Annotated in this window: 53 protein-coding genes (2 of these 53 only partly in view); 37 read left to right on the forward strand and 16 right to left on the reverse strand. The window is 72.1% G+C overall.

What is annotated here, in order from left to right:
- Both ACWEMJ_RS01775 and ACWEMJ_RS01780 read right to left on the reverse strand, forming a co-directional pair.
- Positions 1–1,737, reverse strand: partial view of an ABC transporter ATP-binding protein gene (locus ACWEMJ_RS01775; protein WP_452135010.1) — the 5' portion only. The gene continues 162 nt to the left of window position 1, outside the view; the window shows 1,737 of its 1,899 coding nt (coding positions 1–1,737); it begins with the start codon at positions 1,735–1,737; its stop codon lies off the left edge, out of view.
- 164 nt (positions 1,738–1,901) lie between these two features.
- Positions 1,902–3,638 carry an ABC transporter ATP-binding protein gene (locus ACWEMJ_RS01780; protein WP_452134931.1) on the reverse strand — a complete coding sequence of 579 codons (1,737 nt, stop codon included), beginning with the start codon at positions 3,636–3,638 and terminating at the stop codon, positions 1,902–1,904.
- A gap of 277 nt (positions 3,639–3,915) precedes the next feature.
- Here ACWEMJ_RS01780 and ACWEMJ_RS01785 point away from each other — a divergent pair, with 277 nt between their 5' ends.
- The 4 genes from ACWEMJ_RS01785 to ACWEMJ_RS01800 all read left to right on the forward strand — a co-directional run bounded on the left by ACWEMJ_RS01785 (position 3,916) and on the right by ACWEMJ_RS01800 (position 8,606).
- Complete coding sequence (locus ACWEMJ_RS01785) at positions 3,916–5,817, forward strand: AMP-dependent synthetase/ligase (protein WP_452134932.1); 1,902 nt, start codon at positions 3,916–3,918, stop codon at positions 5,815–5,817.
- Positions 5,818–5,876: 59 nt separating this feature from the next.
- Positions 5,877–7,106: a radical SAM family heme chaperone HemW gene (hemW, locus tag ACWEMJ_RS01790; protein ID WP_452134933.1), complete on the forward strand. Its 1,230-nt coding sequence runs from the start codon at positions 5,877–5,879 to the stop codon at positions 7,104–7,106.
- Positions 7,107–7,299: 193 nt separating this feature from the next.
- Complete coding sequence (locus ACWEMJ_RS01795) at positions 7,300–7,947, forward strand: RNA polymerase sigma factor (protein ID WP_452134934.1); 648 nt, start codon at positions 7,300–7,302, stop codon at positions 7,945–7,947.
- Entirely contained in the window at positions 7,944–8,606 is a 663-nt protein-coding gene (locus ACWEMJ_RS01800; protein WP_452134935.1) for a hypothetical protein, read from the forward strand. Before ACWEMJ_RS01795 ends, ACWEMJ_RS01800 begins: the two co-directional genes overlap by 4 nt.
- Positions 8,607–8,613: 7 nt before the next feature.
- On the opposite strand, the gene ACWEMJ_RS01805 is transcribed toward ACWEMJ_RS01800, so the two are convergent.
- The 4 genes from ACWEMJ_RS01805 to htpX are packed head-to-tail and all read right to left on the reverse strand — an operon-like array spanning position 8,614 to position 11,815.
- Entirely contained in the window at positions 8,614–9,447 is an 834-nt protein-coding gene (locus ACWEMJ_RS01805; RefSeq protein ID WP_452134936.1) for a DUF3097 domain-containing protein, read from the reverse strand.
- 35 nt (positions 9,448–9,482) lie between these two features.
- Complete coding sequence (locus ACWEMJ_RS01810; RefSeq protein ID WP_452134937.1) at positions 9,483–10,253, reverse strand: DUF2785 domain-containing protein; 771 nt, start codon at positions 10,251–10,253, stop codon at positions 9,483–9,485.
- An 18-nt stretch (positions 10,254–10,271) separates the two neighbouring features.
- The gene (gene pspAB, locus ACWEMJ_RS01815) at positions 10,272–10,859 is read right to left on the reverse strand and encodes a PspA-associated protein PspAB (protein WP_452134938.1); all 588 of its coding nucleotides are present in this window, start codon (positions 10,857–10,859) and stop codon (positions 10,272–10,274) included.
- A 32-nt stretch (positions 10,860–10,891) separates the two neighbouring features.
- Positions 10,892–11,815 carry a zinc metalloprotease HtpX gene (gene htpX, locus ACWEMJ_RS01820; protein WP_452134939.1) on the reverse strand — a complete coding sequence of 308 codons (924 nt, stop codon included), beginning with the start codon at positions 11,813–11,815 and terminating at the stop codon, positions 10,892–10,894.
- 319 nt (positions 11,816–12,134) lie between these two features.
- Here htpX and hrcA point away from each other — a divergent pair, with 319 nt between their 5' ends.
- The 16 genes from hrcA (at position 12,135) to ACWEMJ_RS01900 (ending at position 27,539) form a co-directional block, all read left to right on the forward strand.
- The gene (hrcA, locus tag ACWEMJ_RS01825; RefSeq protein WP_452134940.1) at positions 12,135–13,208 is read left to right on the forward strand and encodes a heat-inducible transcriptional repressor HrcA; all 1,074 of its coding nucleotides are present in this window, start codon (positions 12,135–12,137) and stop codon (positions 13,206–13,208) included.
- A gap of 68 nt (positions 13,209–13,276) precedes the next feature.
- Positions 13,277–14,416 carry a molecular chaperone DnaJ gene (dnaJ, locus tag ACWEMJ_RS01830; protein WP_380367806.1) on the forward strand — a complete coding sequence of 380 codons (1,140 nt, stop codon included), beginning with the start codon at positions 13,277–13,279 and terminating at the stop codon, positions 14,414–14,416.
- Between the two features lie 93 nt (positions 14,417–14,509).
- Complete coding sequence (locus tag ACWEMJ_RS01835; RefSeq protein WP_452134941.1) at positions 14,510–15,253, forward strand: 16S rRNA (uracil(1498)-N(3))-methyltransferase; 744 nt, start codon at positions 14,510–14,512, stop codon at positions 15,251–15,253.
- Positions 15,254–15,411: 158 nt separating this feature from the next.
- The gene (locus tag ACWEMJ_RS01840) at positions 15,412–18,615 is read left to right on the forward strand and encodes a S41 family peptidase (protein ID WP_452134942.1); all 3,204 of its coding nucleotides are present in this window, start codon (positions 15,412–15,414) and stop codon (positions 18,613–18,615) included.
- Positions 18,616–18,708: 93 nt separating this feature from the next.
- Entirely contained in the window at positions 18,709–19,062 is a 354-nt protein-coding gene (locus tag ACWEMJ_RS01845; RefSeq protein ID WP_452134943.1) for an HIT domain-containing protein, read from the forward strand.
- A gap of 3 nt (positions 19,063–19,065) precedes the next feature.
- Positions 19,066–19,983, forward strand: a complete 918-nt coding sequence (locus ACWEMJ_RS01850) for a ribonuclease Z (RefSeq protein WP_452134944.1) — start codon at positions 19,066–19,068, stop codon at positions 19,981–19,983.
- A 174-nt stretch (positions 19,984–20,157) separates the two neighbouring features.
- Entirely contained in the window at positions 20,158–21,261 is a 1,104-nt protein-coding gene (locus tag ACWEMJ_RS01855) for a PhoH family protein (RefSeq protein ID WP_452134945.1), read from the forward strand.
- A gap of 14 nt (positions 21,262–21,275) precedes the next feature.
- Positions 21,276–21,770 carry an rRNA maturation RNase YbeY gene (gene ybeY / locus ACWEMJ_RS01860; protein ID WP_452134946.1) on the forward strand — a complete coding sequence of 165 codons (495 nt, stop codon included), beginning with the start codon at positions 21,276–21,278 and terminating at the stop codon, positions 21,768–21,770.
- A gap of 13 nt (positions 21,771–21,783) precedes the next feature.
- Positions 21,784–23,121 (forward strand): hemolysin family protein, encoded by a 1,338-nt coding sequence (locus ACWEMJ_RS01865; RefSeq protein ID WP_452134947.1) that lies wholly within the window; start codon positions 21,784–21,786, stop codon positions 23,119–23,121.
- A 115-nt stretch (positions 23,122–23,236) separates the two neighbouring features.
- On the forward strand, positions 23,237–23,476 hold the full coding sequence (locus ACWEMJ_RS01870; protein WP_157815491.1) for a hypothetical protein: 240 nt from the start codon (positions 23,237–23,239) through the stop codon (positions 23,474–23,476).
- Positions 23,476–24,015, forward strand: a complete 540-nt coding sequence (locus ACWEMJ_RS01875) for a DUF4383 domain-containing protein (protein WP_452134948.1) — start codon at positions 23,476–23,478, stop codon at positions 24,013–24,015. The genes ACWEMJ_RS01870 and ACWEMJ_RS01875 overlap by 1 nt, the downstream gene beginning before the upstream one ends.
- An 83-nt stretch (positions 24,016–24,098) precedes the next feature.
- Entirely contained in the window at positions 24,099–25,085 is a 987-nt protein-coding gene (locus ACWEMJ_RS01880; protein ID WP_452134949.1) for an aldo/keto reductase, read from the forward strand.
- A gap of 106 nt (positions 25,086–25,191) precedes the next feature.
- A complete protein-coding gene (locus ACWEMJ_RS01885) occupies positions 25,192–25,545 on the forward strand; it encodes a cytidine deaminase (RefSeq protein WP_452134950.1) in 354 nt (117 codons plus the stop codon).
- Positions 25,546–25,651: 106 nt separating this feature from the next.
- Positions 25,652–25,813, forward strand: a complete 162-nt coding sequence (locus tag ACWEMJ_RS01890) for a hypothetical protein (RefSeq protein ID WP_452134951.1) — start codon at positions 25,652–25,654, stop codon at positions 25,811–25,813.
- Between the two features lie 38 nt (positions 25,814–25,851).
- Positions 25,852–26,793 (forward strand): GTPase Era, encoded by a 942-nt coding sequence (gene era / locus ACWEMJ_RS01895; protein ID WP_084223538.1) that lies wholly within the window; start codon positions 25,852–25,854, stop codon positions 26,791–26,793.
- A 32-nt stretch (positions 26,794–26,825) separates the two neighbouring features.
- A complete protein-coding gene (locus ACWEMJ_RS01900; protein WP_452134952.1) occupies positions 26,826–27,539 on the forward strand; it encodes an alpha/beta fold hydrolase in 714 nt (237 codons plus the stop codon).
- 30 nt (positions 27,540–27,569) lie between these two features.
- Here ACWEMJ_RS01900 and ACWEMJ_RS01905 read toward each other — a convergent pair whose 3' ends face one another.
- Positions 27,570–27,836, reverse strand: a complete 267-nt coding sequence (locus ACWEMJ_RS01905; RefSeq protein WP_452134953.1) for a protealysin inhibitor emfourin — start codon at positions 27,834–27,836, stop codon at positions 27,570–27,572.
- Between the two features lie 341 nt (positions 27,837–28,177).
- Between ACWEMJ_RS01905 and leuA the strand changes: the two genes are divergently transcribed.
- From leuA to ACWEMJ_RS01925, 4 genes are all read left to right on the forward strand, one after another.
- Entirely contained in the window at positions 28,178–29,962 is a 1,785-nt protein-coding gene (gene leuA / locus ACWEMJ_RS01910; RefSeq protein ID WP_452134954.1) for a 2-isopropylmalate synthase, read from the forward strand.
- 236 nt (positions 29,963–30,198) lie between these two features.
- Positions 30,199–30,864, forward strand: coding sequence for a TerB family tellurite resistance protein (locus ACWEMJ_RS01915; RefSeq protein WP_452134955.1), 666 nt, complete (start codon positions 30,199–30,201; stop codon positions 30,862–30,864).
- A 202-nt stretch (positions 30,865–31,066) separates the two neighbouring features.
- Positions 31,067–31,813, forward strand: a complete 747-nt coding sequence (gene recO, locus ACWEMJ_RS01920) for a DNA repair protein RecO (protein ID WP_380483258.1) — start codon at positions 31,067–31,069, stop codon at positions 31,811–31,813.
- Positions 31,814–31,815: 2 nt separating this feature from the next.
- Positions 31,816–32,649, forward strand: a complete 834-nt coding sequence (locus tag ACWEMJ_RS01925) for an isoprenyl transferase (protein ID WP_452134956.1) — start codon at positions 31,816–31,818, stop codon at positions 32,647–32,649.
- A 90-nt stretch (positions 32,650–32,739) separates the two neighbouring features.
- Here the strand turns inward: ACWEMJ_RS01925 and ACWEMJ_RS01930 are convergent, their stop codons facing one another.
- The 4 genes from ACWEMJ_RS01930 to ACWEMJ_RS01945 all read right to left on the reverse strand — a co-directional run bounded on the left by ACWEMJ_RS01930 (position 32,740) and on the right by ACWEMJ_RS01945 (position 36,130).
- Complete coding sequence (locus ACWEMJ_RS01930) at positions 32,740–33,168, reverse strand: Fur family transcriptional regulator (RefSeq protein ID WP_452134957.1); 429 nt, start codon at positions 33,166–33,168, stop codon at positions 32,740–32,742.
- Between the two features lie 35 nt (positions 33,169–33,203).
- Positions 33,204–34,199: a metal ABC transporter permease gene (locus ACWEMJ_RS01935; protein WP_452134958.1), complete on the reverse strand. Its 996-nt coding sequence runs from the start codon at positions 34,197–34,199 to the stop codon at positions 33,204–33,206.
- On the reverse strand, positions 34,196–35,023 hold the full coding sequence (locus ACWEMJ_RS01940) for a metal ABC transporter ATP-binding protein (RefSeq protein ID WP_452134959.1): 828 nt from the start codon (positions 35,021–35,023) through the stop codon (positions 34,196–34,198). Before ACWEMJ_RS01940 ends, ACWEMJ_RS01935 begins: the two co-directional genes overlap by 4 nt.
- A gap of 141 nt (positions 35,024–35,164) precedes the next feature.
- A complete protein-coding gene (locus ACWEMJ_RS01945) occupies positions 35,165–36,130 on the reverse strand; it encodes a metal ABC transporter substrate-binding protein (protein ID WP_452134960.1) in 966 nt (321 codons plus the stop codon).
- Between the two features lie 273 nt (positions 36,131–36,403).
- Here ACWEMJ_RS01945 and ACWEMJ_RS01950 point away from each other — a divergent pair, with 273 nt between their 5' ends.
- On the forward strand, positions 36,404–37,786 hold the full coding sequence (locus ACWEMJ_RS01950) for a glycine--tRNA ligase (RefSeq protein WP_452134961.1): 1,383 nt from the start codon (positions 36,404–36,406) through the stop codon (positions 37,784–37,786).
- 135 nt (positions 37,787–37,921) lie between these two features.
- Here the strand turns inward: ACWEMJ_RS01950 and ACWEMJ_RS01955 are convergent, their stop codons facing one another.
- The 3 genes from ACWEMJ_RS01955 to ACWEMJ_RS01965 all read right to left on the reverse strand — a co-directional run bounded on the left by ACWEMJ_RS01955 (position 37,922) and on the right by ACWEMJ_RS01965 (position 42,038).
- Entirely contained in the window at positions 37,922–39,655 is a 1,734-nt protein-coding gene (locus ACWEMJ_RS01955) for a hypothetical protein (protein ID WP_452134962.1), read from the reverse strand.
- 249 nt (positions 39,656–39,904) lie between these two features.
- On the reverse strand, positions 39,905–40,480 hold the full coding sequence (locus ACWEMJ_RS01960) for an NADAR family protein (RefSeq protein WP_452134963.1): 576 nt from the start codon (positions 40,478–40,480) through the stop codon (positions 39,905–39,907).
- Positions 40,481–40,604: 124 nt separating this feature from the next.
- Positions 40,605–42,038 (reverse strand): MFS transporter, encoded by a 1,434-nt coding sequence (locus tag ACWEMJ_RS01965; RefSeq protein WP_452134964.1) that lies wholly within the window; start codon positions 42,036–42,038, stop codon positions 40,605–40,607.
- 100 nt (positions 42,039–42,138) lie between these two features.
- On the opposite strand from ACWEMJ_RS01965, the gene ACWEMJ_RS01970 reads away from it, so the two are divergent.
- The gene (locus tag ACWEMJ_RS01970; RefSeq protein WP_452134965.1) at positions 42,139–42,990 is read left to right on the forward strand and encodes a helix-turn-helix transcriptional regulator; all 852 of its coding nucleotides are present in this window, start codon (positions 42,139–42,141) and stop codon (positions 42,988–42,990) included.
- 454 nt (positions 42,991–43,444) lie between these two features.
- On the opposite strand, the gene ACWEMJ_RS01975 is transcribed toward ACWEMJ_RS01970, so the two are convergent.
- Positions 43,445–43,936: a hypothetical protein gene (locus ACWEMJ_RS01975; RefSeq protein WP_452134966.1), complete on the reverse strand. Its 492-nt coding sequence runs from the start codon at positions 43,934–43,936 to the stop codon at positions 43,445–43,447.
- A gap of 135 nt (positions 43,937–44,071) precedes the next feature.
- Here ACWEMJ_RS01975 and ACWEMJ_RS01980 point away from each other — a divergent pair, with 135 nt between their 5' ends.
- The 8 genes from ACWEMJ_RS01980 (at position 44,072) to ACWEMJ_RS02015 (ending at position 53,209) form a co-directional block, all read left to right on the forward strand.
- Positions 44,072–45,343 carry a histidine kinase gene (locus ACWEMJ_RS01980; protein WP_452134967.1) on the forward strand — a complete coding sequence of 424 codons (1,272 nt, stop codon included), beginning with the start codon at positions 44,072–44,074 and terminating at the stop codon, positions 45,341–45,343.
- A complete protein-coding gene (locus ACWEMJ_RS01985; protein WP_452134968.1) occupies positions 45,331–45,978 on the forward strand; it encodes a response regulator in 648 nt (215 codons plus the stop codon). Before ACWEMJ_RS01980 ends, ACWEMJ_RS01985 begins: the two co-directional genes overlap by 13 nt.
- On the forward strand, positions 45,975–46,868 hold the full coding sequence (locus tag ACWEMJ_RS01990) for a DUF4097 family beta strand repeat-containing protein (RefSeq protein ID WP_452134969.1): 894 nt from the start codon (positions 45,975–45,977) through the stop codon (positions 46,866–46,868). The genes ACWEMJ_RS01985 and ACWEMJ_RS01990 overlap by 4 nt, the downstream gene beginning before the upstream one ends.
- Before the next feature lie 128 nt (positions 46,869–46,996).
- Positions 46,997–48,184 (forward strand): tRNA dihydrouridine synthase DusB, encoded by a 1,188-nt coding sequence (gene dusB, locus ACWEMJ_RS01995; RefSeq protein ID WP_452134970.1) that lies wholly within the window; start codon positions 46,997–46,999, stop codon positions 48,182–48,184.
- Between the two features lie 371 nt (positions 48,185–48,555).
- A complete protein-coding gene (gene ppdK / locus ACWEMJ_RS02000; RefSeq protein WP_452135011.1) occupies positions 48,556–51,459 on the forward strand; it encodes a pyruvate, phosphate dikinase in 2,904 nt (967 codons plus the stop codon).
- 279 nt (positions 51,460–51,738) lie between these two features.
- Positions 51,739–52,254, forward strand: a complete 516-nt coding sequence (locus ACWEMJ_RS02005; RefSeq protein WP_452134971.1) for a ribonuclease — start codon at positions 51,739–51,741, stop codon at positions 52,252–52,254.
- A 68-nt stretch (positions 52,255–52,322) separates the two neighbouring features.
- Positions 52,323–52,883: a hypothetical protein gene (locus ACWEMJ_RS02010; RefSeq protein WP_452134972.1), complete on the forward strand. Its 561-nt coding sequence runs from the start codon at positions 52,323–52,325 to the stop codon at positions 52,881–52,883.
- Positions 52,880–53,209, forward strand: coding sequence for a transcriptional regulator (locus ACWEMJ_RS02015; protein WP_452134973.1), 330 nt, complete (start codon positions 52,880–52,882; stop codon positions 53,207–53,209). The genes ACWEMJ_RS02010 and ACWEMJ_RS02015 overlap by 4 nt, the downstream gene beginning before the upstream one ends.
- A 166-nt stretch (positions 53,210–53,375) precedes the next feature.
- On the opposite strand, the gene ACWEMJ_RS02020 is transcribed toward ACWEMJ_RS02015, so the two are convergent.
- Entirely contained in the window at positions 53,376–54,131 is a 756-nt protein-coding gene (locus tag ACWEMJ_RS02020) for a GNAT family N-acetyltransferase (RefSeq protein WP_452134974.1), read from the reverse strand.
- Positions 54,132–54,783: 652 nt separating this feature from the next.
- On the opposite strand from ACWEMJ_RS02020, the gene ACWEMJ_RS02025 reads away from it, so the two are divergent.
- The 3 genes from ACWEMJ_RS02025 to ACWEMJ_RS02035 form a co-directional block, all read left to right on the forward strand.
- Positions 54,784–55,725, forward strand: a complete 942-nt coding sequence (locus ACWEMJ_RS02025; RefSeq protein WP_452134975.1) for a PAC2 family protein — start codon at positions 54,784–54,786, stop codon at positions 55,723–55,725.
- The gene (locus ACWEMJ_RS02030) at positions 55,726–56,670 is read left to right on the forward strand and encodes an SGNH/GDSL hydrolase family protein (RefSeq protein ID WP_452134976.1); all 945 of its coding nucleotides are present in this window, start codon (positions 55,726–55,728) and stop codon (positions 56,668–56,670) included. It begins immediately after the preceding gene.
- A 211-nt stretch (positions 56,671–56,881) separates the two neighbouring features.
- Positions 56,882–56,929 carry the 5' end (the start) of a hypothetical protein gene (locus tag ACWEMJ_RS02035; protein WP_452134977.1) on the forward strand. It continues 2,574 nt past the right edge of the window, so only the first 48 of its 2,622 coding nucleotides appear in the window; its start codon is at positions 56,882–56,884; its stop codon lies beyond the right edge, outside the window.

Below are 56,929 nucleotides of genomic sequence, written 5' to 3' on the forward strand. Positions count from 1 at the left end.
GATCACGAAGGAGGTGCGGCCGGTGCGCAGCTCCGCCATCGCCCGCTGGATCAGCACCTCGGTGCGGGTGTCGACGGAGCTGGTCGCCTCGTCCAGCACCAGGATCGACGGCTGGGCCAGGAAGGCGCGGGCGATGGTGATCAGCTGCTTCTCGCCCGCGCTGACACCGGTGCCCTCGTCGTCCAGGACGGTGTCGTAGCCGTCGGGGAGGGTGCGCACGAAGCGGTCCACGTGCGCGGCCTTCGCCGCGGCGATCACCTGCTCGCGGGTGGCGGATTCGGCACCGTAGGCGATGTTCTCGGCGATGGTGCCGCCGAACAGCCAGGTGTCCTGGAGCACCATGCCGATGCCGGAGCGCAGGTCCTCGCGGGACATCGCGGCGATGTCCACGCCGTCGAGGGTGATCCGGCCGCCGCTGACCTCGTAGAAGCGCATCAGGAGGTTGACCATGGTGGTCTTGCCGGCGCCGGTCGGGCCGACGATGGCCACGGTGTGGCCGGGTTCGACCTTCAGCGACAGGCCGTCGATGAGCGGCTTGTCCGGGTCGTAGCGGAAGGAGACGTCCTCGAAGGCGACGCGGCCGTGCACCTTGGCGGGGCGCTCCGGGTGCTGGGGCTCGGGGGACTGCTCCTCCGCGTCGAGCAGTTCGAAGACCCGCTCGGCGGAAGCGACTCCGGACTGCACCAGGTTGGCCATCGAGGCGACCTGGCTGAGGGGCTGGCTGAACTGACGGGAGTACTGGATGAACGCCTGGACGTCACCGATGGACAGCGCACCGCTGGCCACCCGGAGACCGCCGACCACCGCGACCAGCACGTAGTTGATGTTGCCGACCAGCATCATCGCGGGCTGGATGATGCCCGAGATGAACTGCGCACGGAAGGAGGCCTCGTAGAGTGCCTGGTTCTCCTGCTGGAAGAGCTCCGTGGCCTCCTTCTGGCGGCCGAAGACCTTCACCAGGCTGTGCCCGGTGAACATCTCCTCGATGTGGGCGTTCAGCTTGCCGGTGGAGCTCCACTGCTTGATGAACTGGGGCTGGGCGCGCTTGCCGACCTTCGCGGCGACCACCACCGACACCGGGACGGAGATCAGCGCGATCAGGGCCAGCAGCGGGGAGATCCAGAACATCATCGCCAGCACGCCGATGATGGTCAGGAGGGAGTTGACGACCTGTCCCATGGTCTGCTGCATCGACTGGTTGATGTTGTCGATGTCGTTGGTGACGCGGCTCAGCACCTCGCCGCGCGGTTGGCGGTCGAAGTAGCTGAGCGGCAGCCGGGCCAGCTTCGCCTCGGCCTCCTCCCGGAGCCGGAACACCGCGCGGTTGATCGCCAGGGCGGCCAGCCGGCCCTGGACCACGCCGAACACCACGGCGGCCAGGTAGATGCCCAGCACCCAGAGCAGGACGGTGCCGATGGCGCCGAAGTCCATGCCCTGGCCGGGGGTGAAGTCGATCGAGGCGAGCAGGTCGGCGATGTTGCCCTCGCCCCTGGCACGCAGGCCGTCGAGCACGGCCTCCTTGCTCGGGGCGCCGGCGAAGCGCGGTCCGGTGGCTCCGGCGACGATCAGGTCGGTCGCCTTGCCGAGCACTCGGGGGCCGGCCACCGCGCAGCCGACGGAGAGGGCGCCGAATCCGAGCACGGTGAACAGCAGCTTGCGTTCCGGCTTGAGCAGGCCGAGCAGGCGCTTTCCGGAACCGCCGAGGTTCTTGGCCTTCTCGGCTCCCTGGGCTCCCATGAACCGCCCGGGCCCGGGCCCGCCGCGGCGGGCGGCCGCCTCCTGCGAGGTGGAGGTCGCCGACTCCTCGCCGCTCTCGGCGGGGCCGGCCTCGGCGGAATCGGTTCTGCCCGCGCCGGCCTCGGCGAGCTGGGGCTTGGTCACGTCGGGGCTGTCGGGGGTGGTCACGCCGCCGCCTCCTGCTCGGTGAGCTGGGAGAGCACGATCTCCCGGTACGTCGGGTTGTCGGCCATCAGCTCCTGGTGGGTGCCGGAGCCGACGACGACGCCCTCGTCGAGGACGATGATCCGGTCGGCGTCGCGGATGGTGGAGACGCGCTGGGCGACGATCACCACGGTGGCGTTCTGGGTCTCGCCGGCGAGCGCGGCGCGCAGGCGGGCGTCGGTGGCGTAGTCGAGGGCCGAGAAGGAGTCGTCGAACAGGTAGATCTCGGGCTTGCGGACCAGGGCCCGGGCGATCGCCAGGCGCTGGCGCTGGCCGCCGGAGACGTTGGTGCCGCCCTGGGCGATCGGGGCGTCCAGGCCCTCGGGGAGCTTCTCCACGAAGTCCTTGGCCTGGGCGGTCTCCAGGGCGTGCCAGAGCTCCTCGTCGGTGGCGTCGGGCTTGCCGTAGCGCAGGTTGGAGGCGACGGTGCCGGAGAACAGGTACGGCTTCTGCGGGACGAGACCGATGACCTCGGACAGCTTCTGCGGGTCGAGTTCGCGCACGTTCACGCCGTTGACCAGCACCTCGCCGCCGGTGGCGTCGAAGAGCCGGGGGACGAGTCCGAGCAGGGTGGTCTTGCCGGAGCCGGTGGAGCCGATGACGGCGGTGGTCTCGCCGGGCCGGGCGGTCAGGTCGATGCCGCGCAGCACCGGCACCTCGGCGCCGGGGTAGCGGAAGTCGACGCCGCGCAGCTCCAGCGTGCCGTGGGCACGCAGCTCGGTGACGGGCGCGACCGGCGGGACGACGCTGGAGGAGGTGCCCAGCACCTCCTGGATGCGCTCGGCGCAGACCTCGGCGCGCGGCACCATCATGAACATGAAGGTGGCCATCATGACGCTCATCAGGATCTGCATCAGGTAGGACAGGAAGGCGGTGAGCGCGCCGATCTGCATCTGGCCGCCGTCGATGCGCTGCGCGCCGAACCAGAACACGGCGATGCTGGAGATGTTGACCACGCCCATGACGATGGGGAACATCAGCGCCATCAGCCGGCCGACCCGCAGCGAGTAGTCGGCGAGTTCGCCGTTGGCGCCGGTGAAGCGCTGCTTCTCGTGGTCGTCCTTGACGAAGGCGCGGATGACGCGGATGCCGGTGATCTGCTCGCGCATGATCCGGTTGACCGCGTCGATCCGGGTCTGCATGCCGCGGAACTGCGGCCGCATCCTGCTGACCAGCACGGTGACGACGGCACCCAGCGCGGGCACCACGACCACCAGCAGGCCGGACAGCGGAACGTCCTGGTTGAGGGCCATCACGATGCCGCCGACGCACATGATCGGCGCGGCGACCATCAGCGTGAAGGACAGCATCGCCAGCATCTGGACCTGCTGGACGTCGTTGGTGGTGCGGGTGATCAGCGAGGGAGCGCCGAACTGGTTGAGCTCGCGGGCGGAGAACTCCTGCACCCGGGAGAACACGCCGGTGCGCAGGTCGCGTCCGAGGGCCATCGCGGTGCGGGCGCCGTAGTAGACCGCGCCGATCGAGCAGACGGCCTGGGCCAGCGAGACGCCGACCATCACGCCGCCGACCCGCAGGATGTACCCGGTGTCGCCCTTGAGGACGCCGCTGTCGATGATGTCGGCGTTCAGCGTCGGCAGGTACAGCATGCCGATGGTGGAGATCAGCTGGAGCAGCACCAGCAGTGTGATGTCGCGGGAGTAGGGGCCCATATGGGCCCTGAGAAGTCTGAAAAGCACCGTGCCACTCTCGTCGTCGTGGGGGACGCGCGCATCCCAAATTCGGGTACTTGCGAAAAAGCTTCACCCGTGGACCGGGCCTGTCGCTTGTGCTCTGCTCTCTGCCTGCACTGCCGCCCCGCGGGTGTGCCAGCTCACGTCACCCCCTTACGGAACGGCTTTCCACCCCCTAGGCTGCTGATTGCCTTCTTGTTACTCACCGGTTAAGTCGGTTGTCGGCCGCGCCCCCACGGCCGCGTTCACCCACTCTCGGTCCACCCGCCCCCGGAGGTCCTCGTTGAGTTCCGCGCAGTCCATGATCGAGCGGCGTCCGCCCTCCGTGGCGCACCTTCTGCTCAGCAGGGTAAAGGCCACGCCGAACGGTGAGGCCTACCGGTACCCGGTCCCGGTGGACGAGCAGGCCGCGGACAGCGCACCGGGTGCGGAGCAGTGGCGGTCGCTGACCTGGGCCCAGGCGAACGAGCGGATCCGCGCCGTCGCGGCCGGCCTGATGGCGCTGGGCATCCGCGCCGAGGACCGGGTCGCGATCGCCTCCGCCACCCGGATCGAGTGGATCCTCGCGGACCTCGGCAACATGTGCGCCGGCGCCGCCACCACCACCGTCTACCCGAGCACCAACGCCGACGAGACGGCCTTCATCCTGGCCAACTCCGGCAGCCGCGCGCTGTTCGCCGAGAACGCGAGCCAGCTGCGCAAGGCCGCCGAGCAGAAGGCCGAGCTGCCCGCGCTGGAGCACGTGATCCTGTTCGACCCGGCGGGCGCGGACGAGGTGCCGGCCGAGGGCCTGACCGTGCTGACGCTGGCCGAGCTGGAGCAGCGCGGCACCGAGTACCTGGCCGAGAACCCGGACGCCGTCGACAAGGCGATCGACTCCCTCGACAAGGAGCAGCTGGCCACCCTGATCTACACCTCCGGCACCACCGGCCGCCCCAAGGGCGTGCGCCTGGTGCACGACTGCTGGTCGTACGAGGGCGTGGCGCAGGAGGAGAGCGGGCTGCTGCGCTCCGACGACGTGCAGTTCATGTGGCTGCCGCTGTCGCACGTGTTCGGCAAGACGCTGATCTCCGGGCAGATCGCCACCGGCCACGTGATGGCGGTGGACGGCCGGGTGGACCGGATCATCCACAACCTGCCGGTGATCCGTCCGACCCTGATGGCGTCCGCGCCGCGGATCTTCGAGAAGGTCTACAACGGCATCGCCGGCAAGGCCCGGGCCGAGGGCGGCGCCAAGTACAAGATCTTCATGTGGGCGGCGAATGTGGCCCGCGACTACGCGCAGGCCATCCAGGCCAACAAGGTCGCGCACGGCCACGAGAGCGCCCCGCTGGGCCTGCGGCTGCAGCACGCGCTGGCCGACAAGCTGGTGTACACCAAGATCCGGGCGGCGTTCGGCGGCCGGCTGCGCGGCGCGGTGTCCGGCAGTGCGGCGCTCGCCCCGGAGATCGGCTACTTCTTCAAGGGCGCGGGCGTCCCGGTGCTGGAGGGCTACGGCCTGACCGAGACCTCGGCCGGCTCCACCGTGAACCGGGCCGAGGATTTCCGGGTCGGCACCGTCGGCATCCCGCTGCCCGGCACCGAGGTGCGGATCGCCGAGGACGGCGAGATCCTGCTGCGCGGCCCGGGCGTCATGCGCGGCTACCACGAGATGCCGGAGCAGACCGCGGAGGTGCTGGAGCCGGACGGCTGGTTCCACACCGGCGACATCGGCGAGCTCGGCGCGGGCGGCTACCTGCGGATCACCGACCGCAAGAAGGACATGTTCAAGACCTCCGGCGGCAAGTACGTCGCGCCGAGCGAGGTCGAGGGCAAGTTCAAGGCGATCTGCCCGTTCGTCAGCAACATCCTGGTGATCGGCAACGGCCGCAACTTCTGCACCGCGCTGATCGGCCTGGACGAGACGGTGATCATGCCGTGGGCGGCCGAGCACGGCCTGGCCGGGAAGTCGTACGCCGAGGTGGTCGCGGACCCGGCCACCGTGGAGCTGATCGACGGCTTCGTGAAGCGCCTCAACGGCGAGCTGCAGCGCTGGCAGACGATCAAGAAGTTCGCCCTGCTGCCGCGCGACCTGGACATCGAGCACGGCGAACTCACCCCCAGCCTGAAGATCAAGCGCCCGGTGGTGGAGAAGACCTACGCCGACCGGGTGAGCGCGATGTACGCGGGTGCCAACGAGGCCTGAGCACCCCCGGTTCCGGTACGGCCTTCGGAGTTTCGCGGGCCGTACCGGACAATGGGCGCATGCCCTCCGCACTTCCCGACGGCGAACCCGTGCCGTCCGACGGCTCGCTGCCCGCCCACGCCCTGGACGGACTCGGCGCCCGGCCGTTCGGTTTCTACCTGCACGTGCCGTACTGCGCCAGCCGCTGCGGCTACTGCGACTTCAACACCTACACCGCCACCGAACTGCGCTCCTCGGGCACGGTCGCCTCGCAGGACACCTACGCCGACAACGTGATCGCGGAGATCCGGCAGGCCCGCCGGGTGCTCGGCGACACCGACCTGCCGGTCGAGACGGTGTTCCTGGGCGGCGGCACCCCCACCCTGCTGCCCGCCCGCGACCTGGTGCGGATGCTGGCCGCGCTGCGCGAGGAGTTCGGCCTGGCCGACGGCGCGGAGGTCACCACCGAGGCCAACCCGGAGTCGGTCGACCCGGCGTACCTGGCCGAGCTGCGCGAGGGCGGCTACAACCGGATCTCCTTCGGCATGCAGAGCGCCCGCCCGCACGTGCTGCAGATCCTGGACCGCCACCACACCCCGGGCCGCCCGGAGGCCTGCGTCGCCGAGGCCCGCGCGGCCGGCTTCGAACACGTCAACCTGGACCTGATCTACGGCACCCCCGGCGAGAGCGACGAGGACTGGCAGGCCTCGCTGGACGCCGCGATCGGCGCCCGCCCGGACCACGTCTCCGCGTACTCGCTGATCGTCGAGGACGGCACCCGGCTGGCCGCCCGGGTGCGGCGCGGCGAGCTGCCGATGATCGACGACGACGTGCACGCCGACCGCTACCTGATGGCCGACCGGGCGCTCGCCGCCGCCGGGTACTCCTGGTACGAGGTCTCCAACTGGGCCACCACGCCCGAGGGCCGCTGCCGCCACAACGAGCTGTACTGGACCGGCGCCGACTGGTGGGGGGCCGGGCCGGGCGCGCACAGCCACGTCGGCGGGGTCCGCTGGTGGAACGCCAAGCACCCGGCCGCGTACGCGCAGGCGCTCGCCGAGGGCCGCACGCCCGCGCTCGGCCGCGAGGTACTGGCGGGCGAGGACCGGCGGGTCGAGCGGATCCTGCTGGAGCTGCGCCTGGTCGAGGGCTGCCCGCTGGACCTGCTCACCGACACCGGACGCGAGGCCGCCGACCGGGCGCTCGCCGACGGCCTGCTGGAGCCCGGCCCGTACGCCCTCGGCCGGGCCGCACTGACCCTGCGCGGTCGGCTGCTGGCCGACGCGGTGGTGCGCGACCTGGTCGACTGAGGCCCGGCAGGCCGGCCCCGGCGGGCCCGCCGTCGCAGGCCCGCCCCGGCAGGCTTGCCCGGCGGGCCTGCCGTCAACAGGCCGTCCTCCAAACCCACCGGGAGGGGGACAGCGGGCGTGAAACGCCACGGCGCGCTGCGGCCAATTACTCGGTGAAGGGACCCACCGGGTTCCCCCGACCGAGGAGGGACGCATGCGCATCCGTGAGCACCCTCAGCACGAACCGCTCCCCGAGGACCGTCCGCCGGAGCTGACCACTCCGGACGGCTTCGGCACGTTCTACCGTCAACACGTCAACGCCATACTCGACTTCGTCACCCGCCGGGTCAGCGACCCGCACCTCGCGGCCGACCTGACGGCGGACATCTTCGTCGCTGCGCTGGAGGCCGCCGGCAGCTACCGGCCCGAGCGCGGGACGGCGGTGGGCTGGCTGTACGGCATCGCCCGGTACGTCATCGCGGGGCACCGGCGCGGCGACCACCGGGAGCGCCGGGCGATAGGGCGGCTGTCCGGCCGCCGGCTGCTCGACGAAGAGGACATCCTCGCCCTGGAGGAGCGGATCGACGCCCAGCGCGCCGTCCGCGACCTCGCGCAGCAGCACGCCGGCCTCAGCGCGCCGCTGCGCGAAGTCCTCGACCTGGTCGTCATGGACGGCCTCACCACCGCCGAGGCCGCGCAGGCGCTGAACATCTCGCAGGCCACCGTCCGGGTCCGGCTGCACCGGGCCCGCCGGCGGCTCGGCGCCGAACGGCAGCCCGCCCGCAAGGACCTGCCGAGGCCGGGCCCGCTGCTGCCCCGCCCCACCGCCCCCGCCGACCCGATCATCGAGGTGACGTCGTGACCCGCCCAAGCCGTACCCCGTCCACCAGCCACTTCGAGCAGCTGCTCGGCGAGGAGCTGTCGGCCCTCGCCGCCGAGCGCGCCGCCGCCTCGGCCCGCCGCCCGGGCGTGCTGCGCCGCCGCCCGCTGCTGGCCGCCGTCGCGGTCGGCGCGGCCGCGGTGGTCACCGCACTGGTGCTGCCCGCGATACTGGGCAGCGCGCACGGCGGGAACGCCGCGTACGCCGTCACCCAGGAGTCCGACGGCACCATCGCCCTGAAGCTCCGCGACCCGGCCGCGCTGCCCGACCTGGTCGCCACCCTGCAGCGGTACGGGGTGCGGGCGGCCGGTATCGAGCAGGCCAGGACGCCGGAGGAGTGCACCCTGCCGGAGCCGGTGGGCACCCGCGCCCAGGCCGACCGGGTGCGGCCGGGCGACGGTCCGGGCACGGTGCGGATCGACCCGAAGCTCGTCCCACCCGGGTCGACGGTGCTGCTGACGGCGGGCCGGACGGAGGTCGGCGGCGGGGTGATGAGCTCCTTCCGCGCCGTGGTGGTGGACGCGGTGCCCGCCTGCGTGCCCGCGCCGCGGATCACCGTGGGGCAGGTGATCGAGCCGTCCGGTCTCCGGGGCGCGACCCCGGTCGCGACCGTCCTGTCGTCCGTCGGGCAGGCCGGATGAACGATCGTCAGCCGCTGCCAGGCAGGGTGACGAAGTCGATCAACTCCTCGACCCGGCCGAGGAGTTCGGGCTCCAGGTCCTTCCAGCCGTCGACCGAGGCGAGGATCCGCTTCCAGGCGGCGGGAGTGTCCACCGGCCAGCCGAGACGCCGGCAGATGCCCTCCTTCCACACCTCGGCGCGCGGCACCTCGGGCCAGGCGGCGAAGCCGAGACCGGCCGGCTTGACGGCCTGCCAGATGTCGACGTACGGGTGGCCGACCACCAGGACGTGATCGCCCGTCACCCGTGCGGCGATCCGGTGCTCCTTGGTGCCGGGCAGCAGGTGGTCGACCAGCACGCCGAGCCGGCGGCCGGGGCCGGGGGCGAACTCGGCGACGATCGCGGGCAGGTCGTCGACACCCTCCAGGTACTCGACCACCACGCCCTCGATCCGCAGGTCGTCGCCCCACACCCGCTCGACCAGTTCGGCGTCGTGCCGGCCCTCGACGTAGATCCGCGACTCGCGGGCCACCCGGGCGCGCGCCCCGGGCACCGCGATCGACCCGGAGGCCGTACGCCCCGGCCCGCGCTGCGGAGCCTGGAGGGGCGGGCGGACCAGCGTCACCACCCGCCCCTCCAACAGGAATCCACGCGGCACCAGCGGGAACACCCGGTGCTTGCCGAACCGGTCCTCCAACGTGACGGTGAACCCCTCGGCCGTCCGCTCGCAGCGCACCACCGCGCCGCAGAACCCGGTCGCCGCCTCCTCCACCACCAGGTCCCGCTCCGCCACCACCTCCGGCGCGGGCTGCTGCCGCTTCCACGGCGGGGTCAGATCGGGGCCGTACTCCCTGCTGCGCATGTCCGGCAGTCTACGAAACCGCCCCCGACGGGCCGTCAGCCGCTGTACGGCGCGGCCGTCGACAGCACCTCGACGATCCGCTCCCCGACCGCCTTCCCGTGCGACAGCGTCCGCACCTCCGCGTCGCCCCAGCGCGGGCGCACACCCCGGACGGCCAGCAGGTGCACCACCCGCAGGGTGCGCAGCGTGTTCGACACCTCGGCCGGCACCGGCCCGGGCTCGCCGGTGGCGAACAGGGCGGCCACCGGGTCCAGCCAGTCGACGGCCTGGCGCGGGGTCAGCTCGGGCCGGGTCAGCGTCAGGGCGATCGCGAAGCCGAGGCGATCGTCCTCCATCGCGTCGAAGACGTGACCGGTCGGGGCGAGCAGGCGGGCCGCACCGAGCGCGGGCAGCGGCGCAGGGTCGATGTCCGGGTGCTGCCCGAAAGCGGCCAGCAGGTCGGCGCCGTGCGCGACGGCGTGCAGCCAGCCCAGTGCGGGGTGGTGCCCGCGCAGGTCGGTCTCGGCCGGGTACCAGCGGGCGAACTCGGTGAGCCAGTCGGCGCGCAGGGCGCCGGTCCGCACGATGCGGGCCAGGACCAGCGGCGCGAACGTCCGGGCCTGGATCTCGGGCTCCTCGAAGCGGGCCGCCATCACGTCGCCGAGCGCCAGCCGGCGCTCCTGCGACAGTCCGGGTATCCAGCCGGCCAGCCGGGCGTACGCGCGTTCGTCCCGCTCCATCGGGTCGGGCGAGCGCAGCGCCTCGCAGACGGCGGCGAGCTCGGCGTCGGACGGATCACGGTCGGGCAGGGCGGTCCAGTCGGTCACGGACGACCACCCTAGGGTTCAGCCCTCCAGGCCGGGGGCGCCCCAGACCGGGAACCAGCGGGAGAGGTCGGACTCGATGCGGAGGTCGTTGCGGAGCAGGTTGGAGATCTCGATCTCCAGGGGGTTGTCGCGCTTCTCCTGGCCGGGGACCTTGCACATGGGGTAGAAGGTGCCGCGCTTGTACAGGTAGACCAGGCCCAGCGAGCGGCCCTCGGGGTCGCGGAAGGCGACGAGTGAGCAGAGGAGTTGCGGGCCGAAGCCGTTGGCCTCCAGTTCGCTGTTGACCGCGTGCAGGTCGTTGACCAGGTCGGGCAGTTCGTCGGGGGCGTGCCGGGCGAGCAGCCAGGAGTAGCCGTAGTCGTCCCGGGAGGCCTCGACGGGGACGCCGCCGCGTTCGGTGTCGGCGTCCAGCAGGGCCCGCACCTGCGCCTGCACCTCGGCGAACGCGCCGCCCTCGACGGCGGCGAAGCACACCGAGCCGAGGCCGGTGGGGCGGAAGCCGGTGGCGGCCTGCAGGGTGAGTGCCGCCGACGGGATGCCGAACAGCTGGTCGAGGTCCGGCTTCACCGGCTTGCTGCGGCCGAACAGGGCGTCCAGGAATCCCACGGGCGAGCTCCTTGGTCGAGGTCGGAGGGCGGTCACTGCCCGAGTTCGGAGGAGATCTTCGACAGCTGCGCGAGGCGCTGCTCCAGCGACGGGTGGGTGGACAGCAGCTGGGCCGCGGTCTCCTTGGCGCTCAGCGCGGGTGCGAAGTAGAAGGCGTTGTAGGGCTGGGCCTTGCGCAGGTCCTCGGTCGGGATGGCGGCGATCTGGCCGGTCACCTTGGTGAGCGCGGAGGCCAGGGCGCTGGGGCGTCCGGTCAGCTGGGCGGCGGCCCGGTCGGCGGCGAGCTCGCGGTAGCGCGACAGCAGCCGGGTGAGCAGGAAGCTGATCGCGTACACCACCATCGACACCAGCGGGACGACGATCATCGCGATGGCCGCGTTGGAGTCGTTGTTGTTGCGGTTGCCGCCGCCCATCATCCCGCCGTACAGCGCGATTCGGGTCATCGCACCGGCCAGCACGCCGAGGAAGCCGGCCACCGTCATCACCGCCACGTCCCGGTGCGCGACGTGCGAGAGTTCGTGGGCGAGGACGCCCTCCAGCTCCTCCGGTTCGAGTCGGCGCAGCAGGCCGGTGGTCACGCAGACCACCGCGTTCTCGGGGTTGCGGCCGGTGGCGAAGGCGTTGGGCATGTCGTTGTGGGCGACCGCGACCCGCGGTTTGGGCATGTCGGCGAGCGCGCACAGCCGGTCCACCGCGCCGTGCAGCTGCGGAAACTCCTCGGGGGAGGCCGGGTGGGCGCCCATCGCCCGTTCGGTGATCTTGTCGGAGAACCAGAACTGCGCGACGAACAGTCCGCCGGAGATCAGCACCACCAGCGGCCAGGCGCCGCGCAGCAGCACGATCAGCAGCCCGGTGAAGCCGACGTAGAGCAGGCCGATCAGGAACATGGTGGTGACCATCCGGCCGGTCAGGCCGCGGTCGGGGGTGAACCGGGAGTGCTGCCGTGATGCCGACATCGCTGCTCCTCCTTCGCCGTCCTCGCCTTCGATGCTGCCACCGGCGGGGCCCGCGGGCACCATCCGCGGCGAGCGGAATCCGACGTGAGTGGGAGGGGAATCCGGGGGGAAGGCGGGGGAAACGCGGCGGCACCGGCCCCCGGCGGCGGGTGGCGCGGCGTTCGGGTGCGGGATTTCGGTCGAGGATCACGTGGGCGGACCGTTCCTGCCATCAGGCCCGGGCCGTACACTGGCAGGTACGGTTCTGGCACTCTGACCAGTTGAGTGCCAGAGTCTGATCGACCACCGGTTCAACGGACGACGACGGAGGTGCGTGCCCATGCCGGACGACGGGAAGCCCGACGGCCGCCAGATCGACCCGCGCCCGTCCGTGCGTCCGCTGGGCGAGCGCCGCCTGTCGGTGCTCCGCGCGATCGTCCAGGACTACGTGGGCACCGAGGAGCCGGTCGGCTCCAAGGCCCTGGTGGAGCGTCACAACCTGGGCGTGTCGCCGGCCACGGTGCGCAACGACATGGCCGCGCTGGAGGAGGACGGGTTCATCCACCAGCCGCACACCAGCGCCGGCCGGATCCCCACCGACAAGGGCTACCGGCTGTTCGTCGACCGCCTCGCCGAGGTGAAGCCGATGACGGCTCCGGAGCGCCGTGCGATCCGGCACTTCCTGGAGGGCGCGGTCGACCTGGACGACGTGGTGGCCCGCACGGTGCGGCTGCTGGCGCAGCTGACCCGGCAGGTCGCGGTGGTCCAGTACCCGTCGCTGACGCGTTCCACGGTCCGGCACATCGAACTGGTGTCGCTCACCCCGACCAAGCTGATGCTGGTGCTGATCACCAACACCGGCCGGGTCGAGCAGCGGATGGTGGACTGTCCCGGCCCGGTCGGCGAGACCCTGCTGGGAGACCTGCGGGCCAAGCTGAACGGCATGGCGGGCGGCTGTCGGCTGCCCGAGGTGCCGACCCTGCTGGAGGACCTGCCGGCCGGCTTCGAACCGGCCGACCGGCCCTCGGTCAGCACCGTGCTGACTGTGCTGTTCGAAACGCTCGCCGAACAGAACGAGGAACGGATCATGCTGGCGGGCACCGCCAACCTCACCCGTTTCGGCCACGACTTCCCGCTCACCATCCGTCCGGTGCTGGAGGCACTGGAGGAGCAGGTGGTGCTGCTGCGCCTGCTGGGTGAGACCGGCGACTCCGCGATGACGGTCCGGATCGGCCACGAGAACGCCTACGAGGGCCTGAATTCCACGTCGGTGGTCTCCGTCGGTTACGGTTCGGGCGACCAGAGCGTGGCAAAGCTGGGAGTGATCGGTCCGACCCGGATGGATTACCCGGGCACAATGGGGGCGGTGCGAGCGGTGGCACGGTACGTCGGCCAGATCCTGGCCGAGTCATAGCAAGGCTGCGTGAAACCTCACGCAGCCCTCGCGAGCACTTCTAGAGGCGGAACAAACCGGAGCATTTGGTGGCCACGGACTACTACGCGGTACTCGGCGTCCGACGCGACGCGGGGCAGGACGAGATCAAGAAGGCGTTTCGGCGCCTCGCCCGTGAACTGCACCCGGACGTCAACCCGGACCCGAAGACGCAGGAGCGGTTCAAGGAGATCAACGCCGCCTACGAGGTGCTCTCCGATCCGCAGAAGCGTCAGGTCTACGACCTCGGCGGCGACCCGCTGTCGCCCAACGGCGGCGGCGCGGGCGGCTTCGGCGCGGGCGCGGCCGGGTTCGGCTTCTCGGACATCATGGACGCCTTCTTCGGCGCCGCGACCGGCCAGCGCGGCCCGCGTTCGCGCACCCGCCGCGGCCAGGACGCGATGATCCGACTGGAGATCACCCTGGAGGAGGCCGCGTTCGGCACCACCAAGGAACTCCAGGTCGACACCGCCGTCACCTGCACCACCTGCAGCGGAGAGGGCGCCGCGCCCGGCACCTCCGCGCAGACCTGTGACATGTGTCGCGGCAAGGGCGAGGTCTCCCAGGTCACCCGGTCCTTCCTGGGCCAGGTCATGACCTCCCGCCCCTGCCCGCAGTGCCAGGGCTTCGGCACCGTCGTCCCGACCCCGTGCCCGGAGTGCGCGGGCGACGGCCGGGTCCGGGCCCGCCGCACCCTCACCGTCAAGATCCCGGCCGGTGTCGACAACGGCACCCGGATCCAGCTGGCCGGCGAGGGCGAGGTCGGCCCCGGCGGCGGCCCGGCCGGCGACCTGTACGTGGAGATCGCCGAGACCAGCCACGCGGTCTTCCAGCGCCGCGGCGACGACCTGCACTGCACGGTCACCATCCCGATGACGGCTGCCGCGCTCGGCACCCAGGTCCCGCTGCAGACCCTGGACGGCCTGGAGGAGGTCGACATCCGGCCCGGCACCCAGTCCGGCCAGTCGATCCCGCTGCACGGCCGCGGCATCACCCACCTGCGCGGCGGCGGCCGGGGCGACCTGATAGTGCATGTCGAGGTGCAGACGCCCACCAAGCTCGACCCGGAGCAGGAGGAGCTGCTGCGGCGGCTCGCCATGATCCGCGGCGAGGAGCGGCCGTCCGGGCAGTTCGCCCCCGGTCAGCAGGGGCTGTTCTCCCGGCTGAAGGACGCTTTCAACGGGCGCTGAGCCCCAGCTGTTCGTTCCGGGCCGGGAGTGGCGCACGCCGCCGCTTCCGGCCCGGGTCTTTTGCTGTTCGCGACGTGAGAGGTTCCTGTTCCGATGACCGCACCGGTGTTCGTCGTCGACGACCTGGCGGGCGCCGCCCCCGGCGCCACCGTCCGCCTCGACGGCCCCGAGGGGCGGCACGCCGCCGCCGTCAAGCGACTGGAGCCCGGCGAGGCCGTCACGCTCGCCGACGGACGCGGCCGCGGTGCGGACGGGACCATCGCGGCGGTGCACGGCAAGGACGCGCTGGACGTGCTGGTGACCGCCGTCCGCGAGGAGGCCGCGCCGGCGCCGCGGATCACCGTCGTCCAGGCGCTGCCCAAGGGCGATCGCGGGGAGCTCGCCGTCGAGACGATGACCGAGGTCGGCGTCGACGCGGTGGTGCCGTGGGCGGCGTCGCGGTGCATCACCCAGTGGAAGGGCGAGCGCGGCGCGAAGGCGCTCGCGAAGTGGCGGGCGACGGCCCGCGAGGCGGGCAAGCAGGCGCGGCGGCTGCGGTTCCCCGAGGTGCACGAGCTGATGACGACGCGGCAGCTGCTGCCGCTGGTGGCCGCGGCCTCGTTCGCGGCGGTGCTGCACGAGGAGGGGTCGCTGCCGCTGGCGACGGCGTCGCTTCCCGCCGAGGGCGAGATCGTGCTGATCGTCGGGCCGGAGGGCGGGGTGTCGCCGGAGGAGCTCGCGGCCTTTGCGGAGGCGGGCGCGAAGGCGTTCCGGCTCGGGCCGTCGGTCCTGCGGACGTCGACGGCGGGGGTGGCGGCGGGAGCGCTGCTGCTGGGCCGCACCGGCCGCTGGGGGTAAGGAGCGCGCGGTGGGAGGCCTTCCGCTCCGCGCAGTTCTCCCCCAGCCCTGGCGGGCCGGGAGGTACCCCCACGCGCCCCTGGTGGTGCTCTCCCTGGTTCGCGTCCGCTGCCGATATTTCCCCGCGTCGCTTCCTTCGCACGTTCTAGGGTGGCCGGGTGACCGATTCGACGCGCGGATACCTGCGCCACCCTCACCTGTCCGGCGACCTTGTCGCGTTCGTTGCGGAGGACGATGTCTGGCTGGCACCCGTCGAGGGCGGGCGGGCCTGGCGGTTGACGGCGGATCAGGTGCCGGTGGGCGCCGTGCGCATCTCGCCGGACGGCCTGACGGTGGCGTGGACGTCGCAGCGGGACGGCGCGCCGGAGGTGCATGTCGCGCCGGTGGCCGGCGGCCAGGCGCGGCGGCTGACGTACTGGGGGAGCCCGTACACGGCGCTGGTGGGCTGGACCGGGGACGGCCGGCCGATCGCGATCAGCACGGCGGGCCAGGAGACGATCCGCCGGACGTGGGCGTTCGCGGTGCCGTTGGACGGCGGTGAGCCGGAGCGGCTGCCGTACGGCCCGATCGGCGCGCTGGCGTTCGAGCCGGTGCCGGCGGGTGCGACCGGCGGCCGGGTGCTGCTGGGGACGCACAACCGGGAGGCCGCGCACTGGAAGCGGTACCGGGGCGGCCGGGCCGGCAAGCTGTGGATCGGCGCGGCGGAGTTCGAGCGGCTGCACGCCGAGCTGGACGGCCAGCTGGAGTGCCCGCTGTGGGTGGGCGACCGGGTGGCGTTCCTGTCCGACCACGAGGGTGTCGGGCGCCTGTACTCCAGCCTTCCGGACGGCAGCGACCTGCGGGCGCACGGCCCGGCGGACACCGGCTTCTACGCCCGGCAGGCATCCACCGACGGCACCCGGGTGATCTGGCAGAGCGCCGGCGACCTGTGGCTGCTGGACGACCTGGAGGGCGCCGAGGCGCGCCGGCTGGAGATCGACCTGGCGGGGCCGCGCAGCAGCCGCCGGCCGCATCCGACCCGGGCGGACGGCCAGGTGGAGTCCGCGGCCGCGGACCGGACCGGCCGGGCGGCGGCCGTGGTGGTGCGCGGCACCGTGCACTGGGTGACCCACCGCGAGGGCCCGTCGCGGGTGCTGGACGAGACGCCGGGGGTGCGCAACCGGCTGGCCCGGGTGGTGCCGGGCGAGGACGGCGCGCAGGGCGCGGTGTGGGTGACGGACGCCGACGGCGACGACGCGATCGAGTACGCGCCCTCGGTACTGGGCGCGGAGCGCCGCCGGCTGGCCTCGGGGCAGCTCGGCCGGGTGCTGTCGCTGACGGTCTCCCCGGACGGCCGGCAGCTCGCGGTCGCCTCGCACGACGGCCGGCTGCTGCTGGTGGCGCTCAGCGACGGCGCGGTGCACGAGCTGGCGCGCAGCGGCGACGGCGAGGTCAGCGGGCCGGTGTTCAGCCCGGACTCGGGCTGGCTGGCGTGGTCGCAGCCGGTGCTCGGGCCGTGGTCGCTGCGGCAGATCATGCTGGCCGACCTCACCTCGCGGACGGTCAGCGAGGCGACGCCGCAGCGGTTCCACGACTACTCGCCGGCGTTCACCTCGGACGGCAAGCACCTGGCGTTCCTGTCGGTGCGGACTTTCGACCCGGTGTACGACGAGCACGTCTTCGACCTGTCGTTCCCCGGCGGCACCCGCCCGTACCTGCTGACGCTGGCCGCCGACACCCCGTCGCCGTTCGGGCCGCAGCGGGCCGGGCGGCCGGTGGGCGGCGAGGACGAGGACGGCAAGGACGGCGACATGGGCGAGTCCGGGGCACCGACCACCAGGGTCGACCTGGAGGGCCTGGCGGACCGGATCGTGGCGTTCCCGGTGGCGGCCGGCCGGTTCGGGGCGCTGCGCGCGGCGAAGGACGGCGTGCTGTGGGGCCGGATCCCGTTCAGCGGTGAACTCGGCGACAGCGCGGCCTCGTTGGACGACACCCCGGCCGCCACCGCGCTGGAGCGCTACGACCTGAAGAAGCGCAAGGTGGAGGAACTGCTCACCGGTGTGGACACCTTCTCGGTGTCCGGGGACGGCGCGCGGCTGGCGGTGCTGGAGGACGGCGGCCTGCGGATCGTCCCGGCCGACCAGAAGGCCGACGACGGCGAGGACGCCGCGGTGGACCTCGACCGGATCCGGGTGACGGTCGACCCGGCCGCCGAGTGGCGGCAGATGTTCGACGAGAACGGCCGGCTGATGCGCGACAACTTCTGGCGCGCCGACCTCGGCGGCGTCGACTGGGCGGGCGTGCTGGCGCGCTACCGTCCGCTGGTGGACCGGGCCGGCTGCCACTCCGACGTGGTGGACCTGCTCTGGGAGACGGTCGCCGAGCTGGGCACCTCGCACGCCTACGTGATCCCGCCCGGCCGGGGCACCGAGGCGGCCCGTCGGCAGGGCCTGCTCGGCGCGGACCTGGTCCGCGACGGCGAGGTGTGGCGGGTGGCCCGGGTGGTGCCCGGCGAGTCCTCCGACCCGCGGGCCCGCTCCCCGCTGGCCGCGCCCGGCGCGGCGATCCGCCCCGGCGACGCGATCCTGGCGGTCAACGGCCGCCCGGTCGACCCGGTGACCGGCCCCGGCCCGCTGCTGGCCGGCACCGCCGACCAGCCGGTGGAGCTGACCGTCAGCGGCAAGGACGGCGGCGAGCGCCACCCGGTGGTGGTGCCGCTGGACGACGAGGAGGCGCTGCGCTACCACGACTGGGTGGCCGGGCGGCGGGCCGCCGTCCACGAGCTGTCCGGCGGCCGCCTGGGCTACCTGCACGTGCCCGACATGCAGAGCGCCGGCTGGGCGCAGCTGCACCGGGACCTGCGGATCGAGATGGCCCGCGAGGGCGTGGTGGTCGACCTGCGGGAGAACCGCGGCGGCCACACCTCGCAGCTGATCGTCGAGAAGCTGGCCCGCCGGATCGTCGGCTGGAACCGCGCCCGCGACCTGGACCGGCCCGAGCCGTACCCGGCGGACGCCCCGCGCGGCCCGGTGGTGGCGGTCGCCAACGAGTTCTCCGGCTCGGACGGCGACATCGTCAACGCCGCGATCCAGGCCCTCGGCATCGGCCCGGTGGTCGGCGTCCGCACCTGGGGCGGCGTGATCGGCATCGACAACAAGTACGACCTGGTGGACGGCACGGTGGTCACCCAGCCCAAGTACTCCAGCTGGCTGGAGGGTTACGGCTGGGGCCTGGAGAACGGCGGCGTCACCCCCGACATCGAGGTCGCGACCACGCCGCAGGACTGGGCGGCGGGCCGCGACCCGCAGTTGGAGACCGCGGTGCGGGTCGCCCTGGAGTCGCTGGCCGCCACCCCGGCGAAGGTCGCGCCGCCGATCGACTGAACCGGACGAGGGGGCGCGGGTCCGAGCCGGCCCGCGCCCCCTGCCTGTAAGGTCGGCGTGACCAGTGACGGCTGTTCAGAAGGAGAGCGGGAGATGGCCGGCGAGCCGCAGGCGGACTGTGTGTTCTGCAAGATCGTGTCGGGGGACATCCCGGCGACGGTGGTGCGCAAGAGCGCCCGGACGCTGGCGTTCCGGGACATCAACCCGCAGGCGCCCACCCACCTGCTGGTGATCCCGCACGTGCACCACGCCAACGCGGCCGAACTGGCCGCCGCGGAGCCGGAGATCGCCGCGGAGCTGCTCGTCGAGGCCGGCGAGGCCGCGAAGGGCGAGGGCCTGGAGTCGTACCGGCTGATCTTCAACACCGGCGCGGAGTCCGGCCAGACGGTGTTCCACGCGCACGTGCACGTGCTGGGCGGGCAGACGTTCGCCGAGGGGCTGGTCTGACCGTTGTCGCAGCGTGAACTCGTCGTCCTCGGCACGGCCAGCCAGGTGCCGACCAGGCACCGGAACCACAACGGGTACCTGCTGCGCTGGGACGGCGAGGGGCTGCTGTTCGACCCGGGGGAGGGCACCCAGCGGCAGATGCTGCACGCCGGGGTGAGCGCCACCGGGATCACCCGGATCGCGGTGTCGCACTTCCACGGCGACCACTGCCTCGGCCTGCCCGGCGTGGTGCAGCGGATCAACCTGGACCGCGTCCCGCACCCGGTGGACGCCTACTACCCGGCGTCCGGGCAGCTGTTCTTCGACCGGCTGCGGCACGCCAGCGTCTACCACGCCACCGCCGAGCTGCGGGAGCGCCCGATCGCCGGGCCCGGCCCGCTGGAGGCCCCGGGCGCGCCGTTCGAACTGGCGGCGGTCCGGCTGTCGCACCCGGTGGAGTCGTTCGGCTACCGGCTGACCGAGCCGGACGGCGTCCGGCTGCGCCCCGAGCGGCTGCGCGAACTGGGCCTGCGGGGGCCGCTGGTGGGGCAGTTGCAGCGCGAGGGCCGGGTCGAGGTGGACGGGCGGACGGTGCTGCTGGCGGAGGTCGCCGAGCGGCGGCCCGGGCAGCGGTTCGCCTTCGTGATGGACACCCGGCTGTGCGACGGGGTCGCCGAACTCGCCGAGGGCGCCGACCTGTTGGCGATCGAGGCGACCTTCCTGGAGGCGGACGCCGCGCTCGCCGAGGAGCACGGCCACCTGACCGCCGCGCAGGCCGCCCGGGTGGCCGCCGAGGCCGGAGTGCGCCGACTGGTGCTGACCCACTTCTCGCAGCGCTACCCGGACCTGCAGGCGCACCGCGCGGAGGCCGAGAAGCACTTCGACGGCGAGGTCGTGATCGCCGAGGACCTCGCCAGGATCCCCGTCCCGCCGCGCCGTTGAGCGCCCCCGGGGCGCGCGAGGACGGAAAACCGCTCGCACATCGGGGCGACAGCCCGCACCATCGAAGCCGCCGCGCCGCTCCGGCGAACATCCGCGCGGCGTACCCTGGTGGCCTGGAGAGCCCTGGCCACACGAGACGACGGATTGGGATGAGGCAGGCCGTAGCGCCGACCCATGACTGACACACCGCAGACCCGAACCGACGGACAGCGGCGCCCCGACGCGGCGGCCGCCAGCACCCGGATAGTCATCCCGGAGAAGCACCCGATGGTCACGCTGCTGGGTGCGGCCGACTCGCTCCTGCGCGTGATCGAGAAGGGCTTCCCGGACGCCGACATCCACGTGCGCGGAAACGAGGTGACCGCCACCGGCTCTCCCGCCGAGGTCGCGCTCGTCAAGCAGCTCTTCACCGAGATGATGCTGGTGCTGCGCACCGGCCAGCCACTGACGGAGGACGCCGTGGAGCGCTCCATCACCATGCTCAGGAGCGCCGCGGAGGACCCGGCCCACCCGGCCCCGTCCGAGGTGTTCACGGCGAACATCCTGTCCAACCGGGGCCGCACCATCCGCCCCAAGACGCTCAACCAGCAGCGCTACGTCGACGCGATCGACAAGCACACCATCGTCTTCGGCCTCGGCCCGGCCGGCACCGGCAAGACCTACCTGGCGATGGCCAAGGCCGTGCAGGCGCTGCAGGCCAAGGAGGTCAACCGGATCATCCTGACCCGGCCGGCCGTCGAGGCGGGGGAGCGGCTGGGCTTCCTGCCCGGCACCCTCTACGAGAAGATCGACCCCTACCTGCGGCCGCTGTACGACGCGCTGCACGACATGATGGACCCGGACTCGATCCCGCGGCTGATGGCCGCTGGCACGATCGAGGTGGCTCCACTCGCGTACATGCGCGGCCGCACCCTGAACGACGCGTTCATCATCCTCGACGAGGCGCAGAACACCTCGCCCGAGCAGATGAAGATGTTCCTGACCCGCCTCGGTTTCAACTCCCGGGTGGTGGTCACCGGCGACACCAGCCAGATCGACCTGCCGGGCGGCACCCGCAGCGGTCTCAAGGTGGTCCAGGAGATCCTGGCCGACGTGCCCGACATCCACTTCTCGGTGCTGACCAGCACCGACGTGGTGCGGCACAAGCTGGTCGGCCGCATCGTGGACGCGTACGAACGCTGGGACGCCCGGCAGGAGGCCGAGGAGTCCGGCGACCGCAAACCCGTTCAACGGCGGGGCGCCCGGGCGCCCCGGCAGTCCCATCGCACCGAAAGCTGAGTACTGAGCCCTCCATGTCGATCGACATCGCCAACGAGTCCGGTTGGGACGTCGACGAGGAGTCCATCCTCGACGTCGCCCGCTACGCCCTCGAAAAGATGCGGATTCACCCGCAGTCCGAGCTCTCCGTGATCCTCTACGACAGCGAGTCGATGGCGGAGCTGCACGTCCAGTGGATGGACCTGCCCGGTCCGACCGACGTGATGTCCTTCCCGATGGACGAGCTGCGGCCCGGCAAGGAGGGCGAGGACCTGCCCGAGGGCCTGCTGGGCGACATCGTGCTCTGCCCCGAGGTGGCGAAGCAGCAGGGCCTGGCCGCCCCGACCAAGCACTCCATGGACGAGGAGCTGCAGCTGCTCACCGTCCACGGGGTGCTGCACGTGCTCGGCTACGACCACGAGGAGCCCGACGAGGAGCGCGAGATGTTCGCGCTGCAGAAGCGGATCCTGGACGACTGGCGGGCCGGCCGCGGGCTGACCGGGCTGTCGCCCGCCCCGACCGTCCACTGAGGGCCGGCCGTCCGTGAGTGGTGAGAGTACGACCTTCCTGATCGGGGCGCTGCTGCTGGTGGTGCTCGGCTGGCTGGCCGCGTGCGCCGAGGCGGGGATCTCCCGGATGTCCCGGTTCCGCGCCGAGGAGGCGGTCCGCTCGGGCCGCCGCGGCTCGGACCGGCTGCTGACGCTGGCCTCCGACAACATCCGCTACCTGAACCTGGCGACGCTGATCCGGGTGGCCGCCGAGATGGCCGCCGCGGTGCTGGTCACCGTGGTCTGCGTGCGCAGCTTCCAGCAGACCTGGCTGGCCGTGCTGGTGGCGTTCGCCGTGATGGTGCTGGTGTCGTTCGTCATGGTCGGGGTCTCCCCGCGCACGATCGGCCGCCAGCACCCGCTGAGCACCGTCACCGCGGCGTCCTACGTGCTGCTGCCGCTGGCCCGGATCCTCGGGCCGATCCCGCGGCTGCTGATCCTGCTCGGCAACGCGCTGACGCCCGGCAAGGGCTACCGGGAGGGCCCGTTCGCCTCCGAGGCCGAGCTGCGGGCGCTGGTGGACCTCGCGGAGAAGGACGACCTGATCGAGGACGAGGAGCGCCGCATGGTGCACTCGGTCTTCGAACTGGGCGACACCATCGTGCGCGAGGTGATGGTGCCGCGCACCGACCTGGTGATGATCGAGCGGCACAAGACCGTCCGGCAGGCGCTGACCCTGGCGCTGCGGTCGGGCTTCTCGCGGATCCCGGTGGTCGGCGACAACGAGGACGACGTGGTCGGCATCGTCTACCTCAAGGACCTGGTGCGGCGCACCCACATCAACCGGGACGCCGAGTCGGAGCAGGTGGACTCGGTGATGCGCCCCGCGGTGTTCGTCCCCGACTCCAAGCCGGCCGCGGACCTGCTGCGCGAGATGCAGCAGATGCGCTCGCACGTGGCGATCGTGATCGACGAGTACGGCGGCACCGCCGGGCTGGTCACCATCGAGGACATCCTGGAGGAGATCGTCGGCGAGATCACCGACGAGTACGACCGGGAGATCGCCCCGGTCGAGGACCTCGGCGACGGCTCGTACCGGATCACCGCCCGGCTCACCGTCGAGGACCTCGGCGAGCTGTTCGGCATCGAGCTGGACGACGAGGACGTGGAGACCGTCGGCGGCCTGCTCGCCAAGTGCCTGGGCCGGGTGCCGATCCCCGGCTCGTCCTGCGAGGTGCCGGTACCGGAGGGCAGCGGGCTGGCCGCGATCAGCCTGACCGCGGAGAGCTCCGCGGGCCGCCGCAACCGGATCGGCACCGTGGTGGCCGCGCCGGTGCGGGCCGAGGAGCACGCCAGGCACACCGAGGAATCGGCCGAGGAGAACGCGGCGTAGTCCGCCGTGCACGCAGCGGGCCCTGGACGGGCCGTCCCAACCGGCCTGCCGGATCGGACGGTTCGGCCCAGGGTCCGTTTGCCTGACCGCCCGGAACGCGCCGACCATGGGAGACATGGCACATCTACTGCGCGCGGAATACGGCCCCACCGGGCCGGCCGGCGGGGTGGCCAGGTGGCATGTGGTCCGTGACACCGACCTCTCGCACGGCATGTGCGGCGCCGAGATCGCCTCGGACGCCGAGAGCAAGCCGGAGGAGGCCTGGGGCACCGGGCTGCACTGCTGCCAGCAGTGCGGGTCGCTGTACCTGCACGAGGTGCCGTTCCTCCGGTCCGACCACGCGGGGAGGACCTGATGAGACTCCACGACGAACTGCCGGTCGACCACCGGCTGGGCCAGGTGTACCGCTACGGCGCCGGACTGGGCGGCCTGTTCCTGGTGGCGTTCGGCATCCTCGGGCTCACCGGCGGCAGCCCCGGGTTCATCGACACCGAGGGCAAGGAAGTGCTGGGCATGTCCAGCAACGGCGCGCTGAGCGTGCTGTCGCTGGTGGCCGGCGGAATCCTGATCCTGGGCGCGATCATCGGCGGCAACATCGCCTCCGACATCAACATGATCATGGGCGTGCTGTTCGTGCTGGCCGGCTTCGTCGGCCTGATGGTGCTGGACTCCAGCGCCAACCGGCTCGCCTTCCACATCGGCAACGTCGTCTTCAGCTTCGCCTTCGGTTTCGTGATCCTGACCTTCGGCATGTACGGCCGGGTCAGCAGCCACCTGCCGCAGGACAACCCGTACTGGAAGCACCGGCACGAGCGCCCCAGCGAGCGCCCGAACGGCCCGCCGGCGCTGGTGAACGTGCTGCGCCCCGGTCCGCCGAATCCCACCGGGCACTGATCGCCCCGTCGTAGAGTGGAGCCGCAAGGGGCCCGACGGATCGTCAGATCCGCCGGGCCGCAGCCCGTTCGAGGGGGAGAACGATGACTGAGCGGATGCTCGGGGCACTGGCCAGCTCGTCCATCGGCTTCGGCGCGATGGTGCTCTCGCCCGGCTCCTACGGCGCGATCGACGAGCAGCGCGGCCAGGACGCGCTGCTCGCCGCGGTCGACGCCGGGGCCCGGATGATCGACACCGCGGACGGCTACGGCGACGGGCACAACGAGCAGTTGATCGGCCGGGCCCTGCGCGGCCGGCGCGACGAGGTGGTGCTCGCCACCAAGTTCGGCTTCCGCATCCCGGACGGCGCCGAGGCGCACGCCTTCCCGGTGCACTTCGCGTTCGGCGAGCTGGCCGTGAACTGCGATCCCAAGTACGTGCGCGGCTACGCGGAGCGGTCGCTGCGCGGCCTCCGGGCCGATGTGATCGACCTGTACTACCCGCACTTCCCGGACCCGCAGGTGCCGTTCGAGGACACCGTCGGCGCGGTCGCCGAGCTGGTCTCGGACGGGCTGGTGCGCCACCTCGGGCTCTCCAACGTGACGGCCGCGCAGCTGCGCGCCGCGCACGCGGTGCACCCGGTGGCGGCGGTGCAGGTGCAGTGGTCGATGTGGCAGCCGATCGACCCGGAGCTGCTGGCCGCCACCCGCGAGCTGGGCGTCGGCGTGGTGGCCTGGAGCCCGCTCGGCGGCGGCTTCCTGACCGGCACCGTGCGGCAGGTCGCGGACGGCGACTTCCGGCAGCACCTCGCCCGGTTCTCCGCCGAGAACCTGGCCGCCAACAACGACCGGTACGCCCCGCTGCGCGCGATCGCCGCCGAACTGGGCGCCACGCCCGGCCAGTTGGCGCTGGCCTGGCTGCTGCGCCAGGACGAGCACGTGGTGCCGATCCCGGGCAGCCGCACCCCCGCGCACATCGCGGAGAACCAGGCCGCCGCCGACCTGGTGCTGGACGACGCGGTGCTGGCCCGGATCGACGCGGCGCTGGCGGAGTTCGCGCCGGCCGGGGAGGGGCGGCTGTTCAAGGACTGAGCCCATGGACCGGGTGGGCGGCCCCGCTGTTCACGGACTGAGCCGCCGGTGGATCGAGGGTCGGACGCCCCGGCCGGTGCGCCGGCGGGCCGCCTATGCTCGGGCCATGACCGAGATTTCCGAGCTGGACCCCGAGGACAAGAAGATCATCACCCTGGCCCGCTCGGCCCGCGCCCGCAACGGCGTGGCCGAGGGCGCCGCGGTCCGCGACGAGACCGGCCGCACCTACGTGGCCGGGACGGTCGCGCTGGAGTCGTTGCAGCTCAGCGCGGTGCAGACGGCGGTGGCGATGGCGGTGGCCAGCGGGGCGAAGAGCCTGGAGGCGGCCGCGGTGGTCTCGGCCGCGGACCAGCCGGCGGCGGCCGACCTGGCGGCGGTGCGCGACCTGGGCGGGGCCGGGACGCCGGTGCTGCTGGCCGGGCCCGACGGTGCGCTGAAGGTCGTCGCCGAGGCGCGCTGAAGGCCGTCGCCGAGGTGCGCTGAAGGTCGGCGGCGGGCCCATGGACAAGCCCCCGGGCGGTGCGATAATCGCAGCGGCCGGGGGTCTCTCCGGCGGGGGAGGGGTCATGGGGATCGCCGCGTTCTTCTGCGGACTGCTGCTGTGCGTCATGGGTTTCGGCCGCTGGCACGAGACCGGCTCCCCCTGGTGGCTGGGCGGCACCCTGGCGCTGCTGGCGCTGGTCCTGGTCGGCGGCATCATGGGCGGCGGGAAGAAGAAGGCCGGCTGAACACCCGCTGGGCAGCTCGGCCCGCCCGATCGGGGACAATGGGTGCCATGAATGCCCCTTCCTCCCCGTACCGCTCCGGGTTCGCGTGCTTCGTCGGCCGTCCCAACGCGGGCAAGTCGACCCTGACCAACGCGCTGGTCGGGACGAAGGTCGCGATCACCTCCGACCGTCCGCAGACCACCCGGCACACCGTGCGCGGCATCGTGCACCGCCCCGACGCCCAGCTCGTGCTGGTGGACACCCCCGGGCTGCACAAGCCCCGCACGCTGCTCGGCGAGCGCCTCAACGACCTGGTGCGCACCACTTGGGCGGAGGTCGACGTGATCGGCTTCTGCGTGCCCGCCGACCAGAAGCTCGGCCCCGGCGACAAGTTCATCGCCAAGGAGCTCGCCGAGATCAAGAAGTCCACCCCGAAGGTGGCGCTGGTCACCAAGACCGACCTGGTGGACTCCAAGCGGCTCGCCGAGCAGCTGATCGCCGTCCAGCAGCTGGGCGCCGAGCTCGGCATCGAGTGGGCCGAGATCATCCCGGTCTCCGCGGTCGGCGACAAGCAGGTGGACCTGGTCGCGGACCTGCTGACCAAGCTGCTGCCCGAGGGCATGCCGCTGTACCCGGACGGCGACCTCACCGACGAGCCCGAGCAGATCATGGTCGCCGAGCTGATCCGCGAGGCCGCCCTGGAGGGCGTGCGCGACGAACTGCCGCACTCGCTGGCCGTGGTGGTCGAGGAGATGATCCCGCGCGAGGGCCGGCCCGCCGACCGCCCGCTGCTGGACATCCACGCCAACGTCTACATCGAGCGGCAGAGCCAGAAGGCCATCGTGATCGGCGCCAAGGGCTCCCGGCTCAAGCACGTCGGCACCACCGCCCGCAAGCAGATCGAGGCGCTGCTCGGCACCCCGGTCTACCTGGACCTGCACGTCAAGGTTGCCAAGGACTGGCAGCGCGACCCGAAGCAGCTGCGTAAGCTCGGGTTCTGACGGGGCGTCGAACAGCCTGGGGAGGGCCGGTCGTGAAGCTGCACACCCACGAGTGGGGCGGGGGCGACCGGACCGCCCTGCTGATCCACGGCATCCAGTCCGACCACCGCACCTGGCGGGTGATCGGCCCCGCGCTCGCCGAACGCGGCTACCGGGTGATCGCCGTGGACCTGCGCGGCCACGGCGCCTCCCCGCGCGGCGAGGGCGCGGGCCCCGCCGACCGGTACGGGCCCGAGCAGTTCGCCGAGGACCTCGTGGACACGCTGCCGGCCGGGGCCGCGCTCGCCGTCGGGCACTCGATGGGCGCGATCGCCCTGTGGCGGGCCGTGGAGCGGCTCAAGCCGGAACGCGCCGTCTACAGCGACCCCGCGTTCCTGTACGACCGCCCCGGGATCGGGCCGGAGCTGTTCGTCGAGTTCAAGCGCTTCGGCACCCGGAAGTTCATCACCACCATGCACCCGGGCTGGCCCGAGGAGGACGTGGACGCCGAACTCGCCGGTCTCGAAGCGTGGGACAGCGACACCGCCGTCGGCCTGTGGGCGCACCCCGAACTCTCCGTGCTGCCCGGAGCGCCCACGCTGCCGTCGCTGGTGCAACTCGCCGACCCCAGCATCCTGGTGCGGCCCGAGGAGGCCGAGGAGCTGCGCCGCCTCGGCTTCGAGGTGCGCACCGTGGCGGGCGCCGGCCACTGCATCCACCGGGACGACCCGGCCGGGTTCCTGGCCTCGCTGGACGGCTGGCTCTGAGCCTGCCCCGGCACCCCCGGGGCCGGGGCCTCAGGCGCCTTCGCGGAGCACCAGGCTGACCAACTCCCGCTGGGAGTCGGTCAGTTCGGGGTCGGCGCAGTGCACGGTGCGGCCGTCGACGGTGATCTCGTAGTGGAAGCCGTCGGGCACGCCGTACGCGGGCGCGCGCAGCCCGCCGGCCATCGCCTCGCGTGCCAGCGCGTGCACGTGCGGGGCGTCCCGGCGCTGCTCGGTGTCCATCTCGGCATACCGGAGCAGGCCGGCGAACCCGCCGGTGCGGGTGACCTGGATACGCATGGTTGTCAGTGTGCAGCGCGGCGGCGGGGTTTGCCGAGGCTTTTCACCAACTTGCCGCGCCGGTCGGGCAGTCGCCCGCCGTCTCACTGGGTGGGATCGTGGCGGGGCTCACTGCGGCCGGGCCGCCGACCGGGTTACAGTGACGACATCATGCGTATCCGGCTGCTTCTTCTTAGCTGCCGCGGCGAGGGCCTGTAGTCCAGTGAAGGCCGGCCCCCTCGCCGCGGGGAGTCGTGTTGCGCCCAGCGTGATCCGCGGCGGCGCATCCAGTCGGCCGAGTCGGGTGTCCTGATCCCCCGACCGCAGACCGCCTTCGACAAGGGAAGCCGAGAGCCCCAGCCATGACCGAACAGTCCTCCGTCGCCCGCGCGTTCGTCGACCGTCCCACCCCGATCACCGCCGCGAGCGTGCAGCAGAAGACCTCGGGGATGCCGTTCCAGCGGTACGTACCCTTCGGCACCGTGGACCTGCCGGACCGCACCTGGCCGAGCAAGGTGATCACCCGGGCCCCGCGCTGGCTGTCCACCGACCTGCGCGACGGCAACCAGGCGCTGATCGACCCGATGTCGCCGGCCCGCAAGCGCAAGATGTTCGACCTGCTGGTGAAGCTGGGCTACAAGGAGATCGAGGTCGGCTTCCCGTCCTCCGGCGCCACCGACTTCAACTTCGTCCGCTCGCTGATCGAAGAGGACGCGATCCCCGAGGACGTCACCATCTCGGTGCTGACCCAGGCCCGCGAGGACCTGATCGAGCGCACCGTGGAGTCGCTGAAGGGCGCCCCGCGGGCCACCGTCCACCTGTACAACGCCACCTCGCCGATGTTCCGCCGGGTGGTGTTCAAGGCGAGCAAGGACGAGATCAAGGCCATCGCGACGGACGGCACCCGGCTGGTGATGGAGTACGCCGAGAAGATCCTGGGCGACGAGACCGTCTTCGGCTACGAGTACTCGCCGGAGATCTTCATCGACACCGAACTGGACTACGCGCTGGAGGTCTGCGAGGCGGTGATGGACGTCTGGCAGCCCGGCGAGGGCCGCGAGATCATCCTGAACCTGCCGACCACCGTCGAGCGGTCCACCCCGAACGTGTACGCCGACAAGATCGAGTGGATGTCGCGCCACCTGTCGCGCCGCGAGTTCGTCTGCCTGTCCGCGCACCCGCACAACGACCGCGGCACCGGCGTCGCCTCCGCCGAGCTGGCCGTGATGGCCGGTGCCGACCGGGTGGAGGGCTGCCTGTTCGGGCAGGGCGAGCGCACCGGCAACCTGGACCTGGTCAACGTCGGGATGAACCTGTTCTCCCAGGGCGTCGACCCGATGATCGACTTCTCCGACATCGACGAGATCCGCCGCACCGCCGAGTACTGCAATCAGATGCCGGTGCCCGAGCGCCACCCCTACGCCGGCGACCTGGTCTTCACCTCCTTCTCCGGCTCGCACCAGGACGCCATCAAGAAGGGCTTCGACGCCCTGGAGGCCGACGCCGCCGCCGCCGGTGTCCCGGTCGGCGAGTACACCTGGGGCGTGCCCTACCTGCCGATCGACCCGAAGGACGTCGGCCGCAGCTACGAGGCGGTCATCCGGGTCAACTCGCAGTCCGGCAAGGGCGGCATCGCCTACGTGCTGAAGAACGACCACAAGCTGGACCTGCCGCGCCGGATGCAGATCGAGTTCTCGAAGATCATCCAGGCCAAGACCGACGCCGAGGGCGGCGAGGTCACCCCCGGCGACATCTGGGCGGTCTTCCAGGACGAGTACCTGCCGACCCCCGCCAACCCGTGGGGCCGGATCTCGCTGAGCGGCTCGCGCAGCCTGACCACCGAGGACGGCCGCGACGCGCTGACCACCGAGGCGGTCGTGGACGGCGCCCCCATCACCCTGACCGGCACCGGCAACGGCCCGGTCTCTGCCTTCGTCAACGCGCTGGCCTCGATCGGCGTCGACGTACGCGTCCTGGACTACGCCGAGCACGCGCTGAGCGAGGGCGGCGACGCGCAGGCCGCCGCGTACGTCGAGTGCGCGGTGGGCGACAAGGTGCTGTGGGGCGTGGGCATCGACGGCAACACCGTGCTTGCCTCGCTGAAGGCTCTGGTCAGCGCCGTCAACCGGGCCGCGCAGCGCGACTGATCCGTATCGCACGGACGGAAGTTGACGTACCGTCAGGTAACTTCGGGGCCACACCTTCGCGGTGTGGCCCCGGTCACAAATTTTCCCCTCGGCACCCGTTCAGGGTGCTGACACGAGCCGGTAACCATGGCAACATCGACGGACCGGAACCGGGGTCGGTGGGACGACCGCGGCGTCCGGTCGCGTGACCTGCCCATTGATGCGCAGGCCGCCTGCCATGTCTGGGGAGTGGCGCCGTGACAGGGTTGTGGGGTGTCCGCCCTCGCTGGCGGACGGATGTCCTCGGTGAATTCTTCTGCCCGGGCTGCGGCGGGGACCGCAACTACCGCCGGCAGCACGGCCGGCGGTGGCTGCGGTTGTTCGGCACCCCGGTGCTGCCGCTCGGCGGCGTGGTCCGCAGCGTCCAGTGCACATCCTGCCGCGGCCGCCACGGCACCGAGGCGCTGGAGGAGCTGACCTCCGGCCGGCTCGGCGCGATGCTCCGCGACGCCCAGTACACCGTCGCGCTGGCCGCGCTCGCCGCCGGCGGCACCAGCAGCCGCAGCGGACGCGAGACCGCCTGCGCCGTCATCAAGGAAGCCGGCTTCGAGGACTGCGGCGAGGCCCAGGTACTGGCCTCGCTCGCCGCGCTCTCCGGACACGGCGGCGGCGAACCGCTCGACGTGGACGTCCAGGGCGGCGGGCTGGCCGTCGAACTGCACGCCGCGCTCGAACCGCTGGCCCCGCACCTGCGCCTCCAGGGCCGCGAACGCCTGCTCACCCTCGGCGCGCGGGTCGCCCTCGCCGACGGCCGCTACCTCCCGCAGGAGCGGGCCGCGCTGGTCGTGGTCGGGCGCTGCCTCGACCTCACCGCCGCGCAGGTGGACCGACTGCTGGAGGCCGCCACCCGGGCTCCGCACTGACGTCCGCCGCTCTGCCGCTCCGCCGCTCCACTGCTCCGCCTCTTCGCTGCGTCGCCGATCCCCCGAGCCGGGCCCGTAATCCCCCCTCCCGGGCCCGCCGTGTCCCGCACCGCACGGGTGAAAGCCCCCGGTGCGGGTTCACGGCTGCGCGCCGCCCGCCGCCGCCGTGCTGTCGGTGGGGTACGGGACAATGGGAACCACCATGAGTCTCTTCCGCGACGACGGCATCGTGCTGCGCACCCAGAAGCTCGGCGAGGCCGATCGGATCATCACCTTCCTGACCCGCCAGCACGGCAAGGTCCGGGCGGTGGCGCGCGGCGTACGCCGGACCAAGTCGAAGTTCGGCGCGCGCCTCGAACCGTTCTCGCACGTCGACATCCAGTTCTTCAGCCGGGGCAGCGAACTCGTCGGCCGCACCCTGCCGTTGTGCACCCAGGTGGAGACGCTCGCGCCGTACGGCGCCCGGATCGTCGACGACTACACCCGCTACACGGCTGGCACCGCGATGCTGGAGACCGCCGAACGCTTCGCCGAGAACGAGGGCCAGCCCGCCGTCCAGCAGTACCTGCTGCTGGTCGGCGGCCTGCGCACGCTGGCCGGCGGCACCCACCAGTCGCACCTGGTGCTGGACGCCTTCCTGCTGCGCTCGCTCGCCGTCAACGGCTACGGCGCGAGCTTCACCGACTGCGCCCGCTGCGGACTGCCCGGCCCCAACCGGTTCTTCTCGCTCCAGGCCGGCGGCGTGCTGTGCGGCGACTGCCGGGTGCCCGGAAGTGCCGTACCCTCCCCTGAGACACTGGTCCTGCTCGGCGCGCTGCTGTCCGGGGACTGGCAGACCGCGGACGCCTGCGAGCCGCGGTACTGGCGCGAGGGCAGCGGGCTGGTGGCCGCCTACCTGCAGTGGCACCTGGAGCGGGGCATCCGCTCGATGAGATACGTGGAGAAGTGAACATGGTCGCGCGACGCCTGTTCGGCAGCAAGCAGCGGACGTACGAAGTCCCGGCCCCGCACCCGAGCGGAGCGAAGCCGCCGAAGATCCCCGGCGAGCTGGTCCCCAACCACGTCGCGGTGGTCATGGACGGCAACGGCCGCTGGGCGAAGGAGCGCGGCCTGCCCCGCACCGAGGGCCACAAGGTCGGCGAGGGCGTCGTTCTCGACGTGCTGCGCGGCTGCCTGGAGATCGGCGTCAAGAACCTCTCGCTGTACGCCTTCTCCACCGAGAACTGGAAGCGGTCCCCGGAAGAGGTGAAGTTCCTGATGAACTTCAACCGGGACGTGATCCGCCGCCGCCGTGACGAGATGGACGCCATGGGCATCCGGATCCGCTGGGTCGGCCGGATGCCGAAGATGTGGAAGAGCGTCGTCCAGGAACTCCAGATCGCCCAGGAGCAGACCAAGAACAACGACGCCATGACGCTGTACTTCTGCGTCAACTACGGCGGCCGGGCCGAGATCGCCGACGCCGCGCTGGCTATCGCCCGCGACGTGGCCGCCGGGAGGCTCAACCCGGAGAAGGTCAACGAGAAGCTGTTCGCGAAGTACCTGTACTACCCGGACATGCCGGACGTGGACCTCTTCCTGCGCCCCAGCGGCGAGCAGCGCACCTCCAACTTCCTGGCCTGGCAGTCCGCGTACGCCGAGCTGGTGTTCCAGGACGTGCTCTGGCCCGACTTCGACCGCCGCGACCTGTGGCGCGCCTGCGAGCAGTACGCCCGCCGCGACCGCCGCTTCGGCGGGGCCGTGCCCAACGACCCCTCCGCCGCCGAGGTGCCGCCGCAGCGCTGACGCGGGTGCGCGTGTCGGACCGACAGCGAGGGCCCGGATCGGACTGCTCCGATCCGGGCCCTCGGCGCTGTGCGGGGCGTGCCGGGTGCGCTACTGGGCGCGGGCCGCCTGCTGCTTCGCGGCGCACTCGCCGCAGGTGCCGAAGATCTCCAGGGTGTGCGCGATGTCGCTGAATCCGTGCTCGGCGGCGACCGCGTTGGCCCAGCGCTCGACCGCCGGGCCCTCGACCTCGACGGTCGCCCCGCAGTGCCGGCACACCAGGTGGTGGTGGTGCCCGCTGCTGCACCGGCGGTAGACCGCCTCGCCCTCGGCGGTGCGCAGCACGTCCACCTCACCGGCCTCGGCGAGCGACTGGAGCGTCCGGTAGACGGTGGTCAGACCCACCGAGTCACCCCGGTGCTTGAGCATGTCGTGCAGTTCCTGCGCGCTGCGGAAGTCCTCGACCTCGTCCAGGACTGCCGAGACGGCGGTGCGCTGCCGAGTCGATCGCGCGCGCGGCGACGGGCCTGCGGTGGTCACCGGGGTCCTCCTGCTGATCGGCTGGGTTTCGCACATCATTGTGCCAGCCCCCGACTTGACGGCGTCTCCCCCGACAACGGCCGCTCCGCCGCCGGGCTCGCGGCGCTTGCCGCACCGGCTGCGCCCGCCATGGCCGTCTCGCCCGCCGGTTCGTTCGGGTGCCGGTCGGGCAGCGCGACGTCGCAGACCGCCGGGCCGTGTTCGGCGGTGGCCCGGTGCCGGCGCCTGGCCAGTGGGGCGGCGATCGCGCTGAACAGGGCGAAGGCCGCGATGGCCAGGATCACGATGGTCGGGCCGGACGGCAGGTCGGCCTGGTAGGAGGCGCCGACGCCGAGCACCGCCGTCACCACGCCCACGCCCACCGCGGCGGCCTGGGTGGCCGCGAAGGAGCGGGTCAGCTGCTGGGCCGCCGCGACCGGGACAACCATCAGCGCGCTGACCAGCAGCAGGCCGACCACCCGCATGGCGACCGTCACGGTGACCGCCGCCATCACGGCCAGCAGCAGGTTCAGCACCCGCACCGGCAGGCCGGTGACCCGGGCGAACTCCTCGTCCTGGCAGATCGCGAACAGCTGGCGGCGCAGGCCCGCGGTGACCGCGACGACGACCGCCGCCAGGGCGCCGATCACCGCCAGGTCGCCGGGGGAGACGGTGAGGATGGAGCCCCACAGGTAGCTCTCCAGGCTGCCGGAACCGGCCTGGCTGCTCATCGAGACCAGCAGCTTGCCGCCGGCCATGCCGCCGTAGAACAGCATCGCCAGGGCGATGTCGCCGCGCTGGTTGCCGCGCGCGCGGACCAGCTCCATCACGATCGCGCCGAGCACGCAGACCAGCACGGCCATCCAGATCGGGTTGGCCTGGAACAGGAAGCCCAGGCCGACACCGGTCAGCGCGACGTGCCCGATGCCGTCGCCCATCAGCGCCTGGCGACGCTGCACCAGGTAGATGCCGACCGAGGGCGCGGTGAGGCCGACCAGCAGGGCGGCGAGGAACGCCCGCTGCATGAAGTCGGGTTGGAACATCTCGTTCATGCCAGCAGCCCCTGGGTGGTGCGGTGGTGGTGGTCGTCGGCGTGCGGGTGGACGTGGTCGTGGCCGGGCAGCGCGTGCTGGCCGACACCCCGCGGCGGCGGGCCGTCGTGTGCGACGCAGCCGTCGCGCAGCACCACGGCGCGGTCGATCAGCGGCTCCAGCGGGCCGAGTTCGTGCAGCACCAGGAGCACCGCGCAGCCGCGTTCCACCTCGGTGCGCAGGATGTCGGCGAGCACCTGCTGGCTGTCCACGTCGACACCGGCCATCGGCTCGTCCATGATCAACAGATCGGGTCGGCCGACCAGGGCGCGGGCGATCAGCACCCGCTGGTGCTGGCCGCCGGACAGGTTCGCCACCCCGTCGCCGGCCCGGTCCAGCATGCCGACGGCGGTCAGCGCCCGGTCCACCGCGGCGCGGTCCTTGCGGCGGAACGGCAGCAGGCCGTGCTGCGGCAGCCGCCCGGTGGAGACCACCTCGCGCACCGTGGCCGGCACCCCGCCGGCCGCGGTGGTGCGCTGCGGCACGTACCCGATCCGGTGCCAGGCCCGGAACCGGCGCCGCGGCTGCCCGAACAGCTCCAGGCTGCCCTGCTCCAGCGGCACCGAGCCGACGATGCTCTTCACGGTGGTGGACTTGCCGGAGCCATTGGCACCGAGCAGCGCCACCACCTCGCCCGGCCGGACGGTCAGATCGACGCCGCGCAGCACCGGGCGTCCGCCGACGGTGGCGACCGCGCCCCGGAGGCTGACGACCGTCGGCCCGACGTCCTCACCGGAGGACGGCCGCAGCCGGTCGGAGTCTGCCGTGGAGATGACAGCGCTCATGGTGTTCCTCGCTCGGCTCGCGCCGGTTGGTTCGGGGTGGGTTCGGGGGATCGGCCCGTTCGGGCCCGTTCGGTCGGCCGGGGCCCGGCCGGGGTGGCCCGGGGCCGGTTCGGTCGGTTCGGCCGGTCCGGGGGCGGGCGGTCAGCTCGCGCCGAGGGCGGCCTTCAGGTTGTCGAGGTTCTGCCGCATGACGGAGAAGTAGTCGTCGCGGTCCTGGTCCTTGACCCCCTCCAGGGGGTCGAGCACGGCGGTCCTCAGGCCGAGGTCGGAGGCCACGGTGTTGGCCAGTTTGGGGCTGACCAGGGCTTCGAAGAAGACGGTGGTGGCGCCGTTGTCCTTCGCGGCCCGCTGGATCGCGGCCAGCCGGGACGGGGTGGGCTCGGCCTCCGGGTCGACGCCGTTGATCGCCACCTGGTCCAGCCCGTAGTGGTCGGCGAGGTAGCCGAAGGCGGCGTGACTGGTGATGAAGGTCCTGGTCCGGACGGTCTGCAGGCCGCCGCGGAACTCCTGGTCCAAGGCGGTCAGTCGGGCCACCAGGGCGTCGGTGTTGCTCCGGTAGTCGGCGGCGTTGGCCGGGTCGACCTTGGCGAGCTCCGCGCCGACGCTCTGGGCGACCGCCGCGTACCGGGTCGGGTCCAGCCAGATGTGCGGGTCGCCGGTGATGCCGGTGTGCTCGTGGTCGTGCCCGGCGCCCGGGTCGTCGCCCTCGTCGGGGCCCTCGTCCAGGTGGTGGTCGACCAGGGGGGAGGTGGCGGTGGCGTCCACCACGTGCTTGGGGTGGGTCAGCGACACGGCCTTGTCGACCGTCGGCTGCAGGCCCTTGAGGTAGATCACGGTGTCGGCCCGCTGGACCGCCGCGACCTGCTTGGCCGTCAGCTCCAGGTCGTGCGGTTCCACCCCGGCGGGCGTCAGGTCGGTGACCTTGACGTGCTCGCCGCCGATCTGCTCGGCCAGGAACTCCATCGGGTAGAAGGAGGCCACCACGGTGAGCTTCCCGTCGTCCGCCCCGGCCGCGCTGCTGGTGCCGCCGCAGGCGGAGAGCAGGAGCGCGCCGACCGCCGCGGTGGCGGCGAGGGCTATCGAGGTCGACAGGCGGCGATTCTTCATGACAACCATTCTCATCTTATCTGGAAATGATTGTCAACTTGCGTTCGGGGGGATCGGGGTCGCACCGCGCTCTCCGGCGACCTTCCGCGAGCCGGCCACGACCGCCCCCGCGCCGCCACCCGCCGCCCGCGCGCCGGGCTCGTCGGCTTCCCGGTCGTACGCCCGCGCCACTATCGAGTTGAATCCCGCCCCCGCATCCCCGGTACCCTGAGTTTCTTCGGGCGCGTGCAACCAGCCGTGCCCTGACCGTGCCGTCGTACTGAAGAGAGCACTGTGGCCGCCGACAAGATCGACACGATCGTCAGCCTGAGCAAGCGCCGAGGCTTCGTCTACCCCTGCAGCGAGATCTACGGCGGTACTCGCGCCGCCTGGGACTACGGACCGCTGGGAGTCGAGCTCAAGGAGAACATCAAGCGCCAGTGGTGGCGTGCGATGGTCACCGCTCGGGAGGACGTCGTCGGTATCGACTCCTCGGTGATCCTCGCCCGCGAGGTCTGGGAGGCCTCCGGCCACGTCGCGACCTTCAACGACCCGCTGACCGAGTGCCTCTCCTGTCACAAGCGCTTCCGCGCCGACCACCTGGAAGAGGCGTACGAGGCCAAGCACAACAAGCTCCCGGCCAACGGCCTCGCCGACATCAACTGCCCGAACTGCGGCAACAAGGGCGCCTTCACGGAGCCCAAGGAGTTCTCGGGCATGCTGAAGACGCACCTCGGCGTCACCGAGGACGCGTCCGGCCTGGCCTACCTCCGCCCGGAGACCGCGCAGGGCATCTTCACCAACTTCCGCGCCGTCCAGACCACCTCGCGCAAGAAGCCGCCGTTCGGCATCGCCCAGGTCGGCAAGAGCTTCCGCAACGAGATCACGCCCGGCAACTTCATCTTCCGCACCCGCGAGTTCGAGCAGATGGAGATGGAGTTCTTCGTCAAGCCGGGCGAGGACGAGACCTGGCACGAGTACTGGCTGGAGCAGCGCTGGAACTGGTACGTGGACCTCGGTCTGCGCACCGAGAACATGCGCTTCTTCGAGCACCCCAAGGACAAGCTGTCCCACTACGCCAAGCGCACGGTGGACATCGAGTACCGCTTCAACTTCGGTGGCAGCGAGTTCTCCGAGCTCGAAGGCGTCGCCAACCGCACCGACTACGACCTGACGGTGCACAGCGAGGCCTCCGGCCAGGACCTGAAGTACTTCGACCAGGACGCGAACGAGCGGTACTACCCGTACGTCATCGAGCCCGCCGCCGGCCTCAACCGCGCCATGCTGGCCTTCCTGATCGACGCCTACTTCGAGGACGAGGCGCCGAACGCCAAGGGCGTCATGGAGAAGCGCGTCGGCATGCGGCTCGACCCGCGCCTGGCCCCGGTCAAGGTCGCGGTGCTCCCGCTGTCCCGCAACGCCGACCTCTCCCCGAAGGCCCGCGGCCTGGCCGCCGACCTGCGTTCCGCCTGGAACGTCGAGTTCGACGACGCCGGCGCGATCGGCAAGCGCTACCGCCGCCAGGACGAGATCGGCACGCCGTTCTGCGTCACCGTCGACTTCGACACCCTTGAGGACAACGCGGTGACCGTCCGCGAGCGTGACACCATGGCGCAGGAGCGGGTGTCGCTCGACCAGGTGAAGTCCTACCTGGGCGCCCGCCTGATCGGCTGCTGACACCGCAGCACTGTCGGCCGGTGGCTTCCGCCGACCGAGCACCAACTCCGGCTCCCGGCCCGCGAACTCGGTTTCGCGGGCCGGGAGTTGCGCTTTCCCGGGGCTTGCAGGGCTATTTGCGGGGCCCGCCGGAGTTCAGCGGCGCTGGCGGGAACGCGACCGGGGGCGCGGTGTCGGCTCGGTCGGCAGGCCGCTGGTGCGCAGCGCGGTGAAGGCGCTGCGGGCCCGACTCTCCTCCAGGTCGTCGGCGGCGAACAGCAGGGTGTCGTACAGCTCGGTCGACCCCTGGACGGCGGCGCCGAACCGGCCGATGTCGCTCGCCGACCGCAGCCGCACCAGTTCGCCGATCAGCTCCGCCGCCGTCTCCTCGCTCAACGCGCCGGCGATCGCGGCGACTTCGTTGATCGGACGGCCGGCCGCCTGCCGCAGCAGGTGGCGCACATCGCCGGACCGGCCGGCCGCCTTCAAGTGCTGTGCCAGTTCGGCGAGTTCCTCGGCCGGCGCGGAGGCGCGCTCCCACAGCAGGGTCTGGCCGTCGGCCGACTGGCCGGACTGCTCCAGGGCGGCCAGCAGGGCGGGCAGGGCCGCGGAGCTCGCCGACCACAGGGTGTGGAACAGGTCGGCCGCCTCGTCGATCATCCCCTCGCGGCGCAGCACCGCCAGGGTGGCCGCCGCGTGGTCCGGGGACCCGGCGGAGACCGAGCGCGCCAGGTAGGTGGCGGAGCCCACCGGGCCGTTCTGCTGCAGCAGCGCGGCCAGTCGTGCCACGTCGTCGGGCGTGATCATCAGGGCCACCTGCCGCACGATGGCGGCCGATTCGTCTGCTGCGCCCTGCTGGTGCAGTCCGCTGATGCGCTGCACCAGGGCCACCAGTTCCACGGTCGTCCGCGGCCGCGTCGGACCGGTCGGCTGCGCCGGGTCCTCCCCGCTGAGGGGGCCGCGCGGCTGTGGTGCGGCCGGACCGTGCCCGGGGCCGCGCCCCGGGGTGTGCTCCTGGCCGTGCCCCGGTGCGGCCGGGCGGAAGCGGTCGTTGCCGGGGGTGGCGGCCTGCGAGGTCGGCCCCGATGCCCGGTCTGCCGGTGCGGCGCCGGGGGCGTGGTGGCCGGGGCGGGTGTCCCAGGCGCCGGGGGCGTCCTGGCGCGGGCCGGGGCACTCTGCGCGGGGGCCCTCCGAACGCGGGCCCTCCGGGCGGTGGCCTTCGGCGCGGGGGAGCCCGGTGCCGATGGGCCGGGTGCCGGCCGGGGCCGGAGCCGGGGTGCCCGGCCGGGCCCAGGATCCCTGCCCTGCCGATGAGTTGGGACGGCCGGCGGAAGGGCGTGGGCGGTTGGGTGCGAGGTCAGAGGCGGGGCCGATGGTGTTCCGACTGGCCGACTCCGGGGCGGGTCGTCCGGCGGGAGTGTCGCGTTCGGCGGGTGTGCCGCGGCGGGCGGAGTCGAAGCGGGCGGCGGGCGAATGCGGCCGCTGCGGCGGGATCGGCGGAGCGCCCCAGTCTCCCTGGGCGTCGGTGCGCTCCCTTCCCGGGGAGCCTGCCGGGGCCTGGCCCGGGTGGGCGGGCGGCTCGACGGGGACGCGCCCCGGCAGCAGGCGGTCTTCGGCGGCCAGCAGACGGTCGCTCAGTTCGAGGCAGCGCGCGCCGAGGCCTTCGCGGAGGTTCTGGGCCTGGGCGAGTTGCCGGAGCAGTTCGGGGTCGGGCTGCCTGGCCGGGCGGCCGGGCCCGGGGGCGTGGTCGGGCTGGTGTCCGGCCCGGAGTTCCTCGCTGAGCCTGCGCTCGCGCTGCGCGGCGAACTGCCGTGCCCGGAGCAGCTCGTCCAACTCCGCTCTCAGCGTCTGGACATCGGCCGACTCCGGCCCCCGATCGCGTACGGTCATCGCGCCCCGCCCTGTCTCCACGGGGTCCCCCGATTGGCCCCCGACCCTACGACTCGTGGCCATCCTGGTGTTGGCATGCGGCGGCCACGTTACGGGAGTAAGTCATAACGTTTTCGAGACGGAAATGCGAGTGCCGATGGGGCGGCAGATCAACGGGTTCGGCGGACGACGGCCAATCGTCGTCCGACTCGCCCCACTTGTGCGGGTACGGGGTGTAACGGCTTCTCGCCCGCAGCCTTTGACGCCACGTCAATCCGCGAGCCGGGCCCGTGCCTCCATCAGCGCGAAGCCGAGCAGGTTCAGCCCACGCCACCGCGACGGTGTGTTCGCCTTCTCGTCGTCGGCCGCCAGCCCGATGCCCCAGATCCGGTCGAGCGGGCTGGCCTCCACCAGGACCCGCGTCCCGGTGCGGAGCAGGTAGTCGCGAAGCTGCTCGTCCTGCCCGAACTTGGCGACGCTGCCGGCCACCACCAGGTCGAAGCGGTGTGCCACCCAGGTGTCCTGGTCGAAGCCGATGACCAGCCGGCCCAGGTTCTTGGCCTCGGCGGGAGTGCGGGCCCGCAGGATGCGCGGGACGCTCTCCTCGTCGCCGAACAGCCGTGCCTTGCCGGCCATCATCCAGTGCTCGGCGGTGGCGTACTCGACTCCGTCGACGTTGAACGGCGAGGGCCACCACTGGCTGAGCGATCCGGCCCCGATCCGCCCGTCCCGTTGCGGCCGGTGGCCCCAGAAGTGCAGGTACTTGGGGTTGCCCCCGGAGGCGATCGCGGCCACCAGCTGCTCGCGGGTCCGTGCTTCGCTCGGCAGGGCGGTCGGGTTCGTCATGGGGCCATCCTCGCACTGGCCGCGGCGGCCCGGCCTGCCATTTTTCGCAGGCCACGGCCTCCCCCGGCGCGATCCGTCACGGGCCCGGTGTTCGCCAGGACCGCGGGTCGGCGGGGCGTCGGCGTCATCCGACCGAACGCGGCAGTCGGATGCTCAACCAGCAGATGGTCAGGGAACCCAAGGCCTGGAGGCCGAGCACCAGCGCCAGCGCATTGGCCATTCCCACAGCGGGGCCGAGCCCGATGAAGAGGGTGCCGAGCGTGGCCACTCCCAGGGCCTGGCTGGACTGTTGGGTGGTCGCCAGCACGCCGCCGCCGACGCCCGCGCGTTCGGCGGGAACGCGCGAGAGCACCACCCGGAACAGGGGCATGCTGATCAGTCCCTGTCCGATGCCGGCGAGCGCCACGCCGGGGAGCATCCGCAGCGGGGAGAAGTGCGACCAGTCGCCCAGCGCGGTGGCGATCAGAGTCAGCAGGCCGGCGCCCTGGACCAGCGCACCGACGGTGATGACCCGGCTGCCGAAGCGGCCGATCAGCCGGGGACCGGCCAATGAGGCGCCGAAGTAGCCGACCGCCATCGGCACCAGGGCCCAACCCGCGGCGACCGGCCCGCGGTGCAGTCCGTCCTGCAGCAGCAGGGCGATCACGAACATGAAGCCGCCGAATCCGGTGAAGTAGGGCACGGCCACGCCGAGGCCGCGCCGCATCTCCGGAATCCGCAGGAGCGAGAGCGGGACGAGGGGAACCCGTCCTTCCCGCTCGGCGCGTCGTTCCACCGTCACGAACGCCACCGTGAGCACGGGGAACGCCGCCAGGGACACCCAGGTCCAGAGCGGCCAGCCGACCGCCCGACCCTCCATGAGGGGAATGAACAGCGTGAGGAGAGCTGCCGTGAGCAGCAGCGTGCCGGAGAGGTCCACGCCGGCGGCCTGTTCCGCCCGGCTCTCCGGGACATGGCGCGCCGCCAGGAGCGCGGTGAGCAGCGCGAAGGGGACGTTCAGCAGGAACACGGCGCGCCAGCCGGTGCCGAAGAGGTCCGCCGAGACCAGGAAGCCGCCGAGTACCTGGCCGATCACCACCGAGATGCCGCCGACGGCTCCGTAGATGCCGAGGGCCCGGGCGCGCTGCTGACCGCTGGTGGTGGCGGTGATGGTGGCGAGGACCTGGGGGAGCAGCAGGGCGGCGGAGGCTCCCTGGGCGACCCGGGCCGCGACCAGGGCCCAGGCGGTGGGGGCGACACCGCAGGCGAGTGAGGTGAGGGTGAAGGCGACGGCTCCGGCGATGAAGAGCCGCCGTCGGCCGAAGGCGTCGCCCAGCCGCCCGCCCAGGACGAGCAGGACGGCGAAGGCGACGCCGTAGCCCGCCGCCACGAGTTCCAGGACGGCGGGGCCGGCGACCAGATCGTGGTCGATGGTCGGCAGCGCGACATTCACTATGAAGAAGTCAAGCATCGGAAGGAAAGCGCCCAGGAGGACGGTGGTCAGGCCGGCGGCACCCAGTTGGGGTGTCGCGGGCCGGACCGGCGACGAGGTCTGCGGTAGCAAGGTCTGCTGAGTCACGGTCCTACGATGCGGCTCCTCTCAGCCTGGTACCAGGCGGTGTTTATCCAGGTATAAGGAGTACCTGGAAACAGGATCGGCGATGGTCCACCCTGGTGGCATGGCTATCTCCACGGACCTTCACACCCCCGCGGACGAGCGGAGGCGCGAACTGGCCACGTTCTTGCGCAGCCGCCGGGAACGCATCTCGCCCGAGCAGGTCGGCCTGCCCGCCGTCGGCCGCCGCCGCACACCGGGGCTGCGCCGCGAGGAGGTCGCCGGCCTCGCCGCCGTCGGCGTCACTTGGTACACCTGGTTGGAACAGGGACGCGACATCCAGGTCTCGGCCCAGGTCCTGGACGCGGTGGCCAGGGCACTGCTGCTCGACCGGAACGAGAGGTCGCACCTGTTCACCCTGGCCGGCGCCGAGGATCCGGTGCCGGTACGGGAGTGCCCCACCGTCTCCGCGTCGATCCGGGCCATGGTGGACCAACTCGACCCGTTCCCGGCCGTGGTGATCAGCAGCCGGTTCGACATCCTGGCGTACAACCGGGCGTACACCTGGCTCGTCGGGGACTTGGAGACGATCCCCGAAGAGGACCGCAACATCATGTGGATGATCTTCACTGATACTCCTATCGCGAGGAACCTGGCGGACCTGGAGGCCGCCAGAGCAGGGGTGGTCGCGCGCTTCAGGACCGTGATGGCCGACCACGCGGCGGAGCCCGCGTGGAAGTCACTGGTCGATCGGCTGCGCAAGGCCTCCCCGGACTTCGAAGAGGCGTGGGAGCGCCACGAGGTCTCGGGGATGGTCAGCGGGTTCAAACACTTCGCGCTGCCCGAAGTCGGCCTGCTGCGCTTCGAGTACACGAACCTGTGGCTCGGCCCCAGGGCCGGTACCCGACTGGTCGGGTACGTGCCCCTCGACCGGGACACCCGGGACCGCCTCCACCAACTGGCCGGCACCGCCTGACGGTTGACCCGGAGCCGCGATCCGGACGGCCGTTCGCCCGTACCCGGACCGGGCCGTCCGGCGGCCACCGAGGAGCACAGCGCGGCCAGCGGAAGCTCCGCGCAGAGAGCCATCAGCAGGGCCACCACCAGCTCGGGCCCGTACGCCGCCGTCGCCACGTCGCACCCGGCGTCGGCCACCAGCAGCACGGCAGCAAGCGCGGCCGGCCCGCGCGGACTCCGGCCCTGCCGCAACAGCACGGCACTGGCCGACAGCGCCGCCGACTCGACCACGTCGAGCGCGGCCCAGGCCGCCCCGCCGGGCAGCGTGGCCAGCAGCGCCGCCCAGGGCAGCAGGACCATCCCGCAGCCGAGGAACAGCAGCTCCAGCCACGCGGGCCCCAACCGCAGACCCATGCCGCCGGCCCGGCCGGGACGCGCGCCGCCCACCCGGACGAGGGGCGAAACGAAGCTGCTCATGCCGCCCTCCTCGACTCCGGGCGCTCCGACGACCAGCACACCTGCGCCCAGCGGAACTCCCCGGCCGCCGAGGCGAACCAGAAGCGGCCCGCCGTCCGCACCGCACCGGGCTGCACCGCGCGGCGGAGCAGCCCGCCCGGGTGGAAGAGCACCGGCCCGGGCGCGCTGCCCGGTGGCCATCGGCCCCACGCGCAGGCGACCGGGCCGTCACCCGGTCTGTCGGCCCGGCCGCGCCGCGCGCCGCGCAACTGGGCGTCAACGAGAGAGGACTCGACCACCACGTCGAGCAACTCGCCGTACTCGTACACCTCCATGGCCGGACGCCGACCGGCACGCAGGCGCACCGACCAGGGACCGACCACCGCGAGCAGGCCCGGCGTGCCCGCGCCGCCGAGGAGTTCGGGCCCCGACAAGGGGAATTCCTCAGCGGCACCACGGGAGTTGCCCAGCGGGCTGCGGCCACAACGCATCAGGTTCGTCTTCGTCATGCCGTCAAGAATCCTGTGGCGCGAAGATCTTGTCGGTAGCGTGCGGCTCCGTCTTTGGGGTGTAGCCAGCTACACCCCAAAGACGGAGCCCTGCGCCATGGAGGCCGAGATCGGCGCGGCCCTACGCTGTGCCGCATGTTCCAGTCGAAGATCCAGTCGCGCCCCGTCCGGGCGGCCCGCCCCGTCGCGGCCCGCCCCGCAGCGCTCCGTGCTGCCCTGGAGCACGCGCCTTGGTCGGCGGCCGCTCGACGGGATTCGCTGTTCCTCGCGGCAGGCCTCCCGTTCGGCCTGCCGTGCATCGTCGCCCTCTGCCTTCCGGGGAAGACGCTGCTGCTGGGGCTGTTCCTGCTGGTGGTCCAGTTCGATCTGCTGACCACCGCGCAGCGCAGCCGGGTCCGCGGGCTGCGCGGCCTGGAGATCCCCGGCCGACTGCCGGCGGACGCGGGGTGGCTGCCCCGCCTCCGTTCCGGCCTGGCCTGGCGTCAGGCCGCCCACCACCTCGTGGTGGCCCCGATCCAGACGTGCTGCGCCGCGCTCGTCCTCGGCCTCTGGGGCTCCGCGAGCGTGCTGCTCACCTTCTTCGGCTGGGTCTGGCTGCTTCCGATGGACAACCCCCTGCGCTCCGGCTTCGGTTGGACGACCACCGGTGCGGCGATCACCGCCGGCGGCGCCCTCCTGCTGTTCCTCACCCCTTGGCTGGCCGCCCTGCTCGCCGCGCTCGATCTGTGGACGGTCCGCGCCCTGCTCGGTCCCAACCGCGCGGAGATGCTGGAGCGCCGCGTCGAACACCTCGCCCAGAGCCGGGTCGACGTGGTGGACGCCGCCGATGCCGAACGCCGCCGGATCGAACGGGACTTGCACGACGGCGCGCAGCAGCGGCTGGTCTCGCTCGCGATGAACCTCGGCCTCGCCCGGCGCACCCTCAAGGACGTCCCGCCCGAGGCGCTGGAGGTCATCGTCGCCGCACACGAGGAGGCCCAGGCCGCGATCAAGGAGCTCCACGACCTGGTCCGCGGCCTCCACCCCGCCGTACTGGAGGACCGCGGGCTGGACGCGGCACTCTCCGGCATCGCCGCCCGCAGCCCCGTCCCCGTGCACCTCGCCGTCGACCTGCCGGGCCGGATAGCCCCCACCGTGGAGGCGGTCGCGTACTTCACGGTCTCCGAGGCGCTGGCCAACGCCGCCAAGCACGCCAAGGCCTCCCGCGTCGACCTCGATCTGCGCCGGGTCGCCGACCGGCTGCTCATCACCATCACCGACGACGGCATCGGCGGCGCGGACGCCACCCGTGGCACCGGGCTCACCGGCCTGCGCAAACGCGCCGCGTCGGTGGACGGCTCGCTCGCCATCACCAGCCCCCGCGGGGGCCCCACCACTATCACCATGGAGCTGCCATGCGAGCTGTGATCGCCGAGGATTCCGTCCTGTTGAGGATCGGCATCGTCAAGGTATTGGAGAGCGAAGGCTACGAGGTGGCCGCCGCCGTCGAGGACGCCGAGGCGCTGCTCGCCGCCGTCGAGGAGCACCGCCCCCAGATCGTCGTCGCGGACGTCCGGATGCCACCCGGCTTCACCGACGAGGGGGTCCGCGCCGCCCTGATGATCCGCCAGCAGTGGCCGGACACCGCCGTCGTCCTGCTCTCCCAATTCGTGGAGGAGCGCTACGCGGCCGATCTGCTGGCCAAGAACACCAGCGGCGTCGGCTACCTGCTCAAGCAGCGGGTCGCCAACGTCGACGACTTCGTCGAGGCGCTCCAGCGGGTGGCCCAGGGCGGCACCGCCCTCGACCCCGAGGTGGTCGCCCAGCTGCTGCTCCGCCGCGACAAGGATCCGCTGCACCGGCTGACGCCCCGCGAGCGGGACGTCTTGGCGCTGATGGCCGAAGGGCGGTCGAACACCGCGATCGCCGAGTCCCTGGTGGTCAGCGACAGCGCCGTCTCCAAGCACATCAACTCGATCCTCACCAAGCTCGACCTTCCGCCCGCCGAGGACACCCATCGGCGGGTCCTCGCAGTGCTCCGCTTCCTGGAGATCAGCCAATGACCCGACGAACGACCACGGAGCCGGAGCCCGAACGGCGGCCGGCCGACCCGGGCCGTCTCGCCCGCTGGCTGCCCGTCCCCGGCCCGGACGTGCCGGCCGCCGGGCCGAGCGCGGGCGAGCGCCGGATCTGGCGGATCATCGGCGTGCTGGTGCTCGCCTGCGTCCTGGTGGGCGGTGCCGCGACCACCGGCGCCGCCCTGGTCCAGCAGGACACCGTTCGGGAGAAGACCTACTTCGACGCGATCGGCCGGCTCGAGATCGACTCCGGGCCGGCCCTGGTGGCGGTACGGGCGGGCGGCACCGACCGGGTGATCGTCACCGAACGTGTCGGCTGGTCCCTGCGCAGGCCCGCCGTCAGCCAGCGGATCGACGCGGACAAGCTGTCGATATCCGTCGACTGCCCGGAGGCGAGAATGCTGTTCGGCTGTGCCGTCGCCCTGGAGATACAGGTCCCGGCCGCCACCGCGATCAAGGCCCGCAGCGGCTCCGGCCGGACGGAGATCCTCGACATCTCCGGAGACACCTCGGCGGAGACCGGCTCCGGGCAGATCGAACTGAACCGGGTCAGCGGCCCCGTCTGGGTCAAGAGCGGCTCCGGGCAGATCATCGGTACGGGGCTGGCATCGGCGGAGACCAAGGCACTCTCCTCCTCCGGCCAGATCACCCTGCAGTACGACCGAGCGCCGAGCTCGGTGACGGCCAGGCTGGCCTCCGGAAATCTGGTGCTGCAGGTCCCCGACGACGGCGGCCAGTACCGGATCGACCTCAGTAGCGCGGGCGCCGACCAGACGATCGACCGCTCCTTGCAGGACTCGGCCTCCGCACGGGTGCTGGACATCGTCACCGCCTCCGGCAGCGTCACCATCGACCGGAGCGGCAGCCACCGCTGAACCCGGCGGCGGGGCAGGCGCACGGGCGGGCGAGGTGCGGGCCGCCGGGCCCGCTCGGCCGGTGGGGGAGAATGGAGAGTCCGCAACTCCCGCCACTGGGGCCCTACCCGTTTGAGGATCTGCCGCGCATGACCATCACGCCCGACTCCGCCCAGGCAACCCCGGCAGCGCCCGTGGCGCCGGAGTTCGCCCCGCTGAACATCGGGCCGATGCAGGTGTGGCCGCCGGTGGTGCTGGCCCCGATGGCTGGCATCACCAACGCCCCGTTCCGCACGCTGTGCCGGGAGCAGAGCGGCGGCCGCGGACTGTACGTCTCCGAGATGATCACCACCCGGGCCCTGGTCGAGCGCAACGCCAAGACCATGCAGCTGATCAAGTTCGACCCGAGCGAGAAGCCGCGCTCGATCCAGCTGTACGGCGTGGACCCGGAGACCGTCGGCAAGGCAGCCCGGATGATCTCCGAGGAGGGCCTCGCCGATCACATCGACCTCAACTTCGGCTGCCCCGTCCCCAAGGTGACCCGCAAGGGCGGCGGCTCCGCGCTGCCGTACAAGCGCAACCTGCTGCGGGACATCCTCCGCCAGGCCGTGGGCAACGCGGGCGACCTCCCGGTCACCATGAAGATGCGCAAGGGCATCGACGACGACCACCTCACGTACCTCGACGCCGGCCGGATCGGTGCCGAGGAGGGGGTGGCCGCGATCGCCCTGCACGGCCGCACCGCCGCGCAGCACTACGGCGGCACCGCCGACTGGTCGGCCATCGCCCGGCTGCGCGAGTCCGTGCCGGCCGACATCCCGGTGCTCGGCAACGGCGACATCTGGTCCGCCGACGACGCGGTGCGGATGATGCGCGAGACCGGCTGCGACGGGGTGGTGGTCGGTCGCGGCTGCCTCGGCCGGCCGTGGCTGTTCAAGGACCTGGTGTCGATCTTCGAGGGCGACGTCGACTACGCCCGCCCCACCTTCGCCCAGGTGGCCCGCGCCATGGTGCGCCACGCCCAGCTGCTGGGAGAGTGGCTCGGTGACGAGGCCCGTGGAGTCATCGACTTCCGCAAGCACGTCGCCTGGTACACCAAGGGCTTCTCGGTCGGCTCCGAACTCCGGGTGAAGCTCGCCAATTCCAGCTCGCTCGCCGAACTGGCCGAAACCCTCGCCCTGGTCGACCAGGAGCAGAGCTGGCCCATCGGCGCCGACGGCCCGCGGGGCCGCACCAGCGGCAACAACCGGGTGGTCCTGCCCGAGGGCTGGTTGGACGATCCGTATGAGTGCGCCCGCCTCGGCGAAGACGCCGAGTCGGACACCTCTGGCGGATGATCTGTACCGAGTGTCGAAAACGTCCTCGATCGACAGCTGGCCGATCCGGCCCAGGGGAGTTGTCCAAGATGGACAGTGGGGTGCCTCAAAGGCGAAATCGCACCACGCAGAGCGACGGATCCATCAACAGAAAGCGACGCCTGGCGTAGTCGGCCTCGGCTTGACAGCTGAGATGCGCCCGTGACGATGGCCACATATCGTGGCGAGTGACGGCCAGTCAGCGGACTTCGCCAAGGTGTACAAGTCCGGATCGCTTCCCGAACGGGCTCCGGGGCCGACGGCTGCGGCTGGCTGCAGGAAATCAAGCCGGGAAACCGCGGTGGACCAGATGTCGTCACTGTGCGTCCGGACGGCATGAGCTTCGCGTGGCGATGTCTTCACTTCTTGAACGCTTACTAGCGTCACCCGGACGATTTCAGCAACGCAGGCAAACGCCTATTCCGGCATTCGATCTGCTGGTCAACAACCCGCCTCGAAGCTCGTACGACCTATTCGCTCCCCTAAACAGCCTTCGAAATGGGTATGTTCTCCGGCGTCAGGGCAACCGTGTGCGAGGAGAACGACCCGTGGCGGCGCAGCAGAAGTTTGTTTACTCCTTCACCGAAGGAAACAAGGACCTCAAGGATCTTCTGGGCGGGAAGGGTGCGAACCTCGCCGAGATGACCAACCTGGGCCTCCCCGTCCCTCCGGGGTTCACCATCACCACCGACGCCTGCAAGGTGTTCCTGGAGACCGGCACCGAGCCGGCCTCGCTGAACGAGGAGATCACCGGCCACCTGGTCGCCCTTGAGGCCCAGATGGGCAAGCAGCTCGGCCAGGCGGACAACCCGCTGCTGGTCTCGGTGCGGTCCGGTGCCAAGTTCTCCATGCCCGGCATGATGGACACCGTCCTGAACATCGGTCTCTCCGACGCCTCGGTGACCGGGCTTGCCGCCCAGTCCGGCAACGAGCGCTTCGCCTGGGACTCCTACCGTCGCCTGGTCCAGATGTTCGGCAAGACCGTGCTGGGCGTCGACGGCGAGCTGTTCGAAGAGGCGCTGGACGAGGCCAAGCACGCCAAGGGCACCGTCAACGACCTGGACCTCACCGCCGAGGACCTCAAGGCCCTGGTGGAGACCTTCAAGGGGATCGTGCTCCGGGAGACCGGTCGCGAGTTCCCGCAGGAGCCGCGCGAGCAGCTGGACCTGGCGATCCACGCGGTCTTCCACTCCTGGAACGGCGACCGGGCCCGCCTGTACCGCCGCCAGGAGCGCATCCCGAACGACCTGGGCACCGCCGTCAACGTCTGCACCATGGTCTTCGGCAACCTCGGCGAGGACTCCGGCACCGGTGTCGCCTTCACCCGCGATCCCTCCACCGGCACCCAGGGCGTCTACGGCGACTACCTGCAGAACGCCCAGGGCGAGGACGTGGTGGCGGGCATCCGCAACACCCTCCAGCTGGCCGATCTGGAGCAGCTCGACAAGAAGTCGTACGACGAGCTGATGTCCATCATGCAGACCCTGGAGAACCACTACCGGGACCTCTGCGACATCGAGTTCACCATCGAGCGCGGCAAGCTCTGGATGCTGCAGACCCGCGTCGGCAAGCGCACCGCCGCCGCCGCGTTCCGGATCGCCGTCCAGCTGGTCGACCAGGGCCTGATCGACCTGGACGAGGCGCTGCACCGGGTCACCGGCGGCCAGCTGGCCCAGCTGATGTTCCCGCGCTTCGCCCCCACCTCCGAGACCCGGCCGGTCGCCTACGGCATCGCGGCCTCGCCCGGTGCCGCGGTCGGCAAGGTGGTCTTCGACTCCTACACCGCGGTGAAGTGGTCGCGTTCCGGCGAGAAGGTCATCCTGGTCCGCCGCGAGACCAACCCCGACGACCTGGAAGGCATGATCGCCGCCGAGGGCATCCTCACCTCGCGCGGCGGCAAGACCTCGCACGCGGCCGTGGTCGCCCGCGGCATGGGCAAGACCTGTGTCTGCGGCGCCGAGGAGCTGGAGGTCGACACCAAGAACCGCAAGTTCGTCACCTCCGACGGTCAGGTCGTCCACGAGGGCGACGTGGTGTCCATCGACGGCGCCAACGGCAAGGTCTACCTGGGCGAGGTCCCGGTGCTGCCGTCCCCGGTGGTCGAGTACTTCGAGGGCACCCTGCACGCCGGCGCCGACGTCCAGGGCGGGCTGGTCCAGGCCGTGCACCGGCTGATGTCGCACGCCGACGGCCGCCGCCGCCTCGCGGTGCGCGCCAACGCCGACAACGCCGAGGACGCCAACCGCGCCCGCCGGTACGGCGCCCAGGGCATCGGCCTGTGCCGCACCGAGCACATGTTCCTCGGCGAGGAACGCCGCAAGGAGGTCGAGCACCTGATCCTGGCGGACAACGACAAGGACCGCGAGGCCGCGCTGTCCAGCCTGCTGCCGCTGCAGAAGGGCGACTTCCTGGAGCTCTTCCAGTCGATGGACGGACTTCCGGTGACGGTCCGCCTGCTCGACCCGCCGCTGCACGAGTTCCTGCCCGACTTCACCGAGCTGTCGGTGCGCGTCGCCCTCGCCGAGGCCCGCAAGGACCCGAACGAGAACGACCTGCGCCTGCTCCAGGCGGTCCACCGCCTGCACGAGGCCAACCCGATGCTGGGCCTGCGCGGTGTCCGCCTCGGCCTGGTCATCCCCGGCCTGTTCGGCATGCAGGTCCGGGCGATCGCCGAGGCCGCGGCCGAGCGCAAGCTGGCCGGCGGCGACCCGCGCCCCGAGGTGATGATCCCGCTGGTCGGCACCGTCCAGGAGCTGGAGCTGGTCCGCGACGAGTGCGAGCGGGTGCTGGCCGAGGTCGCCGCCTCCACCGGCGTCAACCTCGACATCAAGCTCGGCACCATGATCGAGCTGCCGCGCGCCGCCGTGACCGCCGGGCAGATCGCCGAGGCCGCCGACTTCTTCTCCTTCGGCACCAACGACCTGACCCAGACGGTGTGGGGCTTCTCCCGCGACGACGTCGAGGCCTCCTTCTTCACCGCCTACCTGGAGAAGGGCATCTTCGGGGTCAGCCCGTTCGAGACCATCGACCGCGACGGCGTCGGCTCGCTGGTCCGCAGCGCCGCGCAGGCCGGCCGGGCCACCCGCCCCGACCTCAAGCTCGGCGTCTGCGGCGAGCACGGCGGAGACCCCGACTCGGTCCACTTCTTCCACGAGGTGGGGCTGGACTACGTGTCCTGCTCCCCCTTCCGGATCCCGGTGGCGCGCCTGGAGGCAGGCCGCGCCGCCATCGAGACGGCGGGAAGCGACTCGCGCTGACACGAAGCAGCGCGGATCACTGACCGCATCCCTCCGCATCGGAGGGGCGTACGGCGGAGCTCGGCGCAGGAGAGCCGCCGTACGGAGCAGCCGGGGCGGGAACGGACAATGGCGTCCGCTCCCGCCCCGGCGGCGTTTTCCCGGTTGGCCCCACTGCGTCCCGCGCCCGACTACGGCACGGTCCGGCCTCCGTCGAGCCGGCGCGGCGGGCAGTGACGGACGCCACGGGCACGCCCGGCCTCCGCCGTCCGGGTGAGTCGGTGCGGCAAGCTTGAGGCCATGAGCAGCCGCAATCGCCTGATCAGCCTCGTCCTCCTGGTGGTCGCCGGCCTGGTCGCCGGCCTGACCGTCCTCCTGGATGGCGGGGCGGACCAGGGCGGCCCGAGCGCCGCGAAGTCCCCGTCCGCGCCCGCTGCCACGGCGACCCGGGACGGCGGCACCGGCGCCCCCAAGCCGTCCGCCCCGGCGAAGTCGCCCGCCGACCGGCCCACCTGGGTTCCCACCAGCACCGCGCTGGCCGACGTGTGCCGCAGCAAGCTGCCCGCGCAGGCCCTCGACACCCTCGGCCTGATCGCCAAGGGCGGCCCCTACCCGTACCGCTCGGACGGCATCGTCTTCGAGAACCGGGAGAGCCGACTGCCCCGCGAGAAGGCCGGCTACTACCACGAGTACACCGTCGTGACCCCCGGCTCGGACGACCGCGGCGCCCGGCGGGTGGTGACCGGCGGTGCCGGCGAGCAGTACTGGACGGCCGACCACTACGGCACCTTCCAGGAGATCGATTCGCGCTGCTGAGAACCCTGCTGGCGGCTCGCCGGTAAATTACTTTCCAATCCGGAAAGTATGTGTCAGAGTGGCAGCACTTGATCCGGCGACCAGCCGGATCCGACGGCACGCTGCGCGGGGGTTCGATGGCCGAGGACAAGCAGTTGACACACGGAGAGGTCGAAGGGCTGCTGCCCGAAGAGGCGCTCACGCCCGCCGAGGCGCTCGCCATCGCCGGGCGGGCCGAGGCCGCCGCGCGGCGGCCGCAGCCGCTGCCCTGGTGGTACGGCCCGGGCGTGGGCCTCTCCTTCGCCGCCTACGGCGCGGGCATCGGGCAGTCCTTCGAGCGTCAGGCGCTGTGGCTGATACTCCTGTGCCCGTTCGGTCTGGTGCTGGCGCAGGCGGCGATAGTGCGGGCGGCCGTCCGCGCCCGCGGTGTCGCCGGGCTAGCCGAGCGGGGGCTGCCGCCGCACGTCCTGCGGGCGCTCGGCGCGGTCGTCCTGGCGACGGCGCTGTGCGGCGTCGTCGGCTGGCTGGCCACCGGTGACCAGAGCTGGGCCGGAGGGGTCGCCGGCGCGGGCGGCGGGCTGACGCTGTGGGCCTGCATCGTCCTGATCAACCGCCACTTCAAGGAGCAGAGCATGAGCAGCGCACAGTGAACGGGCTCGACCCCGCCCTCCATCAGCCGACCAGACTCACCGTCCTGGCCTTCCTCAGCGGGTGCCGGGAAGCGGAGTTCTCCGTGGTCCGCGACTACTGCCAGGTCTCGGATTCGGTGCTCAGCAAGACCGCGGCGAGCCTGGAGGCCTCCGGCCACCTGCGGGCCCGCAAGGGCTACGTGGGAAAGCGGCCACGTACGTGGCTCTCCGCGACCGGGCAGGGCCGGGCCGCGTTGGCCGCCCACCTCGCCGCACTCCAGCAGTTGGCCGCCGCCGCGGAGGCGGCCGGCTCGGAGGTGGCGGAGGGCGGTCCGGGCGAGGGCTGAGCCGGAGGACGGGTCGACCCTGGCGGAGTGTCAGAAGGATCACACCCCGGAGCGGAGGTGGAGCCAACCCGCGTGAGGTCCATGCTCCTTGACAACTCGACAGAGCGTCGATTCTCCACTGCGGCAGCAGACCGGCCCCCGCGCGGGCGGGGGCCGGAAGGCCGTCTCAGGCGGCCGGGAGCAGCGAGCTGCCGATCACAGGCTCGCCGACCAGGGAGCCGCCGTGTCTAAGGCACTCCTGGTTGAGCGGTGCCGGATCCGGCGCACTGGGCGAGGTCGCGGCGGCGATCCGCAGCTCGATGATGTCGCGGACGGCCGGCCACTCCTCGTCCAGGATCGAGTAGAACGCGGTGGACCGGACCACCCCGTCCAGGCCGCGCGAGTGCGCCCGGCGGATCCCCTCGGAGGTGGCGCCCAGCCGCTCGATGGCGACCCGGGAGCGGGCGTTGCGGGCATCCGCCCGCAACGAGATCCGCTGCACGCCCCAGACCTCGAAGGCGTGCCGCAGCATCAGCAGCTTGGCCTCCGTGTTGATGCCGGTGCCCTGGGCCCGCGGGGACAGCCAGGTGTTCCCGATCTCCGCGGCGTCCGGCACCGCCTCCAGCGGATCGCCGTGCGGGATGCCCGGCACCGGCGGCCAGATCAGCGGCCCCTGCCAGTAGTCCAGTTCCAGGAACCGGGTCGAGCCCACGACCCGGTTGTCGGCCGTACTCACCGTGGCGTACGGCATCGACCGGCCCGCCGCCTGATCGGCAAGGGCGCGCGCGATGTACTCCCGGGCGGCTTCAAGGCCGTGCGGGACAGGGGTGAAGGCGTAGGTCGTACGGTCCTCGGCGCCGGCCTCGGCCAGGGCCGCGGCGTGGTGCTCGGCGAGGGGCTCCAGCCGCACGGTGCGGCCGTAGAGGGTGACGGGTACGGGCACGGATCCTTCGGTCCTTCGGCTGTCGTCGGGGCCCGCGTGCCGGGTTCGCGGCGCGTGGGCAGTGGTCGTTCGCCCCGGCCCCGGACAGCGGCCGCCCGGGTGCGCTACGCCAGAGGCTCGGGCGTGCGAAGGGTCGGCAGCCCGGAGGCGGGCAGCGCGGTGCCGGTACGGACACGGGTCGACGGACCGATCCGGCGGGATGAGCGACGGGACAGTGTGCGTCCGCGAGATGGCCGAGAGAGAAACGAGATCACGAAGCGAAGCAGGCGGCCAGGTGAAGGCAAGGTGCGCAATGGATGGCTGACCGCGCAAACGGACCGGGGCGTGGCCCACGACGTGACAGACGGCGTGGCGCGACGACGCGACGATGCGAGGCAGCGAGAGGACGATACCCGCCAGAAGGCGGTGCGTCACTTCGCGGCGCGCCAGCAGGGGCGCGCGGGTCCTTTCGGCACGCCGAGACGCCCCGTCATATTACCGCCCGACCCGTGCGCGACCTCCACGACCAGCGGCTTTCCAGGGAGGTGAGAGGATTCGAGAGACGGAGTGAAGACTCGCGCGCGGACGGGAATTCCGGCGAGCCGTCGCACGCTGGACAGATCAGATCCGAAAGCATTCCGAGACGACAAGACGGAACGGGGTTGGGTGCGCTGTGCGTGATCCCAAGGAGCTGTACGAGCTGGAACCGCAGGGCGTGACCGCCCTGGCGGCGGCCCGGGCCGCCGCGGAGGCCGGCGCCGGCCTGGTGCTGCTGTACCACTTCGAGGGCTTCATGGACGCCGGCGAGGCGGGCGGCCAGGTAGTGGCGCACCTGCTGGAGCACGGTTCGCCGCAGGTGGTCGCCAGGTTCGACCACGACCGGCTGGTCGACTACCGGGCCCGTCGCCCCGCCATGACCTTCGACCGGGAGAGCTGGACGGACTACGAACCGCCGGAGATCCTCCTCCAGCTGGTGCGCGACTCCGTGGGCGCGCCGTTCCTGGTGCTCACCGGCCCCGAGCCGGACACCGAGTGGGAGCTGTTCGCCGCCGCCGTACGGGATCTGGTGGAGCGGTTCGAGATCCGCCTGGCCGTCTCCTTCCACGGCATCCCGATGGGCGTGCCGCACACCCGGCCGGTCAGTCTCACCCCGCACGGCAACCGGGTCGACCTGGCGGCGGGCCACCCCAAGTGGTTCGACCAGGCGCAGGTCCCGGGCAGCGCGCAGGCACTGGTCGAGTACCGGCTCGCCGAGTCCGGCCACGACGTGCTGGGCTTCGCCGCGCACGTGCCCCACTACATCGCCCGCTCCGCGTACCCCTCCGCCGCGGTGGTGATCCTGGAGGCGGTGCAGTCCGCGACCGGCCTGGTCATGCCCGGCAGCGAACTGCGCGCGCGGGTCAACGAGGTCTACGCCGAGATCGAGGACCAACTCTCCCAGGGCGACGGCGAACTGCGCTCCGCGATCCAGGGCATGGAGAGCCAGTACGACGCGGTCTCCGGCGCGGCCGACCGCGAGAGCCTGCTGGCCGAGACCACCGACCTCCCCTCGGCCGACGAGCTCGGCCGCCGATTCGAGGAGTTCCTCGCCGAGCACGAGCGCGGCGCGGAGTAAGTGCGCCGCCACCTGCTGGCCGCCGCGGCCGCGGTGCTGCTGATCGGCACCGCGGCGTGCAGCGCCACCGAGACCGCTCCGAGGCCGGGCCCCGACCGGCCGGCGACGCCCAGCCCCTCCGTCACACCTGTCACCGGGCCGTACGTGGCACTCGGAGACTCCTACACCTCCGGCCTGCGAATCCCGCCGCAAGGGGGCTCGCCCGCGGGCTGCGGCCGGTCCGGCGTCAACTACCCGTCGCTGGTGGCCCGGGAGCTCGGCCTCCAGGAGTTCACCGACGTCAGCTGCAGCGGCGCCCGGACGGGCGACCTGACCGCCGCCCAGCGGACCGACCGCGGGGTCAACCCACCGCAGTTGGACGCGGTCGGCCCCCAGACCCGCCTGGTCACGCTCGGCATCGGCGGGAACGACGCCGGCTTCCTCGACGTGCTGGGCCGCTGCGCCCTGGAGAACGTCCGGCACAGCCTGACTGGCAGCGGCAACGACGCGCCCTGCCGCAGCTACTACACCACCGGCACCGGGCGCGGTGAGATCCAGCGGAAGGTGCAGGACACCGGCGAGCGGCTCACGACCGCCATCAGCGAGGTCAAGCGGCGGGCACCGCAGGCCAGGATCCTGCTGATCGGCTACCCGGCACTGCTGCCGCAGGATCCGGCCCGGTGCAGCGAGACCCTGGGAGACGGGATCGCGGAGGCCGACATCGGATTCGTCACCGAGCAGGAGCAGCAGCTGAATGCCATGCTCCGCCAACGGGCCGAGGCGGCCGACGTGACGTTCGTCGACACCTACACCTCGTCCGTCGGCCACGACATGTGCGAGGCGGAGGGCACCCGCTGGATCGAACCGCTCGGCGCCACGGGCGGCCTGGCCCCGATCCATCCCAACGCGCAGGGCCAGCAGGGCATGGCCACCGCCGTCCTGACCTCCCTGCGGCAACCGCACTGATCTCCCCGCATCCGGCCCGGGCAGGCCGTGCGGTCGGTGGGTTGCACCTGGCCGACGGCCCTATAGCAGGTCACGGGCCCGGGTGGGGGCAGGATCGCCGATTCCGCCGGTGATTCCCGGAGAACCCGGTACGACGGGGTGTCCGAGTGCGTACCCTGCACGCAGAGGGGCGGTTTCGAAGATCCGCCCCGAGTCCGGCCGGGGAGCTGGCATGGCAGTTGACGTGCGGGTGAGGGGCCGTGCCGCCCACTCCGCGGTG

The organism is Kitasatospora sp. NPDC004531 (assembly GCF_053602195.1).

Excerpts from the sequence above, each read along its gene's own strand:
- ACWEMJ_RS01890 (WP_452134951.1), top strand. The coding sequence starts at position 25,652 with ATGGGGATCGCCGCGTTCTTCTGCGGACTGCTGCTGTGCGTCATGGGT.
- ACWEMJ_RS01805 (WP_452134936.1), bottom strand. The coding sequence starts at position 9,447 with ATGCGCAGCAGGGAGTACGGCCCCGATCTGACCCCGCCGTGGAAGCGG.
- ACWEMJ_RS01905 (WP_452134953.1), bottom strand. The coding sequence starts at position 27,836 with ATGCGTATCCAGGTCACCCGCACCGGCGGGTTCGCCGGCCTGCTCCGG.
- ACWEMJ_RS01945 (WP_452134960.1), bottom strand. The coding sequence starts at position 36,130 with ATGAAGAATCGCCGCCTGTCGACCTCGATAGCCCTCGCCGCCACCGCG.
- ACWEMJ_RS01875 (WP_452134948.1), top strand. The coding sequence starts at position 23,476 with ATGAGACTCCACGACGAACTGCCGGTCGACCACCGGCTGGGCCAGGTG.
- ACWEMJ_RS01835 (WP_452134941.1), top strand. The coding sequence starts at position 14,510 with ATGACCGCACCGGTGTTCGTCGTCGACGACCTGGCGGGCGCCGCCCCC.
- ACWEMJ_RS02005 (WP_452134971.1), top strand. The coding sequence starts at position 51,739 with ATGAGCAGCCGCAATCGCCTGATCAGCCTCGTCCTCCTGGTGGTCGCC.
- hemW (WP_452134933.1), top strand. The coding sequence starts at position 5,877 with ATGCCCTCCGCACTTCCCGACGGCGAACCCGTGCCGTCCGACGGCTCG.
- ACWEMJ_RS01980 (WP_452134967.1), top strand. The coding sequence starts at position 44,072 with ATGTTCCAGTCGAAGATCCAGTCGCGCCCCGTCCGGGCGGCCCGCCCC.
- ybeY (WP_452134946.1), top strand. The coding sequence starts at position 21,276 with ATGTCGATCGACATCGCCAACGAGTCCGGTTGGGACGTCGACGAGGAG.
- ACWEMJ_RS01940 (WP_452134959.1), bottom strand. The coding sequence starts at position 35,023 with ATGAGCGCTGTCATCTCCACGGCAGACTCCGACCGGCTGCGGCCGTCC.
- hrcA (WP_452134940.1), top strand. The coding sequence starts at position 12,135 with ATGCCGGACGACGGGAAGCCCGACGGCCGCCAGATCGACCCGCGCCCG.
- ppdK (WP_452135011.1), top strand. The coding sequence starts at position 48,556 with ATGTCTTCACTTCTTGAACGCTTACTAGCGTCACCCGGACGATTTCAG.
- ACWEMJ_RS01870 (WP_157815491.1), top strand. The coding sequence starts at position 23,237 with ATGGCACATCTACTGCGCGCGGAATACGGCCCCACCGGGCCGGCCGGC.
- ACWEMJ_RS01935 (WP_452134958.1), bottom strand. The coding sequence starts at position 34,199 with ATGAACGAGATGTTCCAACCCGACTTCATGCAGCGGGCGTTCCTCGCC.
- htpX (WP_452134939.1), bottom strand. The coding sequence starts at position 11,815 with ATGTCGGCATCACGGCAGCACTCCCGGTTCACCCCCGACCGCGGCCTG.
- recO (WP_380483258.1), top strand. The coding sequence starts at position 31,067 with ATGAGTCTCTTCCGCGACGACGGCATCGTGCTGCGCACCCAGAAGCTC.
- era (WP_084223538.1), top strand. The coding sequence starts at position 25,852 with ATGGGTGCCATGAATGCCCCTTCCTCCCCGTACCGCTCCGGGTTCGCG.
- ACWEMJ_RS01960 (WP_452134963.1), bottom strand. The coding sequence starts at position 40,480 with ATGACGAACCCGACCGCCCTGCCGAGCGAAGCACGGACCCGCGAGCAG.
- dusB (WP_452134970.1), top strand. The coding sequence starts at position 46,997 with ATGACCATCACGCCCGACTCCGCCCAGGCAACCCCGGCAGCGCCCGTG.
- ACWEMJ_RS01855 (WP_452134945.1), top strand. The coding sequence starts at position 20,158 with ATGACTGACACACCGCAGACCCGAACCGACGGACAGCGGCGCCCCGAC.
- ACWEMJ_RS01880 (WP_452134949.1), top strand. The coding sequence starts at position 24,099 with ATGACTGAGCGGATGCTCGGGGCACTGGCCAGCTCGTCCATCGGCTTC.
- ACWEMJ_RS01925 (WP_452134956.1), top strand. The coding sequence starts at position 31,816 with ATGGTCGCGCGACGCCTGTTCGGCAGCAAGCAGCGGACGTACGAAGTC.
- ACWEMJ_RS01975 (WP_452134966.1), bottom strand. The coding sequence starts at position 43,936 with ATGACGAAGACGAACCTGATGCGTTGTGGCCGCAGCCCGCTGGGCAAC.
- ACWEMJ_RS01955 (WP_452134962.1), bottom strand. The coding sequence starts at position 39,655 with ATGACCGTACGCGATCGGGGGCCGGAGTCGGCCGATGTCCAGACGCTG.
- ACWEMJ_RS01985 (WP_452134968.1), top strand. The coding sequence starts at position 45,331 with ATGCGAGCTGTGATCGCCGAGGATTCCGTCCTGTTGAGGATCGGCATC.
- ACWEMJ_RS01845 (WP_452134943.1), top strand. The coding sequence starts at position 18,709 with ATGGCCGGCGAGCCGCAGGCGGACTGTGTGTTCTGCAAGATCGTGTCG.
- ACWEMJ_RS01795 (WP_452134934.1), top strand. The coding sequence starts at position 7,300 with ATGCGCATCCGTGAGCACCCTCAGCACGAACCGCTCCCCGAGGACCGT.
- ACWEMJ_RS01970 (WP_452134965.1), top strand. The coding sequence starts at position 42,139 with ATGGCTATCTCCACGGACCTTCACACCCCCGCGGACGAGCGGAGGCGC.
- ACWEMJ_RS01990 (WP_452134969.1), top strand. The coding sequence starts at position 45,975 with ATGACCCGACGAACGACCACGGAGCCGGAGCCCGAACGGCGGCCGGCC.
- ACWEMJ_RS01885 (WP_452134950.1), top strand. The coding sequence starts at position 25,192 with ATGACCGAGATTTCCGAGCTGGACCCCGAGGACAAGAAGATCATCACC.
- leuA (WP_452134954.1), top strand. The coding sequence starts at position 28,178 with ATGACCGAACAGTCCTCCGTCGCCCGCGCGTTCGTCGACCGTCCCACC.